The following is a 57,671-nucleotide window of genomic DNA, read 5'->3' on the forward strand; positions in this document are numbered from 1 at the left end:
CATTATCAGCTTGGTATCTCCAGGTTTTCTTTGCTGTTGATTTCGTCTTTTCTTTTGCTCTTGCTTCTTCTTCTGTCACAACGAACATCGGCTTATCAAAAGAAGATTTCGCTTTTTCAAAACGTTCGATCTCTTTTGCTGAAAGTACTTCCTTTGCGTTTAGCAAGGTTCCGGTAGAAGCAACGATGTGATCGGCAGGTACGGTAATGTTTACTTTATAGTTACCGAACTCCAGCGCAAACTCACCTAGACGTTGAAACTGCTTGTTCTGCCAGCCTTCGTAATCATCATAAGCACACATCCGTGGAAACCAATGTGCAATAAGGTAGACGTTGTTTTTGTCTTCTGGGAAGTGCTCATACCCTTCGCGGGAGAGGAGGAAGAGGCTTCTGTCTGTTATAGGGTAAGACCATTGAATGGAAAAGGTGTATGTTTCTCCTGGTTTAATTGCTGTTGGAAGATCAACTCTTCCCATGGTTTTGTTAACAACAATAGGAAGGTTCTTCCCACTTTTATCAGTAATGGAAGTAATCGTATAACCAGCTTCAAATTCCATCGGGCGCATAAGGTATTGAGCCCTTAACGTAGTGAGGGAATCTTTTACACCACCGAAGATATCACCGAAATCTTCACTTCCTTTTTTGTTGATATTCTGATCAAGCTGAAGCCACAGAAAGCGCAGTGACTCCGGGGAGTTATTGTAGTAAGTGATCGTTTCCTTTCCTGACAATATATTTTTAGCCTCGTCAAGTTCAGCATCAATTACATAGTCTGCTCGTTGTTGCCAGTACTTCCCACCAGGGGCACCGGAAGCCGAGCGATATTCATTGGGTGTTGGCAGCATTTGTTCCAGCTGCTCAAACTTGCCCTGCCATTGCTTTTGCTCCTGGGCTACAGCAACAACAGACATCAAGGTGAGGGCAATTAAGATTGCATTTCTTTTCATTTTTTGAGTTGTTTTTAATCTTTTAAGAGAGGTTAGGTTGGTGCAGTGTAAAACCAGATATAGGTTTTATATACAGCCGTAAAAATAAAAAAACCACTTCATTTCTGAAGTGGTTTTTAAATGAGGGGTCATTCTAGTTCTTATCTTTTTTAAACTGATCGAACTTTGACTCGGTATTCTTTGGGAAGCTGTTATTGCTTGTTTCTACATCGGCAAGTTCAGCGTTAGGATCTACTACAATGTTGACTACCTCTTTGCTCTTTACAAAAACTTTAGTCACTTCATTTTCATTAATTCTCCAAATCTCGGCAGGAATACGTTCTATTTCTTTAGAGCCATCTTTGTAAGTCCATTCAATAACAATTGGCGTCACAAGGCCTCCAACGTTTTTAAACTTCAACTCATAGATGTTTTTATCTCTCAGTTTTTCTCTGATGCCGTTGTCATCAACCTTACTCTTGAACTCACCATAGTTAGATTCAGGTGTGTTAAGAAGAGTAAAATCCTGAGGACCATTACTGAAGTCTTTAGAAGGTGAAGTGTTGGCAGTATTAGCTGCTGCTAGATCTCCCTTTTTCGTTTTAACATTTTTCTTCTCAGGATCTACGGTTTCATTCTTTACTTTAAACCATTTTACATCAGCTAGTTCAATATCAACGTTATCTGTCGTATAGAACCAGCCTTTCCAGAACCAGTCAAGATCTACTGCAGAGGCATCTTCCATGGTTCGGAAGAAATCAGCAGGTTTAGGATGTTTAAATGCCCAACGCTCTGCATATTCTTTAAACGCACGATCAAATAACTCAGGGCCCATTACCGTTTCACGAAGCACGGTTAACGCAGCTGAAGGTTTAGTATAAGCGTTAGGTCCGAATTCGTTCGGCCTGATATTATCTGAAGTTGACATAACCGGTCTCATCTGGCTCTTGTCTCCTTTCATAAAGGGTACAATGCCTTTTGGTGTTCCGCGTGTTCCTGCAAGTTCAGGATAACGTACTCTCATCGTTTCTTTTTCAAGGAAGGTATTGAGGCCTTCATCCATCCACGACCATTGACGTTCATCTGAGTTTATGATCATTGGGAAGAAGTTGTGCCCTACCTCGTGTACAATAACCATAACGGTAGAGAAGAGCGTTTGCTGCGAATATGTGCCATCTTTATTTGGCCTGCCACCGTTAAAGCAAATCATAGGGTATTCCATTCCTTGATTGGCGGTATGAACAGAGTATGCTACCGGGTAAGGATATTCGATCGTACGCTCTGAATAAACTTCAAGTGCATTTTTGATGGCTTTAGTAGATTCTTTACCCCAGAGTGGGTTTCCTTCTTTTGGATATAACGACTGTGCTAAAGGAGTTTTATTGCCTACTTTAACAGCCTGCGCGTCCCAGATAAATTTGCGAGAATGAGCAAAGGCAAAGTCTCGAACGTTCTCTGCATGAAACTCCCATGTGCTCTTCTTTGTCGATTTTGTTTTCTCTTTAGCTCTTGCTTCTTCTTCTGACACAATGATTACTGGCTTGTCGAACGTACGTTTTGCTGTTTCGAATTTCTGTATCTGATCTGGCGTTAAAACTTCTTTCGCGTTTTGAAGTACACCACTTGCGCCAACAATGTGATCAGAAGGAACAGTGATTCTTACTTTATAATCGCCAAATGTTAAGGCAAACTCACCTTGTCCCAGAAACTGCTTGTTCTGCCATCCTTCATAATCGTCGAACACACACATGCGTGGGAACCACTGTGCAAAGGTGTAAACATAGTTCCCATCCTCAGGAAAGAATTCATAACCACCACGGCCATTAAAAACCTGGCGGTTGTATTCTTTGTATGACCAGTCAACAGAAAATGTAAACTTCTCACCTGTCTTTAACGGAGCAGGAAGGTTTACACGCATCATCGTATTGTTGATAACATAAGGAAGGGCCTTGCCACCTGCATCTTTTACAGACTTAATGGTGTAGCCTCCTTTATAATCAGAAACTGTTATGCCCGAAACATAACCTAAAAATGCAGCAGGTATAGAATCTCTTACTGCACCTGTTTCGGTTTTATCAGTCATGTTATCAGGACCAAAAACATTCTGATCTAACTGCAGCCACAGGAAGTTAAGGGCTTCGGGTGCATTGTTGTAGTATGTAATGGTTTCAGATCCTGTAAGCAGTTGCGTCTTGTCATCAACTTCTACATTAATAACATAGTCAGCGCGTTGTTGCCAGTAGTTAGGACCAGGTGACCCTGACCCTGTCCGGTAGCTGTTAGGCGTAGGTAATACTTCTCCGAGCTGTTCAAATTTTCCTTTCCAGTTCTGCTGTTGTGCCTGTATGTTTACAGCACACAATACAGCAATCCCTAAAATCACAAATCGCATGTTAATCCTCATAGTTTATTTTGTCAACTATCGATGTTGTCAACCAATTAATTTTTCTTTTTAAACTCGTCAAACTTAGAGTCGCGCTGAACTTTAGGGAAGATGTTATCTTCAATGTTTACGTCAGCAGTTTCAAGATTTGGGTCAACCATTATATTGGTTACCTCCTTGTCTTTTACAAACACTTTAGTCACCTTCTGCTCGTTGATTCTCCAGATTTCTGCAGGTATTTTTTCAAGTTCTTTTGTTCCGTCTTTGTAAGTCCATTCAATAATAACAGGCATAACAAGACCTCCCTTGTTAGAGATTGTTACCTCGTAGATGTTCTTGTTCTCAAGCTTAGCCATGATCCCTTTATCGTCTACCCTGCTACGGAATTCGCCATAGAACTGAGGATCAGTTTCAATTAAAGAAAACTCTTCAGGGCCGTTGCTAAAGTTGTCATACTTTTTATCAGTAGTTCCTTGGGCGGCAAGATCACCCTTCTTTGTTTTTACGTTTTTGCTTTCAGGCTTCGACTTGTCGTTGCGCAGTTTAAACCATTTAACCTGTTCAAGCGTCTGGTCAGTAACATCGGTTGTATAGAACCATCCTTTCCAAAACCAATCAAGATCTACAGCTGAAGCATCTTCCATAGTACGGAAGAAGTCTGCTGGCTTAGGATGTTTAAAAGCCCAACGTTGTGCATATTCTTTAAAAGCTGCATCAAATAATTGGGGGCCCATTACTGTCTCACGAAGGATATAAAGAGCTGTTGCAGCTTTGGCATATTGTTCAGGACCAAACTGAATAACTTGTTCTGAGTTTGTCATCAATGGACGCATCAGATTTTTATCGCCCTTCATGTATTGAACAATACCTGATGGCTTGCCACGACTCCAATCAATATCAGGATAGCGCTCAAGCTCGGTCATTAGCTGAACAAAGCTGTTAACACCTTCATCCATCCAGGTGGTCTGGCGCTCATCGTTGTTGATGATCATGGGGAAGAAGTTATGCCCTACTTCGTGAACAATTACACCGATCATACCTTGTTTTAGTTGAGGGGTATATGTTCCGTCTTTTTTAGGACGACCGAAGTTGAAACAAATCATCGGGTACTCCATACCAATGCTTGCAGCATGTACAGAGATAGCTACCGGATATGGATAATCTATTGTGAACTTAGAATAAACTTCTAATGTATTCTTTACTGCTTTTGTTGACTCCTGCTCCCAAAGTGGATTACCTTCTTTAGGATAGTAAGACATTGCAAGTGGTGTTTTGTTTCCGATTCTCACCGCCTGTGCGTCCCAGATAAACTTACGTGATGATGCAAAAGCAAAATCTCTTACATTATCAGCATGGTATTCCCATGTTTTCTTCTGTTTAGATTTTGTTTTCTCTTTTGCGGTAGCTTCTGATTGTGTTACAATAATTACAGGCTTGTCGAACGACTTCTTCGCTTTCTCAAAACGTTCGATTTCAGCTTTGGTAAGTACATCTTGTGGGTTTTGCAATACACCTGTAGCGGCAATGATATGATCTGCAGGTACGGTAATGCGTACTTTATAGTTTCCGAAAGGCAGCGTAAACTCACCACGACCAAGGAACTGCTTATTCTGCCAACCCTGATAATCGTCATACACGCACATACGTGGGAAGAACTGCGCTATGGTATAAACGTAGTTTCCATCTTCGGGGAAAAACTCTAAGCCACTGCGCTGGCCGTAAATGCTGCGATCTACAATGTTAAAAGACCAGTCTACATTAAAAGAAACTTTCTCACCTGATTTTAAAGGCTGAGGTAAGTCAACGCGCATCATGGTGTTGTTGATGGTAAACGGAAGACCTTTGCCGGAAGCATCTTTTACAGCCTTAATGTTAAACCCTGCTTTAAAATCAGACACCTGCGCTGCAAAAGTTTTAGCTGCTGCAGAATCTTTAACGGCGCTTGTGCTTGTTGACTTTAATGTATTGTCATCAGAAAGTACATTCTGATCGAGTTGCAACCAAAGATATTTTAATACATCAGGTGAATTGTTATGGTACGTAATGGTTTCAGTTCCGTTGATGGTCTGGTTATCATCATTTAACTCAACACTGATAACATAGTCTGCCTGCTGTTGCCAGTATTTTGGACCAGGAGAACCAGAACCGGTTCTGTATTCATTAGGTGTTGGCAGTGCTTGTTCAAGTTGTTCAAACTTTCCCTGCCATTTGGGTGATTCCTGTGCCCAGGCAAAGTTTACAAGAAGCACAAGAACAATTAGAATTAAACGACGCATAGAATAATATAAAGGTTAATGGTTTTGTTTTTCTTCAAGATTACATCCAGAATATTTTATCCTTGATGAGAATAAGGGCGATACCTGCCACAGCGGAAGAGATTACCATCTTCCAATCTCTGCGGCTTACACCTAAAAGATTCACCAAAATAAAGCAGGTAACAAGGAGCAGTACAACAATAATTATTTGTCCAAACTCTAAACCAAGATTAAAGGCAAAAAGCTGGGATACAATACTGCGGTCGCGGCCTAGTATACTTTTAAGGTAGTTAGAAAAGCCAAGACCGTGAATTAAACCGAAAACGCCTGCATAGAAATAGTTCAATTGAAACGCCCGCCCACTAATTGCATCTTCAGATTTAAATAGATTAGAGGCGGCAGTTATAAATATTGTTACTGGAATTAAGAATTCAATAAGCTCGGCTCTTACAGTAATAATATCTAAGGTTGAAAGTGCCAGCGTAATAGAATGTCCTAATGTAAAAGCGGTTACAAGTATTAAAACCTGTTTCCAATCCTTAAGCTGATATAAAGCGCATAGTGCAATAACAAATAAAATGTGATCATAACCGTTCGCGTAATCCAGGATATGATCCCTTCCGAGGTCAAAATATAATCTAAACTGGCTCATGTATAGGCTGAAACTTCAATAATACCGCTTATTTTGGGATTGATAAACAGGATTTACTTTAAATTATTAAACCCTACCGGTGATGCAGAGTAGTGTAAATTGGTTGGTCGAAAATCATTTCAATTCGCATATTTGGCGGATGTTTTGCTAATCTTGAAGTTACAAATTTAGATATGACCGCCCTTACAACGATTTACTACACCATTGCACAATTAACAGCCCTGATATTCTTTTTGCATCCGCTGCATGTATCGGTAACCGAAATTGAATTTGATGAAAAAGACAAGGCATTGGAAATTATGATGCGTGTTTTTATCGATGACCTTGAAACCACTTTAAGAAACAGTCTTCAGGATCCGGACCTCGATATTCTTGAGCCGAAAAACGGCAAAACGGTAGACCAGATGATGCAGGAGTACCTGAAAACCAGATTTAAAATTTCGCTTGATAATAAAGTTCAAACAGCAAAATATCTTGGCCACGAACGTGAAGGAGATGCTTTTATATTTTATATAGAAGTTAGCAATGTTAAGAAATGGAAAACAATAAACATTCACAACAACATCATTACGGAGGTTTACGATGACCAGTCGAATCTGGTGCATGTTACCGTAAACGGAAAAGTTAAAAGTTTAAGGCTTACCCGAAATACTCCAGCCGATAATTTAACGTTTAGTAATTAAGTAAGGTCTATTAAGTATATTAACTCGCCCGTTATTTTGCGAAAGCCAAAGAGGGGTGAGTTAATTTTTTATACAATGCTAAGAGGCAAATTGATCATTAAATGAAATATATACCTGTACTTTTTCTTGTATCTGTCTTACTTTGGAATTGCAGTGGTAATAAAACGGAAGAATGTGCAATTCAACCCGACGTTTCACCCATTAATCTTCAGGTTCGAATCGAGCAATTCCAGGATACGCTTGCAGGCATTACATCAAAAAAAGAACTGGTAGCCCTTTTGTCACGGCAACCCGTTATGCGCGATAACCTCTTTCGCCGCAGTGAATATCCTAACGATTCTGTTTTTATTAATGAACTATACACAAAGTTTAGTCATCCCGGCATTGATACCTTACTAACAGAGACAAAAAGAATCTTTGGCGATTTATCCAATCTTGAGTCTGAATTTACCAATGCTTTTAAGAACCTGAAGCATTACTACCCAGACTTCGTCCTACCAAGGGTTCAATCCGTTATCTCAGGAATAGATGGCGATTTGTTTGTAAGCGATACGCTCATCATCGTAAGCCTTGATCACTTCCTCGGTAAGGAAGGAAAATACCGCCCAAAAATGTACGACTATCTCCTTCGTAAATATGATCCGGAGGATATCGTACCATCGTGCATTCTCATCTATGGCATTTCTGATAATTATAACAAAACCAATCTTGCAGATAAGACCGTTCTTGCCGATATGATTGCCTACGGCAAATCTTTCTATTTTGCTAAACACATGTTGCCTTGCGTGCCCGACAGCACGTTGATCTGGTATACCGCCCCTGAAATGAAAGGCGCCCACGAAAACGAAGATTTGATCTGGGCACGTTTTATTCAGGATAAAGTATTGTATTCTACCAGCATGATTGAGAAGAGAAACTACCTGGGCGAACGGCCCGCTACTATACAGGTAGGAGAAAAATGCCCGGGTAGAATCGGTCAATGGGTAGGATGGCGCATCGTGCAGCAGTACATGCAGAAGCACCCCGAAATAACCCTGCCCCAACTCATGAGCGACAGCGATGCCCAGAAGATCTTCAAAGAATCGAACTACAAACCGAAAAGACGCTGATAGTGCCAAAAACTGATTCTTGAGTCTGATACTGATTCCTCTGCGTGATGGTGGCTTGCAACACAGATAAGGGACCGAAAAGAGTGCCTTTAGAGTAGATCCTAGGGATATTTAGTGCTAAATCAGCGTTTTTAGGCTCTAAATAGGGTTTTCCTATGGAAAAAGGCCATTTATCCCTATCACCACCGTACCACCACCGAATCACCACCCTATCTCTATTATATTCTGATGGTACCGGCATGGGAGCGACATGGCACCAGAACTATTCCGATCCCTAATGCCTAATGCCTAACGCCTAATTCCTAATCCCCAATGCCCAACCCCTAATGCCTAATGCCCATACCCGATGCCCAATCCATTTGATAAAGTACGATTAGCTTATATCTTTGAGGCCCAATTAAAACACCGAATAATATGCGTCAGAAAATTGTTGCCGGAAACTGGAAGATGAACAAGACTTTGGAAGAAGCAAACATATTAGCTTCTGAAATCATGGGCATGGTTGCCGATGAAGTAAAAGGTGATGTTAAGGTAGTTTTTTGTACACCATTTCCTTACCTGCTTCCTATTAAAAACATGTTGGGCAACAATCCACGGATTAGCGTTGGCGCGCAGAATTGCAGCGAGCATGAGTCAGGAGCATATACAGGCGAGGTCTCTGCAGCCATGATCAAGTCGATCAATGTTCCTTATGTGATTTTAGGACACAGCGAACGCAGACAATATTTTGGTGAAGATGGGAAGTTGCTTGCCAAGAAAATTGATGTGAGCCTAAAGCATGGCTTAACGCCGATCTTCTGCTGTGGCGAGCCCTTAGAGGTAAGAGAAAGGAATGAACACGAGAGCTTGGTGAAGCAACAGGTTGAAGAAAGCCTTTTTCATTTAGATGCTGCCTCGCTTCAGAAAATAGTAATTGCCTATGAGCCAGTATGGGCTATTGGCACAGGTAAAACTGCTACAGCACAACAAGCACAGGAAATGCACGGTGTTATCCGCAAGCATATTGCCGGCAAATATGGTCAACAGGTGGCGGATAGTATTTCCATTCTTTACGGAGGAAGTGTGAACGCGGGTAATGCAAGAGAGTTATTTGCTTGTCCTGATGTTGACGGTGGCCTTGTAGGGGGTGCCTCGTTGAAGTCAAGAGAGTTTACAGACATTATAAAGAGCGCTTAATCCCAATTTCATGTTCTATACTAAACTGCAGGTTCAGTGCAACACTGAATTCTCTGAGATACTCATGGCTGAACTTGCAGAAATAGGCTTCGATACGTTTCTGGAAAATGAAGATGGGTTTGAAGCCTATGTTGAGGAAGCACGGTACGATGCTGAAGCGTTGGAAATTATTAAAGGGAAATACGCTGATCTAACACCGATAGGTTTTTCTTTTGAAAACATTGAGAAGAAAAATTGGAATGAAGAATGGGAGAAAAGCTATGAGCCGATAATTGTTGATGATAGATGCCTTATACGGGCTGACTTCCATAAAATAGAAAAGAAATATCCATACGAAATTGTGATAACGCCAAAGATGTCGTTTGGTACCGGACATCATCAGACCACTTACCTGATGATTAAAAACCAGATGGATATCGATCACAAGTATAGAAGTGTGATGGATGCAGGGTGTGGCACTGCTATTCTTTCTATCATGGCCGAAAAGCTAGGTGCTAAACGAGTAACAGCCTTTGATATTGATGAATGGAGTGTGATCAATGGAAATGAGAATTTACAGATCAACAACTGCCGGGTAATCGAAATTCAGCAAGGGAAGATTTCTGAGGTAAGCATCAACGGAAAGTTTGATATCATTCTTGCCAACATCAATAAGAACGTTTTGCTCGATGAAATCAAAACCTACTCAACATACCTTAACCCATTGGGTTTGTTACTCCTCAGTGGTTTTTATACACACGATATTGACAACCTTTTACAAGAAGCGAGCAAGTACAACTTCAAGGAACTAAGAAGAGACGAAAAGGAGAAGTGGGCTTGTTTGTTATTGCAGCTGATAGGCGAATAAGCTTCATGTTGGAAACGAGGATTAACCGTTAGAATGTATTGATCTCAGAAAGTATGAGATCAATACTGATTTTTTAACCTCTTAAATCGTACTTTTCGCAAGCCACAATTATTATAGCTTGAGCCAATTCATTACGAGCTCGACAAACTCTTGTGGCTTTTCTGCTTGTACCCAGTGGCCTGTATCAAGTGTTTCCAGCGTTGCAAGCGGAAATATTGTTGGAATTCGTGCCATGTCCTCGTCTCTCACATATTTTGATTTTCCACCTCTTATAAACAGTGTTGGCTTTTCAAACTTGCCTTCAAACTGAAGATCCCAGCCTATCTTACTAAGATTCTTATCAATAGCGGATAAGTTTATCTTCCAGGTAAATCCACCTTCTGGTTTGCGTTGCAGGTTCTTGAGAAGAAATAGTCTTACGTCCTGTTCAGGAACAAACTTCGATAACGGTTCTTCTGCCTGATTGCGGGAAGTAATCGAATCTATAGGTATAGCCTTTAGTCCATCAATGATCACATAGTGCTCAAGGTTATATGGTCTTGGTGCTATATCAACAATAATTAACTTTTCCAGTTTGTCAGGATGTGCTACTGCAAAATTCATCGCTACCTTTCCTCCCATAGAATGACCTATGACAATTGGGTTTTCGAGCTTGTGATCGGTTATAAATTCTGCAAGGTCACTTACCATGCTTGGATAATCGAAGTCGTCGCTGTGTGGCGATTGACCGTGATTGCGTTGGTCGAGAAGGAAAACGCGGTAATCATTTGAAAACACTTTTGCCTGGGGTGTCCAATTATCAGACGAGCCAAAGATTCCGTGAAGTATAATGAGGGGCTGCCCTTGTCCTGATTCTTTATAGAATAATTTCATTCGTTATATTTTTAATCTCAACAGCTGAAGCAGATAGCTTTACAATGCGCTTGTCACAACAATGGTTCCAGCCAATGCTTCGGCTGCCAAAAGTAAGCATTAAGGCCACATAAGGAATAATTTTTTATACCTGCTACTTGATCAAGCCCTTTATTACTCACTAATCCTGATATATATTTGAAGCTTACTAATTTTTGGATGGAATTATCACAAGGAGCTTATAAAGTTCAAAATATTAAGCTTACAGATTTAGCAAATCAATTTGGTACTCCGCTTTATGTTTACGATGCCAATAAGATTGTTCATCAGCTAAAAACACTTAAGACAGCTTTTTCTGGCTCTGATGTGAGAATCAAGTATGCTGCAAAGGCACTTACCAATATCTCTATCCTTAAATTACTTTATAAAAATGGATCGGATGTAGATGTTGTATCCATTCAGGAGGCTCAGCTTGCGTTAAGAGCAGGTTTTAAACCGCATCAGGTTATGTATACGCCGAGCGGGGTTGATTTTGCAGAGATAACAGAGGCTGTTACATTGGGTCTTACTGTGAACCTGGATAACCTTTCGGTTCTTACAAAGTTTGGTGAGAAGTATCATGACACCTACCCCTGCAGCATCCGGTTAAATCCTCACATCATGGCAGGTGGCAATTATAAAATTTCTACTGGCCATAGCAATTCGAAGTTCGGCATTTCTGTATTTCAGCTTCCTGAGATTCATGAGGTAGTGAAGAAGTATAGGATTAAAATCAACGGACTTCACATCCATACAGGCTCTGACATTACAGAAAGTGAAGTGTTTCTGAAGATGGCGGACATCCTGTTTGGTGTTGCCAGAGATTTCCCACACCTCAAGTTTATTGATTTCGGCAGCGGCTTTAAGGTTGCATATAAAGAAGGCGACATTGTTACCAATGTCTATGACCTGGGCTTGAAGCTTTCGAAATCCTTTAATGAATTCTGCCAGCATTACGGCCGTAAGCTTGAGCTTCATTTTGAACCGGGAAAGTTTATTGTTAGTGAAGCAGGCTATCTTTTAGTGAAAGTAAACGTGGTTAAAGCAACACCGTCAGTTACGTTTGTGGGTGTAGATTCTGGTCTTAACCATTTAATCAGGCCTATGATGTATGATGCTTATCACGATATTGCTAATATATCAAACCCTACGGGCTCGCAGAAGCTTTATACCGTTGTTGGCTATATCTGCGAAACAGACACGTTTGGTGCAGATCGCAAGCTTAATGAGGTGCGCGAGGGAGATATACTGGCATTTAAAAATGCAGGAGCTTATGGATTTTCAATGTCGTCCAATTACAACTCAAGGCTAAAACCTGCAGAAGTGCTGCTTATTAATGGCGAGGCAAAGCTTATCAGAGAAAGAGAGCAGTTTGAAGACCTGCTGGCAAGGCAAGTAGAAATTGATATTTAAAGAACATCTCCTCCAGGAAGATTATACTACTTACTTTAAATACCTTACAAGGAACCAACGTCCGTTAACATATCGTTAAGATATTTTAATGCGACCATATTAGTCTTATTTGATACTTTTGGGGTTCTTAATGCACTTTTATAAAAAAATTATGCGCTTACATTTGGTAAGATTAACACTGCTGGCTCTTATCTTATTGCCTGCCACGCTCTTCGGCCAGGTTCTTCAACCTGCAAAATGGACAACAGAGGTTTCAAAGACGAAAGTAAAGTCGGGGGATATTATAGAACTGATCTTTAAAGCAAAGATTGATGATAAATGGTATATGTATGCCAACGACTTTGATCCTGATTGTGGCCCTCTTTTAACAGAGCTTAGTTTTTCAGACGCTAAAAACTTTGAAGTAGTAGGTAAGACAATAGCGGTCAATCCATCGCCTAAACACGATGAGGTTTTCGACTGCGATGTAAAAGTGTTCAAGAAAACAGCGGAGTTCAGGCAAAAAGTAAGAGTACTTGGCGGTACCTTGAAAATAGCAGGCTCTATTCAAGGGCAGGTTTGTACAGAGGTAGATGGAAAGTGCATTCCCTTTGAGGAAGAGTTTTCTTTTGATAACATAGAAGTGACAGGCGCACCAGCTCAGCAGTCACCGACAAAGCAACAATCAAACAATCTTAAAGATGAAAAGCCTGCCGCACAGGATCAGTCTTCATCAAACAATAAGAATAATAGCACTAATGCTGATACATTAAAAACTGCAGCAGCTGCAACCATGCAGGCTCCTTCAGCAACATCTGTAAAAAGTGAAAATAAAGGTCCCATTTTAGATCCAACAATTCTTCAGGGCGAAGCAGAACAACAAGATAGTTCTATTGCAGGTTATATGGTCCTTGCCTTTTTGCTTGGGCTTACATCATTGATAACACCGTGTGTTTTCCCAATGATCCCTATGACTGTAACCTTCTTTCTGAAAGATAACCAGTCGAAAAAAGAAGGTATACGTAACGCGATTATTTTCGGGGTCTCAATCATTGTAATCTATACAATAGCAGGTACGTTATTCGCTTTATTATTTGGCGCCGAAGGGTTAAATGCATTGGCTACGCATTGGTTGCCTAACCTTTTTGTATTCTTCATGTTCATTGTTTTCGCTTTGTCATTTCTTGGATTATTTGAAATCAATGCTCCGTATAAACTTGTTAACAAAGCCGATCGTGCGGCGGAAAAAGGAGGACTTGTTGGGGTGTTCTTTATGTCGGCAACACTTGTATTGGTTTCCTTTTCCTGTACTATCCCTATTGTAGGTAACGTGTTGGTACTTTCTGCGGGAGGCGAAGTTATAAAACCCGTTTTAGGGATGCTGGCTTACTCTGCTGCATTTGCTATTCCTTTTACATTGTTTGCCATATTTCCTGAATGGATGAAGAGCATGCCTAAATCCGGCGGCTGGCTTAACAGCGTAAAAGTAACCTTGGGTTTACTCGAGCTTGCACTCGCGTTGAAGTTCCTGAGCATCGTAGATCAGACTTACCATTGGGGTATACTCGACCGGGATGTAAACATTGCTATTTGGATAGTGATCTTCAGCTTACTTGGGCTCTATTTCCTCGGCAAAATCAGAACTTCAAGTGATACGGTGACCGATAAAGTGTCTGTGCCGAAGTTGATGCTCGCCATTGTTACATTTTCATTTGTAGTCTACCTCATTCCGGGGTTATGCGGTGCTCCTTTAAAAGCGTTAGCAGGTTATCTCCCGCCTATGTATACCCACGATTTCAATTTGTTGGAAGCTTCTAAAGATGATAAAGCAAACCAGTCGTGTGAGGAGCCAAAATATGGTGAATTCCTTCACCTGCCGCACGGTATCAATGGTTATTTCGATTATGACCAGGCCCTGGCTTGCGCCCGCCAGCAAAATAAGCCCTTGTTTATAGACTTTACTGGCCACGGATGTACAAACTGTCGCGAAATGGAGGCTATTGTATGGTCAGATCCTGAAGTTCTGAAAAGGTTAAAAGAAGATTACGTGGTCGTTGCCCTTTATGTGGATGATAAAACTGAGCTGCCCGAACAGGAGTGGTATACCAGCAGGCACGATAATAGAGTAAAGAAAACTATAGGCAAGCAAAATGCGGATTTGCAGATAACAAACCTTAACAATAATGCTCAGCCATTTTATGTTTTGGTAGGAAAAGATGAGAGAGTACTTGCCTGGCCCAAAGCTTATGACAGAAGCATAGAAAATTTCAAAAATTTTCTAGATAGTGGCAAAAAAACTTACAATCAGTTATACGCTAACTAAAGTTCAAAAAGCTTCCAAAGCGTTGAAATTTAGTGAATTCAAGCGGCTGTAGTTAATGTTTTTGTGTAAATACAATAACTTATATATTTGAAAATAAGCTAATTCCACACTTTTGTGGAATTGGATATTTTTAGGACAGGGTTATCTTTGTCACTCTCATTTTTTAAACTGCGCTAGAACATGGTAAAACGCTGGATCGGATTTCTTTTTCTTATCGCCATCACAGGTGGCGTCGTACTGCTCAAAAACTACTATCTGTCAACAAGTCCTAATCAGGAAACTTCACAGATTGACTCAACAACGTTAACGTTGGAATTACAACCTAAAGAACCTAAAGTGGTGTATGGTATGGTGCTGGATGAACGCCAGGTGGTAATTGAGGACAAAATAAAAAGGAACCAGCGGCTTGGGGAAATTTTGGAACAATATAACGTTCCTGCTAAACTGATCAATCAGATCTCTACCCTTTCACGTAAAGTCTTCGATCCGCGTAAAATTGCAGCAGATAAAAAATACACAGTTATTTATGAGCAAGACTCCTTAAAGAAAGCAAAAGCTTTGGTTTATGAGCCTAATGCTATTGACTATATCATCTTCAAATTCGATGACTCATTATCAGTAGATGTTCGCCAGCGCGAAGTTATAACTGTTGAAAAAACTGTTACTGGTGTTATTAAATCAAACCTTTCTCAAACGATCCAGGAGTTAGGAATTACCAATGAACTTACAAACAAGTTTGTCGATATCTTCGGATGGCAGGTAGACTTCCAGCGCTTACAAAAAGGTGATAAGTTCAAGCTTATTTACCACGAACAACAAGTAGAAGGAACCCCGGTAGGTGTTGGTCAAATTGATGCTATTTACTTCGAACACTTTGGTGAAGATTATTACGCTTTCCCTTTTGACCAGGGTAATGGTATCGAGTACTTTGATGCTGAAGGTAAAAGCATGCGCAAGGCTTTCCTGAAGTACCCTATCGAGTTTACACGTATCAGCTCACGTTTTACCATGAACCGCTTTCACCCAGTTCAAAAGCGTTGGAAGGCACATCTTGGAACTGACTTCGCAGCACCAACGGGTACTCCTATTCGTACGGTAGGTGATGGTATTGTTCTCGAAGCACAGTATAAATCCAACAATGGTAACTATGTGAAGATTCGTCATAATGCAACGTATACAACGCAATATCTTCACATGTCTAAAATTGCTGCAGGCATCAGACCCGGAACTCGTGTTCGTCAAGGTGAAACTATTGGTTATGTAGGTAGCACTGGCCTCGCTTCTGGTCCTCACCTTTGCTATCGTTTCTGGAAAAATGGTGTTCAGGTAGATGGTCTGCGCGCAGATTTACCTGCTTCAGAACCTGTTCGTAAAAATATGAGAGAGGCGTTTGAGGTAGTGAAACAAGAGCTTATGCAAAAGCTTAATACTATTCCAGCACCTCAGGAAGAAATTGAAAATGTTTTAGCTTCTGCTCAATAAGAAGTACTAACAATAACAAGAGACTGCCATAAATGGCAGTCTTTTTTTTATTTATACTCTTCTCTTTCTCCCTTCTATTCCGGGATATAGGCCAGGCACCGGATCGCTTATAAATACTTCTTTTGTGTCAATGTTCATCATTGATAATACCCCTGCCCAGCCTGCGCCGGTGTCCATCATCCATACTTCCGATGATTTAATTGGGTGGTTATAAGTTATAGGTGTGTGACCTATATACACCTCTTCATAGCTTGAAAACTTACCATGAATACCCTTCTCATATAAATCAATTGCTGTTCTCGCCAGGTTTCTATCCCACAGGAGAGTTTGTTGAGGTTGTACGTCAATGGGAATGTTAGGATTAAACCCTGCATGCACAAACAACTTGTTGTCTTTCTCGTAATACAAATGAGAATTGTTGAGCAGTTTAATATGACTCTCCGGAATGCCATCTTTATAACTTTCGATGGTTGCCCGCCCGCCTTGCTCAACCCAGATATCCTCTCCTTCGGCGGTTTGCATCCATTCTAAAGTCCAGAAGTCATGGTTGCCGAATACGTAAACAAGGTTTTTAATCTTGAGGAGTTCATCAATACATTGCTTCGTCTCTGGCCAGCCATCGGCAACATCGCCAAGAAAAATAAGGGTATCGTCTTCATAAGAAAATGAGGCACGCTCTAAACACTGCCGCAAAGCACGGTATGCGCCATGAATATCACCCAAAACAAAAGTAGCCATACACTTGTATAGACAGGGGTATAACCGCTGTCTTTAAACATTAAACATTCAACTTTTAACATTACTATTAAAAAAGTAAAACATACTTTTGCCGCAGAAATATTTTTTGCAGGCATAAATCAATAAATCAGTTATTTTGGCGGTTTAATAATTAATTATGGAAGCGGTAACTGTTGAAAAACATCAAGAGCATAAGGAAAAAATCAGACAGGTTATTTCTGAAGTAGGGAAGGTAGTTGTTGGACAGGAATACATGGTTAACCGGCTTTTGGTAGGGTTATTTACCAATGGGCATATTTTACTGGAAGGCGTACCTGGCCTTGCAAAAACACTTACCATCAGCACCCTTGCTAAAGTACTTCACCTCGATTTTCAACGGATACAATTTACTCCCGATCTTCTTCCGGCCGATCTGGTAGGAACGATGATCTACAATCAAAAAGACGCAAAGTTTGAGGTTAAGAAAGGACCTATCTTCGCCAACATTATCCTTGCAGACGAGATAAACCGCTCTCCTGCCAAAGTACAATCTGCGCTGCTTGAAGCCATGCAGGAAAAAACTGTAACCATTGGCGAGACGACTTTCAAGCTTGATAAGCCATTCCTGGTAATGGCCACGCAAAACCCGGTTGACCAGGAGGGAACGTACCCGCTACCTGAAGCCCAGGTCGATCGCTTTATGATGAAGGTCTACGTAAACTACCCTACCAAAGAACAGGAAATGGAAGTGATGCGCAGAATCTCCAACATGAAGTTTGACTACACAGTAAACCAGGTTTTGACAAAAGAAGATATCTTCGATATCCGTGAGCAGGTTAACAGGGTAAAGATCTCTGAATCACTTGAGAAATATATAATAGAGCTTGTGTATGCTACACGCAAGCCACTTGATTACAAACTCAATGATCTTGCACAATATTTACAATTTGGAGCCTCACCACGTGCGAGCATTAACATGAACCTTTCAAGCAAGGCTATTGCCTATATGGATGGACGGGATTATGTACTTCCGGAAGACATCAAAGAAGTGGCATTGGATGTGATGAGCCACAGAATACTTCTGAACTACGAAGCAGAAGCAGATAATGTGAAACCTGCTGATATCGTAAAAACCATATTAACAAAGGTGCCTATTAATAAGTAATAGGTACCAGTTCTTATCTCTTCATTCTCATTTTGCATTTCTGGCTTGGGCATTCCTTAAGATCATTTAAAGGAATCAAAAGGATATTTTGTTAAGAGGAGATAGGCTAGTAATCCTTTCTGTTATCGCCAGATTAAGCAGGTTAAAAAATCTTATAATTAATGTTAAGTCGAAATAGTGTGAAGTAGTTGATAATCACCACAAAGAACTAAAACCTTCAAAATCAGATAAAAAACAACTGTTAGCCAGCCATTTCTACTTAACAATTTGGTAACACTCGCATACCTATGAGGTAATATTGGAGTAGGACCTTTGCAGCAAATCAAAATGATTATGTTTCAAAAAGTTCTTTCGTTTTTGCTACTGCTTGTATCCGCTTATACTTATGGACAGAATGGAACAATTTCAGGTATTGTTACAGACGCCACAACAGGTGAGACGGTAATTGGTGCTAACGTTGTTATTCAAGGAACGACGGTAGGCGCATCTACAGATGTTGAAGGAAAATTTTCAATACCCAATGTAAAACCTGGTACTTACAATTTACAAGTGACATTTGTTACTTATAAAGCACATTTAATTCCTAATGTTCTGGTTGAATCGGGTAAAATCACAAACATTCAGGTTCAGATGCAAGAAGATGTATCTGAGCTAGAGGAGGTAGTGGTAACGGGCACCAGAGAGATCAATAACGATTTTGCACTTCTTAAAGCAATTAAAGAAAGTAAGCTTGTAGTTAGTGGTATTTCTGCTGAACAAATATCAAGATCACAAGACAGAGATGCAGCTCAAGTTGTAAGAAGAGTACCCGGTATTACTTTGCAGGATAATAGGTTTGTAGTCGTCCGCGGCCTTTCATCTCGATACAGTAATGTTATGTTAAATGGAGTCTTAGCCCCTAGTACAGAAGCTGATTCGAGAGCATTTTCTTTTGATATTGTTCCAAGTGGCCTTTTAGACAGGATGTTGATTTACAAGTCTGGTGCAGCAGAATTGCCCGGTGATTTTGCTGGCTCGGTTATCCAGGTAAACACAAAGAGTGCGGTTGATCATAACTTTTTCAACGTTGCTTTAGGTACCGGATATAGGGTTAATACAACATTAACTTCAAGAAGTACTCAACAACGCTCCTCCACAGAATGGTTAGGTTTTGATAATGGAATGAGAGATATGCCAGATGGTGCTCCAGCTGATTATAGAAAATTGGGATTTAATGTATCAAAGATAGAAGCGGAAAGTAGAAAGTTTAAAAACACGTGGGGTCTTGAAGAGCTCAATGTTAAACCGGATGTTCGCTTTAATATTGATTTAGGAAGAGCATTTAAAATAGGTCGTGTTTCTGTTAATTCTATTAATTCATTGAATTATAGTAATACTAATCAATACAATACGATTGAATTTAATAGGTATCAAAATTATACCGAAAACGGAAGTGGTGATTACACAAGCGCGGACATGTTTAGGTATAACGATGAACAATTTATAAACAACGTGCGTGTAGGACTCTTGAGTAATTGGACATTCAGATATAGCGATAAAAGTAGCATTGAATTCAAAAACCTATATAATAGATTAGGGACAACACAAACTACCATTCGCGAAGGTGACAACTTCTTCAGATCACAGCACTATCGAAACTATTCATTGAGATATATCGAAAGAAGTATTTACTCAGGTCAGCTCGAAGGAAATCATGAGCTTGTTACAGATAAGTCAAAAATTACTTGGTTGTTAGGTTATACTTCTGCAAAGAGAAATGAGCCTGATTGGAAAAGATTAGTAACCGCTCGTCCTCTAGGATCTTCTGATGAGGTTGCATACTCTGTTGCTGTCCCGACATCTACCAGTCCATCAAACGCTGCACGCTTTTATCAAAACCTGAATGAATTTAATGCAACTAATCGTCTGGATTTTGAATATTCATTCAATGAAAGGGAGGGGAAAGATCCGTTTGAATTGAAGACAGGTTATTGGTTAGAATATAAAGAAAGGAATTTTGATGCCCGTCAGATAGGACACGTGGCAAGAGACGGCTTTAATCCTGAGATTGCATCCTTGCCTTATAATCAAATCTTCTCTACCAACAACGTCTCTTATAATGGTGGTCATTTTATATCCGAAAACACCAACGTCACTGATTCATACGAAGCAAGTAATGTTCTTACAGCTGGATATGCAAGTTTAAACATGCCGCTGACTTCAAAAATCAGAGTAATACCTGGAATAAGAGTTGAACATAATATTCAAAAGTTAGAAACTGCAGAAGGTGTAGGATCTGCTAAAGTCAATAATCCTGTTACAAGTATACTACCCTTCCTAAATATTTCTTATAATTTAAATACTACCTCATTATTGCGGTTAGCTTACAGCAAGACAGTAAACCGTCCTGAGTTTCGCGAATTAGCTCCATTTACTTTCTACGATTTTGACAATCAATCTGATGTACTAGGCAATCCCAAGCTAAAAATTGCAAATATCCACAATGTCGATCTTCGTTATGAATACTATCCTACACCTAATGAATTTATTTCAGCCGGTCTTTTCTATAAGTATTTCAAAAATCCGATTGAAACGAACATCGATAACGGAACAGATAATCCAGTATTCTTATTTAATAATGCTGACAATGCACAAAACTATGGTGTTGAGGTAGAGATACGTAAATCTTTAGCTTACACTTCATCAAGCCATCTTCTTAACCATACATCTGTTGTCTTTAATGCAAGTTATATTTTCAGTACAATCAACTTGTTAAATGATGGGCAACTAATGGAAAAAGATTCAAGGCCAATGCAGGGGCAGTCTCCTTATATCATTAATGCAGGATTGTTCTATAACGATGAAGACAATGGCTTACAAGCAAATATTCAATATAATATATTTGGGAAACGCATCGCATTTGTTGGTTTATTAGGACAACCAACATGGTGGGAAATGCCTAGAAATGTTATTGACATTACCATTTCAAAAACAATTAGTAAAAGGACTGACTTACGATTAGGGATAAGTGATCTTTTAAACTCGAAATCTTATATAAGAGAAGATGCAAACCTTGACAACGATGTGAGCAATTCCAATACTAACAAAATTGTTCGAAGCACAAGAAGTGGTCAATACATTACACTAGGAGTTGCAGTGAAGTTATAATTCTTGTTTTTAAAAAACTTAAAAGTCCATAGGGGAAGAGTATCATTTTCCTTATGGATTTTTTTATTATCTAAAAATGAAATTCATAACATTGGGTTAATGAATTGTTAATGTGATAGTAAATGCCTTTAATAATAATCGACCTAATTTTGAGTCTTTAAAACCTTAACAAAAAATCTTTTAAGCATGAAAAAGATGAGCAAATTACTCGCATTTTTTATAGCACTAACTTCAATTTTTGCTATGCAGAGCTGCGACGACGACGACGATGATTCACAACCACAAGGTAATGATGAATTAACTGTTCTCGAAGGAAATATCACCGCAGATATGACTTTAAGTGCAGATGAAAAATATTTAATACGTGGTAAAGTTTATGTTAATGCTCCCGCTAAACTTACAATTCCTGCAGGTACAATTCTGTTTGGCGAAAAAGATAGTGATGGTGCATTAATTATTAACCGAGGTGCAATGATTGAAGCTAAAGGAACAGCCGACAAGCCTGTTATCATGACTTCCCAAGCCCCAGTCGGTTTCCGTAATCGTGGTGATTGGGGTGGTTTAATTATCCTTGGTAAAGCATATAATAGCAATGGTGCATCTGCTACTATTGAAGGTGTGAGTGCCTCTGCTGGATCTGAAAATGGTGTATATGGCCCAGGTTCTGGCAATGCAAATGATGCAGATAATTCTGGTACTTTACAATATGTGAGAATTGAGTATGCAGGTATAGCATTGTCGCAAGACAACGAGTTGAACAGTCTCACCATGGGATCTGTAGGTTCAGCAACAACAATAGACCACATTATGGTGTCATATGCAAATGATGACGCTTATGAATGGTTTGGTGGATCAGTGAACCATAAATATCTTATAGCTTATTCTACTAACGACGACGACTTCGATACAGATAAAGGCTATAATGGTAAAGTGCAATTTGGTTTAGTAGTACGTGACAATGGAGTAGCTGATTTTTCAGGATCAAGAGCATGGGAATCTTCTAGTAACACTACTTCTCCTGTGCCTACTGTGGGAGGAATATCAAGACATTCTGCTCCTGTTTTTTCCAATGTTACTGTATTAGGACCAAGATTATTTGGAACTAGCATTGATACCGATTATAAATCCGCTGTAGAGATAAACCAAAGCTCAGCTATTAAAATACATAATTCAATTATTACTGGTTTTGCTACTACAGCTACTTTTGGTAATGAAGGGGCACTAGTTACAGGTAACGTATTCTCGGCGGCAGGAAACAATAATGTGGCTGATGGAGCTTCTGCGCCTATCTCTTTTGCAACAGATAACGCAATAGAAGGTACTGTAACCAATATTTTTGGACCCTATACTGCTAAGAGCGCTTCTAACCAAGCCAATAACAACGTTTACTCACATTCTGGCTTGCCTGCATCTGCTTATCAGGTAGGTACTAGTCCTTATTTGACTGGCGCAATAAATTTAAGTGCTGATCCATTCTTCCAAAATGTAGCATATAAAGGTGCTTTTGGAACAAGTGCAGATGCTGGATGGAACATAACTTCACCATGGGTTAATTTTGATCCAAACAGCGCAACTTATTAATTGAAATCATTTTATAATTAAAGTCTGGGCTATTCAGTCCAGACTTTTTTTATTTTTGAATAACCATCATGTTAAAATGAGAACATCGTTGATTTTCATAGCGCTTATGTGCTCACTATTACTGTCTTGTAATAATTCTTTTGATGCAAAAGACAACTTAACTAATGAGGAGTATGAAGAAGTACTAATGAAAGTTGCCCCTTATGTCATAAAAAAATCAGATGACTTTTCATATGAAGACCGGTTTAAACCTGAAAATGCTAGTTACTACCAAAGATTCATAGAGAAATCAAAAGGTGAGCTGAAGTATTTTAAAAAAACGGATACTGCTTCAATATTCTTCTTCAGTTACAAAGATTTGTCAAGTTTGTATGAGCATTATCAAGGGCTTGGCGGATACTACCGCACAGATGATAAAGGAAAGATAACTTTCTTAAACATTCTTTACCATACACCGCGTTTTACTAAGGAGGAACAACGCGAAAAGGACCAAATTCTGTTCGAAGAAATGGTCAGCAAAGGCAATGTTAATGCTTATATTGGAAATAGGAAATTTATTCACACACCTAATAAGGATTTCTACTACAACACAAAACTCAACAAATGGGATTACACTCCTAACTCTTCGTGGAAATTTTTGAATGAAGCAAAACAAGAAGCATTGAAGGCTGATAGCGTGAAGTAAAACAAGCGCATCTACATGTCCTTTAAGTAATATTGAATAAGACTAGGGATACAGACGATTGACCAAAGCAGATCTGAACTCCCTGTTTGTGACCGATATTATCATTTGAAGACTTTGGATTTGTAAGAATATCATCAAATCCAAGAGAATCAGGAATTAATGTTGCTCACGAATTGCTTGAGAACATACCTGGTAAAGAAGCGGGGTAAATTTATATTTCTTTCAGCACTACAATGAAACTCCTCATTGAGTGTTCTTGATGACCTCCAGGCGGAATGAAGCGAAAAAAGGAGTGCCTCATGTATGTATTAAATGTAAAAATATGGATAACCCAATTGAGAGAGAGGCAAGGACATATCATAATACGTTTGGAGTAACACACATTCCAACATTGTTACAATGGTTAAGGGAGAGTTTAATTAAAAAGAGGTAAAAAGTGTTCTAAAGGATTGGAGTAGAAATTTAATCAATTAATAACTCGAAATAAATATTTGCTAAGAAACGGTTTTTTAGATTTAACAGGGAAAGGGAGATGTTATTATGACTTATTAAATCTTAAAATAAATAGTATGATTAAAATTTTACTTAGCAGGAAGAGCATGCTAGTCATCTTATTCTTGATTGCTATTAGTCCAGTTTTTTCCCAATCGCAGAATTATGATACGTGGGAAATTGTGTCAGCAAGTTTAAGTGGGGGCAAAGTAGTTATAAACGCAAATGAGACTAGGGTAATTAAATTTCGAGTAACAGCAAAAAGGCAATTAAATCCGAGTGGTAACCCCAACGAATGGTTGCCTGTAAACTTTCAATTTCAATTGGCGCGCATGCCCAGTGGCGCTCAATCATGTGGGTGTACTGCTATCTCCAATATTCAAACAATTACGTCAGCAGATTTTGGTACTAATGAAGCCTTTGTAACAAAGGAATATTCAGTCTCTGTAACAGCTCAATCAGGTTCCTCATCCACCGGATCCGCGCTAAGGAACGGCGACAGGATTGTATTAGTAGTAGGAGGGCCGTGGGCTCCTAGTAAAGCTTATTCAGTAACGGTCAATATACCACCTTCTGTACCTGCCGCACCTACTAATCTTACTATATCAGCTGGAGCATCTTGCAAAGTAGATTTATCATGGACTAAACCATCAGGCACTGTTACAGGCTATAAGATTTATGTTAATGATGTATATAATCAATCTTTAACATCAACATCTACTACTATATCCAACCTTAATGCAAATACCACTTATGCCTTAAAAGTTACTGCTTATAATTCTCTTGGAGAATCGCCCAAAAGTACTGCAGCAAATTATACCACTTCAGCAGATCCTATTGGAACTTCTCTAAATAATCCGATTAACGTTACTTTGCAACCCCAACAGTTTTATTATGATGCACGTAGCAATGTGTCATCCAATTGCTATAGAAATGATTTAGATGCTAATGGAGATAACCAATTTACAGGACAACCGAGTGACGATGTTTACTATAAGTTTTATAGTCAGTATTCGGGTGAGTTACAAATTTCTCTTTGTGGGTCATCATTCACAAATACTAGGATACACCTTCTAAAATATACTGCTGCAACATGGGTGTGGGTTGAACGTGATATAAACGAACGCACGTTATGTGCAAGCCTGCAAACTTCACGCGTTCAAGGAATTGAGCCGGGTACTTACGCGGTAGTTATTGAAGGTGACGGTTCCAGTTCAGGTACATACAATCTTAGTATGATATTAGATACGCGATTTGTTCCAGGTTCAGCTTGGTATATTCCAATAGATGCAGGCGTTTTTGGAAGTTGTACTAACTTTTATGATAATAAACCTTGGATTAATCCTACGTTTATTGACAATTACGGAGGACCTGGCGATGACGTTTACTACAAATTCTCATTAAGTACAGAAGCTAATATTGTCATTGCAGCCTGCAATGATATCCATGATTTTAGGGTTCATTTACTAAACAATGAAAATCAGTTAATCATGGATGGTAATGTTGAACCTTGCTATATTAGTACTTTCCTTCCAGCAGGAAACTATAAGGTAATAGTAGAGGGTGAGCCTGATAGCTACCCTCACGAATATAATTTACCTGTCTCAATTTGGACAAGTGATTGTTTTATCGGAGGAAAGTCTGCTGCAAATGGCTTCACGATATCTAGCAATGAAACATTAAATAGTGACTCAAAAGTAAATGAAGATATTAAAGTATTTCCAATCCCTGCTCGTGAAATAGTAATAGTTGAGCCTGAAATGGATCATACATATGGGGTGAAAATTTTAGATATGTCCGGCACTGTTATTAGAGCGTGGAATAATCTTAAAGGCTCTAATAAATTGGACATCATTAATATAAAAAAGGGGATATATATAATTGAAGTTAAATCACTAAACAGAACATTGAAAAGGCGCATTGAACTTAATTAAACTAATAAAGTTGACTAGTCCCGACAAAGTTGACAAGTTGTAGTTAATTATAATCATGTTAAAAACTTCGGTGGCTTGTTTGGCCCCGAGGTTTTTGATTCCACTTACGTGGGTATTCCGTTTTGAGCATATTCCAACTTAAATGGCGGGCCTTGATTATGAATAGATAATGCTTCAAGCTAAACCAAATAAATCTTTTTCCTGTCAAAAAGTCTCTAAAAAAGGGGGGATGTACGAGGGATATTGCTAGGATTTAGGATGCCTTACCACCGGTTTATCTGCCTCTTAGAAGACGGGGCAAAATTTAGAATAATATTGCCTGTCGGAAATAATGGCAGCCTCCAAATAAACGGTAAAATCCATTAAGCTACATATATTTCAACAGCCACTCTTGATGGTACAGAGGAGCCGAGAAACTATAGTAGCAGAAGTGGTGGTAGCAGAGCCGGAATTTAAACAGAGACATCAATAGCACATCAGCTAATCAATTAATATTACTCTGCTTCAGCTTTTGCATCTCGATTACGCGTTTTATCTGCTCACCTGCGTTGGCAACGGAGTCCTGGTCTTTCTTATTCTTCTCAATTTTTTTAGTGAGCGATTCGAACTCAAGGCTGTTGTTTTCTATTTGTTTGTCAAGCTTTAGCTTTTCCTGCTTGTTCTGCTCCAGCTTATTTCCAAGATCTTTATTCTGGCCCACCAGACGCTGTTGTTGTTTCTGGACTGCCTGCAACGCGCGATTAGACTCATCTATTTGTTGTTGTACTTTATCGCGGTAAAAGCTCGCACCGAAGTCATGTACCAGCTTTTCAACGTCTTTTTTAACGTCCTCTACCGTTGATGGCCACTCGCTTGGAAGTACGCCTATCCAAGCACTTCCACTGCCTTTGTCCCTTACAACTGCATATATTGGTGAAGCATAGTTCTTTTCACCAATAACAGATGGTGTGATAACATATCCCTCGGTTGTTTTCTTTGGTTTACCAACTGGTTTTAAGAATTTAAGAAACTGCGCCTCTACATCGTGCAGTGTGCCATCAAGTTCAATTTCAAATCCTTCTGCTGCTTCGCCTTTTATTTGAATGGATTCCTTATTTACTTTAATATTCTGAGCCGTAGTGATAAAGCTTAAAAAAATAAAACCGACGAAGAAACAGGTTTTCATAAACATTTAGGTTCGCAAAAAGTTAGTACAAAGTAAAGAAATCTAGTTGGTGATTTTATGAATGCATCGAAAAGAATCTTGCTCACAGGAGCTTCAGGTTTAATTGGTAGCCGATTAACAGAAATGCTTTTACAAAAAGGTTATGAAGTAAGTCATTTATCACGACATAAAAGTAATACATCAAAAGTTAAAACCTTTGTCTGGAATATTGAATCGGGTGCGATAGAAAAAGGAGCTTTAGATGGTATTGATACCATCATTCACCTTGCTGGTGCGGGAGTTGCAGACAAGCGATGGACAAATAGTAGAAAGAAAGAAATTCTTGAAAGCAGAACAAAGTCTACTGCGCTGCTATTCAACGAGCTTAAAAAAGAAAACGCTCCCGTGAAAAACTTTATCAGCGCTTCTGCCATAGGATACTATGGCTTTGATAACAATTCCAAATTGTTTGATGAGAACGATAAACCGGGAAGTGGTTTTCTTGCTGAAGTAACATCAGCATGGGAAGCCGAAGCTGATAAAATAGAGCAATTAGGAATAAGGTTAGTTAAACTTCGCATTGGAATCGTGCTCAGCAAAAAAGGAGGCGCGCTTGAACCTATGGCTAAAGCAGTAAAATTTCTTGTTGGCTCTCCCTTAGGAAGCGGTGATCAATACATGAGCTGGATTCATATAGAGGATCTATGCCAGATGTTTATCCACGCTGTAGAAAATACAGAAGTGCGTGGTGCTTTTAATGCTGTCGCCCCTAATCCAGTTACAAATAAAGAGATGACAGAAGCAATTGCAAAACAGCTGCGCAAGCCAATGATCTTTCCTTCTGTCCCGGCATTTGTACTTAAAGCAATTTTTGGTGAGATGGGCGATGTAGTGCTAAAAGGAAATAAAGTATCATCAAAGAAAATTCAGGAAACCAGATTCAACTATAAGTTCACAACGCTTGATAAAGCTTTAAAAGACCTTCTTGCTTAGTAAGACCCGTGGTACCTTCTGAGAAACCACTCTGCTGATACCAAAGTAATCAATAACCAGAATACCCATTTTAAGTTAATGATAGAGTCAAAAGTCTCTTCAGTATGGATAATACTTCTGGCTTCTGTCTTTTGCAGTTCTTGTTGTAGTTCTCCAATTTTTGACGCTTCATAAAATCTTCCTCCTGTTTGGAAGGAAAGTCTTTTAAGCAAATCGAAGTCGGCCGTGAGATTTTGTAATTCCGCTTGCTGTTCCACAACAGCAAACTCGCCACGCACTTCTTCTGTTTTCCCATTAATAACGGTTTGAGAACGATACCTGTAAACACCTTCTTTCAATCCGCCAATCTGGTAGCGGATGTTACCAGGACTTGTAACATAAGAATATTCATTTCGTTTACCGGATTCATCGGTTATGAATATCTTTATGTTGTTGCCATAAACTGGCTCAAATATGTCGTTGTACACCTGGCTTTCAAAAACAACGGCTTCTGTGTCTGAAAACTCTTGTTGAAGCGGGTAGCTCCTGAACTTCCGTTTGTCGTCTGTGGTGCTAAGAAATTGTATGAGCTTGCCAAAGAGTTCATCAAAAGATGTGGTGTTCTCGGTGCGGTCAAATTCATTCAGCCTCCATCGCCATAATCCTTCGCCAAACGTTACGCTTATTTTTCTTGACTCCTTTATATCAACAGTAAGTAAAGGTTTTTGTGTATTAACATTTCCAATCCGCTGATATAACAGTGGTGTTGACGTCAATGGCAAGTTATGCTTGCCAAAGTGAACACTTACAGGAGGAAAGTTTGCAATGATTGTATTCGCCTCTTCAGACAAAGAAAAATTGGAGAAGGCTGGGTTGATAACGGGAGTCACCTCATCATAGTCACGAGGTGTATTATCAAACTTAACAGGCATACCTTGGGCGGCAAGGTAGCGCAAGTCTGATTGTAAACCCAGTACAAGGAGGAGGGACGATTTACCCTTTACAAATGATTGAAACAACGTGTTGGTTCTTCCTCTCAAATCTGGCGACTGGTGGAAAATAGCAAGGTCAATGTCGTCTGCGCGTAACCTATTCGGTTGTTGTTCTGATACGCCTGGAATGTGAAGCAGGAATTCATAATTAGAATTCTTTTCTATCACTTCCCGCAATGCTTTAATATCGGGATGGGGCGAAGGCGCTACCAGTAGAATCTTCTTTTTACCTTCTACTACTTCTACAAAAACCGAAGACCTGTTGTTTCTTACGTTCTGCTCTCCATCCTTAGGTTCAACCTGTACGTCGAGTTTCTGTATTCCCTGTTCCTCTGCCAAAACCTGGAAGTCGAAAGAAATCAACCCCTCTCCCGTTGTTCTTTTAGTTTGACGGTCAACAAGCTTTCCTCTTTTAAAAACTGAAACCACAAGGTCCTGCGCTTTTAAGTTCTTAGCCTGTACTTCTGCTCTGAGGGGAAATTTATTTCCCTGATAGGCGATTTTGTTATATGATACATTCTTTATAGAAACATCTGTTCTCTCCGTTGTGTCACCTAAACCAATAGTATAAACAGGGTAGTTAAATGAAGCGTACAAGGGAGACAGCCCTGAATTATAGATACCATCAGAGGCTAGAATAACGCCTGCTATATTCTGACCTTCGTATCTATTGCTGATCCTTCTTAATGCACCCTGGATGTCTGACTGAGAGGCAGTGTACTGAATGTTGTTTGCATCTTCTTCTAAAAGTGTATGTGTAGCTACATCATATCCTTTTTCTTCAAGGGCTTGGGCGGCGGTGCTTAATTGTTGTTGCGTTTGTTTTAGTAATACTGAATCAGTAGCCTCTTTTACGGAAGCAGAGTTGTCATATAAAACGATGAAGTGCGGTTTTTCAAAAAGGTTATTGATCTGTTTAACAATAGGCCCGAGCAATAAGAAAGCAAGGAAAAAGGTAAGAATTGCCCTTATGCTAAATAACAACCAGTTTATAGCTTTACCCCATGGTTGCTGACGGGTTCTGTAATATTGAATGAAAGCGTAAGCTAATCCAATAAGAACACAAACAACAACAAATTCCGGAGCCGACTCTAATATTACTCTTCTCATCTAACAATTTTTAACCTAACCTGTAACCTTTAACCAATGACTAATGACCAATGCCTAACACCTAATATCCATACTTCTCTTTCCATAATGAACGAAGGTATCTTCTAAGCTCTTCTTCTCTTGCATTGTTTCCGGGCTCATAAAATTTCGTGTCTTTTATTTCATCGGGAAGAAACTCTGCTTTTACAAAATTGCCTTCGTAACTATGAGCATACTGATAGCCCTTCCCGTATCCAAGGTTCTTCATCAACTTAGTCGGGGCATTGCGAATAGCGAGGGGTACTGGTAAATCTCCGGTTTCATTCACCGCACTAATAGCATTTTCAATGGCCATGTAACTTGCATTGCTTTTTGGCGATGATGCTAAATATATGGCACACTGTGATAAAATAATTCTTGCTTCAGGATAACCAATAACGTTGACTGCCTGAAAAGTATTGTTAGCAATTACCAGCGCCGTGGGATTAGCGTTGCCGATGTCTTCAGAAGCGAGTATGAGCATTCGTCTGGCAATAAATTTTACATCCTCACCACCTTCTACCATGCGGGCCAGGTAGTATACCGCCGCATTGGGATCGCTGCCTCTGATGGATTTGATAAAAGCAGAGATAATATCGTAATGTTGTTCACCACTTTTGTCGTAAATGGCGATGTGCTTTTGGGCAGTATCCATTACAAGGGAATCAGTGATTACAATATCCCCTTTATTTGAATCTGCAATAAGTTCTACAAGATTCAAAAGCTTCCTTCCATCTCCTCCTGAAATGTTAAGTAGCGCTTGATGATCTACTACTTTTATACTTCTCTTCTTAAGCTCTTCATCTCTTTCTAATGCATGTTGAACAAGTTCAAGAAGTTTTTCCTCATTCAAAGCCTTTAAGGTATAAACCTGGCAACGCGATAACAATGCAGAATTTACCTCAAAGGATGGATTTTCTGTCGTAGCCCCAATCAGGGTAATCACTCCTTTTTCAACAGCACCTAACAACGCATCCTGCTGCGATTTATTAAAGCGATGAATCTCATCAATAAATAAAATGGATTTGCCTGACTGCTTTGCTTTTTCAATAACATCGCGAACGTCTTTTACTCCGGCGCTTACGGCACTTAAGGTGTGAAATGGTTTCTTCACCTCATTCGCAATTATGTTGGCGATTGTTGTTTTGCCTACACCTGGTGGCCCCCATAAAATCATGGACGGAATATTACCAGATTGTATAGCTCTTCTTATCACACCATTGGGCCCGGTTAAATGCTCCTGCCCTACAAGATCATCCAATCTTGAGGGCCTCATGCGCTCTGCCAATGGTAATCTGGAATTTATAAGCACGATTTAGATTCTACAGTTTAATACGATTCAAAATTTCTGAATTCAGAAACGGTGAAAATTAATGAAAACCGCTCACTTCAACTATAAGGTTCAACGTGGAATTTATCGTGATTTTTAATGATAGTTGCTATATTTGCAGGCCCACAGCAGCAGCTCCTGATCAGGAGTGTGTTTTTTCTTTGTTAAAATAGGCGGATGAAGATTTCATATCTCATATTTATCGGGTTTTTGGTCATTCTTATCATGTTCTCTGCTACCACTTATATAAATTTTAAGCAGGCAGAGCGTGTTAACGAGAACTCAGAGTTCTTTGCGAGATCAACTACAATTGTACGGCATACTAACAGATTTCAGCGTAATATTCTGAATATGGTTAGTGGTTTGCGTGGTTACTTGTTTACAGGAGAGAACTACTTTATCCAGGCTTATGATTCTGCCGCCCAGGAGAACATTGACATCCTTGCAGAGCTGGATACTATAGTGCCAGATACTTCGGTGCAAAAACGGGCTTTACGGCAAATACGTCAACTAAATGATGAATGGGTAAACAATTATGCTATCCCACTCATCGAGGCAAAAAAGATGTCCTTAACCTCAGACAGCAGTAAGCATGCATTTGATGAATTATATAGAGAGAGGCTTTTAAGTGGAGTCGAGATGCGCTTAAACCGAAGGTTGCAGCAGATGTTTAAAGATTTCAGCAATTATGAATATAATTTAAGGGATTTGCGAAAAAGCGAGCTAACAGAATCTATAATTCTAACAAAACGTATTTCTATTTATTTAACCTCCGTCTCAATTATATGTGGGTTGGCAATTGCTATATTCCTTGCCTACAGGATCTCTAACAGAATAATGAAGATGGTTAAAATGGCAGATAATATCGCTGCTGGTGATTATAATGTACATACAACTGCAGAAGGAAACGATGAAATCGGCAGCCTTGCAAGATCTTTAAATCACATGGCCAGTGTACTTTCAGAAAACATCAGTTTGCTCAAGAGGAAAAACGAAGAGTTAGGCCAGTTTGCTCACATTGTGTCACACGATTTAAAAGCACCCTTACGGGGAATTGATAACGTAGTCAATTGGATTGAAGAAGATCACCTCGATGAGCTATCTCCAAAAGTAAAGGAGTACTTCCAGCTCATTAAAGGACGATTGGTAAGAGGAGAAAATCTTATTCAGGGTATACTTACTTATGCCCGTATTGGAAGAGAACAACCTGTTATTGAACTGGTAGATCTTAATGAGCTGATGGGCGAGATACTTGAAAATGTTGCTGCTACATCCACGGTAGCTATTGATGTTCAGAAAGATCTCCCGGTATTTGAGACCGAAAAAATTCCATTACAACAGATTTTTTCAAATCTTATTGGTAACGCGATAAAATATAATGACAAGCGAAATGGAAAAATAAAGATTTATGCGAGGAAATCTCCAAGCTATTATACTTTCTTTGTAGAAGATAATGGGCCAGGTATAGACAAGGCTTACCATGACAAGATCTTTATGATCTTTCAAACCTTGCAGGAGCGCGATAGCTTTGAGAGCACAGGTGTCGGTCTTGCAATAGTGAAAAAGATTCTTGATGATAGAAGACAATCAATTAAATTAACTTCAACGGTAGGTAAAGGTTCCGTATTTTCCTTTACCTGGCCAAAATAAATTCAGAATATGATGACAATGGATAAAGTAATTAACATCTTATTGGTTGAAGACGATACACTTGATGTGATGGATGCGAAGCGTACCCTCGACAAAATGGGTATTCTTCATATCATGCACGTGGCAAAAAATGGTGAGGAGGCTCTTAAACATCTTGAAAGGGTATCTTCTGAAAATGGTGTGAAGCCAGATGTAATTCTTCTCGATCTCAATATGCCAAAAATGAATGGCATGGAATTCCTGTCAATCCTGCGTAAGGATGACCAATGGAAGAACGTGAAAGTATTTATCCTCACTACGTCAGAAGAAAAAGAAGATAAAGAGGCGGCGAAGAAGTTGGGCGTTTCCGGGTTTATAGTTAAGCCGTTAAAGCTGAATAATCCTTCTTCCATAGATTCATTTAACCTGATGATCGATCTCCTTAATTTTAAGTAGTTAGCGGCTGGGGGGCAACTCCAATAACCATTGTTTTGCCTCTTTGGTATTATTAAATAGTCGGAGTTGCAGTTTTGCCTTAGCCAGCGTGTAGGAGATACTCTCTACGGCTACTTTGTTAAAATAATTGCTTGGTTTTACAATGGCTACAGCATCAAATCCGTTCTGCATTGCTCTGGGCAAAAAATTAAACTCAATATATCGCTGGTCCTCCATTCCAATAAGAGTCATGTCCTCTATATCGGCCAGTAGCTTATTGGCCTTATTTTCCATCAGTATTTTAAGCAAGAGTTCTGTTCCTTCACGAAACTGGGCACTGGTAGAATAACCTCTCCATTCCATAATTACCAGTTTACTTGACGAATCATAGTAGATATTATAAGGTACTGTGCCTGCCACGTGTAAATGGATTCTTAATTTTAATTGAAACGTTTCATGATAGATAATGTTCCGGCAAGCTTAATCATTTATATTAACAGGAACAATGGCGTCATACAAAATATTTCCTTGCGGCGATCAGGGTATAACCATTCAATTTGGTAATCAGATCATATCAGGCATCCACCAAAGATTGATAGAGATCAAACATATTTTTGAATTTGAACCTTTTGTTGGCTTACGTGATGTTATAGTCGCCTACTCATCATTAACAATTATCTATGATAGCTTCCGTGTCAGCCAATATTATAAGCAATCATCGTATCAATACGTAAAACAAAAGTTAGAGGAAGTGTGTAATCTTTCATCCGCTAAAGCGGAAAGCAGTTCTCCTCTAAAAAGAATTCCGGTTTGTTATAATGAAAGTTTTGGTCTTGATCTTAAAACCATTGCATCTTCTAAAAAGCTATCAGTTGAAGAAGTAATAGAATTACACACCACAACTACATATCATGTTTTTATGATTGGTTTCCTTCCTGGATTTCCGTACATGGCAAGCATTAACGAAAAGTTAGTAATGCCCCGCAAAACCAAACCAAGGCAACAAATACCTGCAGGTAGTGTTGGCATTGCTGGGTTACAGACCGGTATCTATCCCGTGATATCTCCAGGTGGTTGGCAGATACTTGGAAGAACCCCGCTCTCTTTGTTCAGTAAAGAGAAAGATAACCCTGTGTTGCTAAGACCAGGCGATGACGTACAATTCTATCCCATAACAAAAGACGAGTTTATAGCATATAAAGAATAGCAGATGAGTATTCGCGTAGTAAAAGCAGGGATACTAGATACAATCCAGGATTTGGGAAGGCACGGCTACAGCAGTTTAGGAATTAATCCTAATGGAGTAATGGATACCTATGCTGCACAACTTGCAAATTGTTTAGTGGGCAACAACCTGAATGAAGGCTTAATTGAATTTCACTATCCCGCTTCTCAACTGCATTTTAGTAAAGAAGCTTTGATAAGCATCACGGGGGCCGACTTCACTCCTTTTGTTAATGAAATGCCTGTTCCTGTAAATTGTCCTACCGTAATTACAAAGGATTCAACGTTGGTCTTTAAAAAAAGAAAGTGGGGCGCGAGATGTTATCTTTCTGTAAGTGGTGGATTTGAAATTTCACCATGGTTGAAGAGCAAGGCAACGAATATCAAAATACAAGCCGGAGGTTTTGAGGGAAGAGCATTAAAAAAGGAAGACGTACTTTCTTTCAAGCCAGGCAAGTCATTTACCAATGCACCAACAAACGTAAGAGCACTCCATTGGAGCGTTAATACAAGTGTGATGTATAAAGAACGGTCTCATATTTCTTTTATCCCAGGAAATGAATGGAATCTTTTAACAGAGGAATCGCAGCAATGTGTTATATCTTCTCCTTTTAAAATTGATAAATCTTCTGACCGCATGGCATATACATTATTGGGAGAAAGGCTTTCCTATAAACCCCATGAGGAATTACTTTCTTCTGCTGTAACATTCGGAACAATACAGGGTTTGCCTGATGGAGGACTCCTGGTGTTGATGGCAGATCATCAGACTACAGGGGGTTACCCGAAGATAGGGCATGTAATCAGTGCGCATCTTCCCAAACTTTCTCAATGTTCAGCCCACGAAGAAATTCGACTAAGCCCGGCTTCCATTGAAGACGCAGAAAAAATGTTAATTTCACTTCAGCAGGAAATAAAGATCATCCAATGGTCTTGCGCACAAAAGCTCAATGAAATCTATGCATAGAATCGATCTTAATTGTGATATGGGTGAAAGCTTCGGTGCTTACTCCATGGGTACGGATGAAGCAATAATGGATTATGTGTCATCTATAAACGTCGCCTGCGGCTTTCATGCAGGTGATCCTTCTGTTATGCGTAAAACGATAGCGCTGGCAGCGAAGAGAAATATTGTTATTGGTGCACATCCTGGCTATCCTGACCTTCAGGGATTCGGAAGAAGGAAGATGGATCTCTCACCGGAAGAAATTTATGACAGCGTTATCTACCAGGTGGGTGCGTTGCAAGCTTTTGTCCATGCTGTTGGAAAAAAACTTCACCACGTTAAACCACACGGAGCCCTTTACAACGTTGCAGCAAAAGATAAGTCAGTGGCTAAAGCGTTAGCACAGGCAGTGTATGATGTCGATAAAGATTTAGTTTTCGTTGGCCTTTCAGGAAGTTTGATGATTGAAGAAGCAAATGGAATTGGTCTGCTTACGGCAAGTGAAGTGTTTGCAGACAGAACCTACCAGGACGATGGAACACTTACACCGAGAACATCTCCCCGTGCCCTTATGGCTTCTGATGAAGATGCAACAAGCCAGGTTTTGCAAATGATTAAACAAGGCACGGTAACGAGTGTTAATGGGAAAACAGTGAATGTAAAAGCAGATACTGTTTGTATCCATGGTGATGGCAAGCATGCCTTATCTTTTGTAAAGTCTATCGTAAAAATGCTTGAGCAACACCATGTCACTATCAAACATTTCTAAGCAGCATACCTCCGCTTTGCTGGGCGCGGCCTTCCTAATGGCTACCTCAGCTATTGGGCCTGGCTTTATTACGCAAACCACGGTATTCACCGAGAAGCTAAAAACAAGTTTTGCTTTTGTAATTCTGTGTTCAATTCTGCTCGACATTGTTGTTCAGCTCAACATCTGGCGTGTACTTACTGTTTCCGGTAAGCGCGGCCAAGAATTAGCTGACGATGTATTGAAAGGCTCCGGTGGTGTTCTTACCTTTTTCATTGTTCTTGGTGGCCTTGCTTTTAACATCGGTAATTTAGCAGGTGCGGGTCTCGGCATCCAGGTGATAACCGGTATCGATTTGAAGCTTGCTGTCCTGATCAGCACGGTTATTTCCTTGATTGTTTTTTGGTCTAAGGAAGCAGGCAAAGCAATAGACCTCTTTGCGAAAGTATTGGGTATAGGAATGATTTTACTCACAGCTTATATAGCCGTAAGTTCAAACCCTCCGGTGTCACAAGCAATTGAGCATTCGTTCTTCCCGGAGGTCATCGACACAACGGCTATCATGGTGCTTGTTGGCGGCACGGTCGGCGGCTACATAAGTTTTGCAGGTGCGCATAGGCTTATCGATGCAAAGATTACGGGCGCAGAAAATATTAAGTATGTGTCCAACGCAAGTGTCAAAGCCATTCTATTGGCTTCTGTAATGCGGGTTTTGTTGTTCCTTGCAGCACTGGGTGTGGTCGCAGGGGGAGCAACGTTGGATCCGGCAAATCCTGCTGCGTCTGTTTTTAACATAGCTGCTGGCAATGTTGGCTATCTCATATTTGGTGTAGTCCTTTGGTCAGCGTCCATTACATCTGTAGTTGGATCAGCATATACTTCTGTTTCGTTTCTAAAATCAATTCATCCTTTTTTTGAGAATAGATATCGTGTGGTCATCACTACCTTTATAATTATCTCGGCCACTGTTTTTCTTTTGGTTGGTAAACCGATAAACGTACTTGTCATCGCAGGTGCACTTAACGCCATTGTATTACCGCTTGCGCTGATAATCATTTTGATTGCTTCAAGAAAACCATTCCTTATCGGAGATTACAAACATTCACTGTGGTTAACTGTTTTTGGATGGATTGTAGCTATAATACTCTCTCTGATAAGTATCAAGACAATATTTTACGAGTTTGTAAAATGAGGATACTACGGATTTTGCCATCACTGGCGGTTAAAGCATTGATTATACCCGGGTATTTTGAGATCGGATTAGTGCAAGAGAATCTGCGTCAAATCCAAATTGTTTGAGTATTTCAACAATGAACGACGTCTTCCCTTCTACATAGCCGTTTATATCTTCAGAAAACTTAGAAGCGAGCTTTTCCTTTAGTTCCCCATAAGCATGTGCTTGCGCTGGATGAGACCGAAGGTAATCGCGGAATCTAATGTGATTAAGTAAACTTAGGCTTCCCTGCAGACACACATATAGATTATGTTCCGGCCATTCTCTTCCTGAACCATCCAGTGGCACTGATACTGAAATGCGTTTAAACGCTTCCCTGCCTTCTATACCCAAGTCTCCCAAATGTTGATAACCAAGTTTTTCCAATACTGAAGTTATTTTCTTCAACTTATTTTCGTCTGATGCTATGATATCTATATCAATAATCGGTTTTGCTTTCAGGCCGGGAACAGACGTACTACCAACATGTTCTATCCCTTCCATCAAACCCGATAACCTTGTCTCATAAACGCTGCGAAGTTGAAGGAAGGTTGCAGGCCATTGTTCTGAATACTGTGCTATAGTAATTAGTTTGAAAGCTGTCATGATTAATTATTTCTAAGGTGGCACTCATGAAAATTTAAAATTAATAAAAGCATTAACAAATTGCTGACTGTCATCCATCATGAGCGTTGCCTGGTGTAACTGCAGCGGTGCCCCAGGAAGTGGGCTGGGCAACATAGTTGCGCCATGATTTTTTATGTTACTTTTTTCATCCAAGAAAAAAAGTAACATTAAAGGAAGAAACCATTATGAATAGAATAAGGCGGGGAATGTCGCACCAATGCAAGTGTCTGCGCCTCCTCTATGATAGAAAGCATCTTTCCTAATCCTCCCCATCCCTAATTTATGGTTCATTTTAATATCAAATAGAATGGCTTGGGAATGAATTATGCCAGCACCGTGCGAGCACCATGCCAGCACCATGTCTGCGAGAAAATACCCCCATTTCTCGCAGACACGCTGTACGCACGGTGCTGGCATGGTGCTGGCATCGGACATTCCCGAGCTTATTGTCAGCTTCTCGTTAAATAAATGGGTGCCATTTTAAAGACCTTTGAAAAATATTTTAAACTATTTTTATGTCCGCGTATGGATTGCGGTATGCGAGCCTACTTTTGTTAAAAAACACAATACTTATGGGAAAAATTAAAGGACACTCGCTCATCAAAGAAGTACGGGGACGCATTGGGAAAGACATGTACTTGCGCAAATCGGGACGCAATACCATTGTTTCCAGAAAAGGAATTGTACGGCGCTCCAGTGAGGGCCAGCAGGCTAACAGAGAGCGGTTTGCTCAGGCCGCGCTTCATGCCCGGACGATGTTAATTGGACCTGAATTAAATAGAGCATATACGATTATGGGTATGCTACAAGGAATAACTGCAAAAAATGCAGCAATCAGTGATTTTTTACGTCAGCCGGAGATCGATTCCATAGAAACAGAAAATTATAAAGGAAACATAGGTGATACCCTTTTTATTATGGACAAACATGTTCTGAAACTTAATGAAGTTGAGGTGACCATTATAGCGCCAGACGGAACACTGATTGAGCAGGGAAGCGCCGTACCCTGGAACCTTCATTGGAAATACAACGCCACTGTTCAAAGGTTCTTGCTACCTGGAACTAGAATTACCGTAACAGGCATTGACAGACTGAGAAGAAGGACCGAAAAGGTTGTTTTCGTAGGGTGAGGAGAGCCGTCTCTGGATCCCTACTTCTGAAAAAGGATTAGTTAAAGTCGCTTTTTTCCAGAAGATGCCTTTTGTCGCCTGACGGCGATATGAATTATCTTCGGTTTGACAATAAAGCGGTAGCAATAATTTAAGAAAGGACCTGTAAAGTTACTTTTCAATGGTAGCGGCTTTTAATAACAATCGGAAGAACTTGTATGGCGTAAGTCGGATAAGAGCCTAAGGGAATACTTTATTTAAAAAGGGCATAAAAAAAGCGACCTTTTATAGTCGCTTTTTACTAGTAGCGGGGACAAGACTCGAACTTGTGACCTTTGGGTTATGAGCCCAACGAGCTACCAACTGCTCCACCCCGCGATATATTTTTGTTTTAGGAACTTCTTTCTTAACGTCTGCAGGTATATAACTTATTTCCTATCAAATAAAGTTCCCTGCTTTTTGTATCGGATGGCAAAAGTAGAGCTTTAACTAATAAAAAACAAGTACCTTTGCAGAAGATGGAACAAAAAGGTTTTAAATCTGGCTTTGTTAGTATCGTAGGGCGGCCTAATGTCGGTAAATCGTCTTTGATGAATAAATTAATGGGTGAAAATCTCTCCATTATTACATCAAAAGCGCAGACTACCCGCCATAGAATTATGGGAATTCTCAATGGCGAGAATTATCAGGTGGTTTATTCTGATACTCCGGGCATTCTTGAACCGAAATACTCGCTTCATGAAGCTATGATGAGCTACGTGAAGGTTTCGCTAGAGGATGCAGATGTTATATTGCTGGTGGTAGAGTTGGAAGATAAATTTGATCAGCAGCTATTTGAAAGATTCCTTCGGATTAAAACACCAATTATTCTCCTTCTAAACAAAATAGACCTTGCAAAAGGATCGCAGGTAGAAGATAAGATTGCTTATTGGAAGAGTGCTATACCCAATGTCAGCAGCATCTTGCCGGTTTCTGCTAAATCAGGAACCAATGTCGATAAGATACTGGATGTGATCCTGGAGAAAATACCTGATCATCCTCCGTTCTTTCCGCAGGACGAGTTCACCGATAGAACAGAGCGGTTCTTTGCATCAGAAATAATAAGGGAGAAAATTTTCCTAAATTATTCAGAAGAGATTCCGTATAGCGCTGAAGTTGTAATTAACTCATTTAAAGATCAGCCTGACATTATCCGCATCAGTGCAGAGATTTATGTTGAACGTGATTCGCAGAAAGGAATACTGATCGGTAAGGCAGGAAGTTCTTTGAAGAAGGTAGGTATGGAAGCACGAAAAGACATGGAAGCCTTCTTTGGAAAGAAAATCTTTCTTGAAACGCATGTTAAAGTGGCCACAAACTGGCGTAAAGAACGAAACAAGCTCAGGCAGTTTGGGTACACCGAATAAATAAGTAAGTAATTTGTACGTATAGAAATGGCAAATGTAGTAGCAATAGTAGGCAGACCAAATGTTGGAAAGTCGACATTCTTTAACCGATTAATCGAAAAACGCCAGGCGATTATGGATGATATTTCTGGTGTTACACGCGATCGTCACTATGGTTATGCTGAATGGTGTGGCAAATTCTTTACGGTAATCGATACGGGAGGTTATGTAACAGGATCAGAAGACAAGTTTGAATCTGAAATCAGAAAACAGGTGAAGCTTGCTATAGATGAAGCGTCTGCAATCATCTTTATGGTTGATTGTCGTGATGGATTAACTGGTTTCGATAAGGAGTTTGCGAATATTCTCAGAACCTCCAAGAAGCCAACCTTTATCGCTGCCAATAAAGCTGATACACCTGATAAGTCGATGCTTGCAGCTGAGTTCTATGAGTTAGCCTTAGGTGAAGTTTATCCCGTATCTGCCGAGAACGGTGGCGGTACAGGCGAGCTGTTAGACGAACTTGTAAAAACTTTTCCTTCAGAAGGAGTTGAAGATCCTGATGCCGGGATTCCAAGAATCTCTATCCTGGGAAGACCTAACGTCGGAAAGTCGTCGTTGCTTAACGCGTTGTTAGGAACAGAAAGAAGTATTGTTACGGATGAGGCAGGCACTACCCGTGACGCCATTCACTCTTATTATAAGATGTTTGGTAAGAACTTTATCCTTATTGATACTGCGGGGATTAGGAAGAAAGGTAAAGTAAAGGACGATATAGAATTCTATTCCGTTTTACGATCTCTTCGCGCTCTTGAAGAAAGTGATGTAGTTATTGTAGTGATAGACGCTGAACGCGGAATGGAAGCCCAGGACGTTAATATCATTAGCCTTGCCCAACGTCAGGGTAAGGGAATGGTAATTATGGTAAACAAATGGGATCTTATTCAAAAAGACTCAAAAACAGCAGACAAGTACAAGAAAGAGATTTACGAGAAACTTGCACCTATAGATTATATTCCGATTATCTTTTCATCTGTTCTTGAGAAGCAGAGGGTATTCCAGGTGATTGAGAAGGCGGTTAATGTTTTTGATAGCAAAACAAAGAAAATACCCACTTCTAAGCTTAATGAGGTTATACTTCCTGAGATTGAGCGTTACCCCCCTCCGGCAACCAAAGGAAAGTTTATACAGATTAAATATATAACCCAAGTAGCTGCTCGGTTTCCATCGTTTGCGTTTTTCTGTAACCACCCTCAATACATCCAACCTTCTTACGAAAGGTTTTTGGAGAACAGAATTCGAGAGAATTTTGACTTTGAGGGGGTACCGGTAAGGTTAATCTTCAAGAAAAAATAATTTTTCCTTACCCGACGGTTTACAATTAATCAATACTTGTATATTTGCCATTGAATTTTAAAACCTGTAAACTATGAAAAAACTTATCGCATTGTTAATGGTATGCGGTTTTGCATTTGCATTCGTAGCTTGTGGCGGTGGTTCTAAGAACGAAGCTGAAAGCACAGATTCAACTGCAACCGAAACTCCTGCTGTTGAACCAGCTCCTGCTGACACAACTGCAACTGACACAACTGCAACTGATACAACTGCAGCTCACTAATTAACAATCAAAAAAGATTGTTTTCCCGGGAAGGCTTTAGATTTGCTAAAGCCTTTTTTTATTTGCCTTTGATTTGTCTATGAATGAACAAAAGGTTTATCAGATACTTCATCAATACGTTCCCGAGGCATCTCTTCAATATTGCTTTGCCCTTTGGAAGAATAACCCTTTTACCCTAAAAATCACCAAATCAAGACAATCTAAAGTTGGGGACTTCACTGCGAAGCGAAATATTAAAACACCTCAAATTACCCTCAACAACGACCTTAACCCTTATCTTTTCCTTGTTACCTATATTCATGAGGTAGCACATCTTCATGTTTTTGTAAGACATGGTAACAGGGTTGAGCCTCATGGCGATGAATGGAAAAACGTGTTTCAACGCCTGATGATCCCTTTACTTGATATTTCTGTTTTTCCTGAAGAAATCTTACACGTACTCAGGTTGCACATGGTTAATCCAAAGGCAAGTTCATTTGCTGATAGTGACTTAACCAAAGCTTTCAGGCTGTTTGATAAGAATGCCTCAAATTTTGCCTGTTTATCTGATCTTCCTGAGGGAAGTATCTTCCAGTTTCAACACCGTTATTTCCAGAAAGGCAAGATTAAAAGAACCCGAATTGTGTGTAAGGAGATAAAATCTAAACGTAATTACCTCATCCCTGCCGATGTATTGGTAAGTGACGTACAATTGAGCTTGCTTTAAAAGCGGAGTGTAAAGGAGGAAGCTAAAGGAATCTGCAATTGCCTCCTCGTATAAATATTAACTCACCCCAATCTCCGTTGAATTAATTTACTCACGATATCGTAAAACGTATGAGGTTGAAAGGTGCGCCACTTTTCAATTTCCAGCGTGCCACCCATGTTTATATAATTATCTACGTTAAATTTCCTGAACTCTTCACGAATAAATTCGGGGAAAGAGACTGCGGCAATCCAGCCATCTTCAACGTCTTCAAACCACTCTTCGTAGTAGCAATCATCCGACCCATGAAAGTTCAAAATGTTCTCTCCAATAAGAATGAACTTATTGATCCCTTCATTGATAAGATGCTCAATGATGTTTCTTTTTAGTGTCATGATGTCGTTGTTGATCGCATCATTCCATTCACCAATAAATTCTATGATGGTATAACCTGCATCGTAATCTGTATAAAGGATTTTAATGTACAGCGTTTCAGACCCAATGTTATCCCAGGCTGGATCTATGTAATAGCCGTAGATAGTTTCCGAGTAAACATCGAAGTTGTATTGCTTCCCATAAAATGGTGAGCGTTGATCGACAGAAGAGTCGTAATATTTAAGCCAGTTATAGTATGGTTCAATTTGATGCATGTCCTTTTCGGCTCTCAACAGCCTTGCGGACAGAACCAAATTCAAGCAGTAATCGTTCGGCCTCTTTTTCGTCTACGGCAAGTTCTTCCATAATCATTCTTGCGCCTCTGTCAACCAGCTTTGCATTGGTGAGTTGCATATCTACCATTTTGTTACCTTTTACTCTTCCGAGTTTAATCATAACAGAGGTAGATATCATGTTAAGAACCAGCTTTTGAGCCGTACCGGATTTCATCCGGGTGCTTCCCGTAACAAACTCAGGGCCTACTACTACTTCTATAGGGAAATCTGCATATTTAGAAACTTCTGAATTTGCATTACAGGTTATACTAGCAGTAGTAATGCCGTTGGCTTTTGCCTCTTTTAGTCCACCAATAACATAAGGTGTTCTTCCCGAAGCGGCAATGCCTACAAGCACGTCTTTCTTGTTTATTCCATAAGCCTGCAGGTCAATCCAGGCCTGTTGCTGGTTGTCTTCAGCATTTTCAACAGCCTTCCTTATGGCTGTATCTCCACCGGCTATCAACCCCACTACCTTTCCGTGCGGCATTCCATAGGTAGGCGGTATTTCTGAAGCATCAAGAATGCCAAGTCTGCCACTGGTGCCGGCTCCTATGTAGAATAACCTTCCGTCGTCCTTCATCTTTCCGACTACAGCACTAACTAATGCCTCGATCTGCGGAATAATCTTTTCAACAGCGAGGGGTACTGTTTTATCCTCCCGGTTTATGTTCACCAGAAGGTCGTTAACACTCATTTGTTCCAGGTTATTATAATTTGAGGAGGACTCAGTAACAGATGACATATGTATGGTGCTTGGCGAATTAATTTAGCTGTTGTGTGTGGTAGAGTGTAAGACCTGCAATTGGCCCTTCAAGAATATTCTTTACAGTGATGCCTTTATCGTTGGCTACTTGCCTTAATACATCACTAAAGTAGAAAGCTATTGATCCTGTAAAGTGAACTTTCAGGTTCTTGTAGTTTTCATACTTCATAACATTGTTCTCATAGAACTCGGAAAAGCTATTATAGATAAGTTTATAGCAGTAAGGCTCTTTGAGATGCTGGAAGATAAATTTAGCAAAGCTGGCCAGAAACGCGCTAGGCTTTTCTTGCTGGTAGATCTTTTCAAGAAATTCTTCGCGGCTTAATGGAAAGCGGTTATGGAACTGCGCCGCCAATTGTTCCGGCATCTTCTTTCTGAGGTAATCAACAAGAAACTGCTTCCCGATATTAGCTCCGGATCCTTCATCTGCAAGTATCCACCCGAGGTTGGCAACGTTGTCAATAATCTTTTCACCATCGTAAAGGCACGAGTTGGAACCTGTACCCATAATGCATGCGATACCTGGCTCTCTTCCGCAGAGGGCCCGTGCCGCAGCTAATAGGTCCCACCCAATCTCTATTTGCGCCTGAGGGAAGAATTCAAGAAAGGCACTTTTTACTGTTAGTTGGTTCTTCTCTGAAGAGACACCTGCACCATAGAAAAAGATCTTGTCTATTTCACTTACCTGATTATTGAGTTTAGGAATTAAAACTTCCTGTACAGTTTTTTTTAGGTCTTCAACGGGTTGGTAATATGGGTTGAAGCCTGCGGAATGAGCCTGACCGATAGTACCGTCTTTATGGATTATTCTCCAATCAGTTTTTGAGCCTCCGCTGTCAGCTATAAGAATCATGTTGTTATAAAGGGCTGGTTGTGTTCTGACTTGCGCCTTGGGTTACAAAGCTATAACAGTAAACGAATTGTAAAAACAATCATACCGAGTGTGCCCGTGTGTGTTTAAGTTTTTTGTAATCTTTTAAATTTTTAATCTTCCCACTACCCTGAATTTGTCGAAAACATTGTGTGTATGGGGTGCATCTTTCAGTTCATCTGTCAAGTCCTGGCCTGCCCAATGCTCATAGTGCTTACCATTTCTCCATAATCGTGATGTTGTTACATCATATACGAGCTCTTTATAAGCCACCCATACTTCAGGTTTATCCTGCCCATTTCTTAATGCCAGTTGGTTTCTTGTAATAACGGGTAACTGATCTATGTTCACAGTGCGTTGTAGTGGTTATAATCTTTAGCGATAACACGTAAGAATTGCACCGCCGGAAGATCAGTTTCAATTCCCAACATAGTCTTTATCTTTTCGCTGAGCACAAGTACCGGTTGAATGTTTCCGTAACCATCGTTAGCTTCAAGTGCTCTTTGAATGAGTTCAATATCCTTTGCTTGTAATTGTACTACCTGTGGGAAAGTAGGTGTGTACGTTTGTTCTGGCGTAATAAAAACCTGTTCTGCTGTTATTTCTTTTTGTGCTATAAGTTTTACAACCGAAGTTCCTGCCACCACATCGCCGAGACGCTGACCTTTGCCTCCCATAGCAATGATAACCACAGCAAGAGCCCCCGAAAGAAGATAGAAGTCAACAAGGCTAAAAATCCACCGCAACAGGTAATCTCCTATCGTTGGCTCTGTACCATCTAAGCGCACCACCTGGATACTCATTACTCTTTTACCTGGACTTTGACCATTCATAAAAATTTCGAAAAGTAAATGGTAGAAGAGCCAAGGCACGCCCAGTAGAATAAGATACAGCCACCAGATCTCCGTTTTTGTGTTGATTAATAAGGCTACGATTGCAATTGTATACCCGACGAGTATTAACCGGTCTAAAAGATAGGCAAGAATGCGATCGCCAACACTTGCTATGGGGTATTGTATTGAAACATTCTGGGTAGTACTAACACTAATTGTTTGCATCGCCTTAAAAAATGAAATATCTTTTCTTCGCCTTACAAATTACGGCATATGATACTTAAATACCTTGTACCTGGAGTTTTATTCCTTACACTTGTTTCATGTGGGTCGCATGAGCGAAAAATTGATTACGCATCACTTCCGTCGGAAAAAATTCAGCAGTTGGCGGATTCTCTCGCCCAAAAATACATCATCACTGATGGACACGTTGATTTACCATACCGATTAAAAATAAAACATTTCAGGCTCGACCGTGAGTACTTAGGCATTCCCCTAAAAACAGATGAAGGTGATTTTGACTATGAACGCGCTAAAAAGGGTGGTCTTGATGCACCTTTTATGTCTATATACATTCCTTCAAGTTATCAGCAAAAGCCAGATCATGGCAAAATACTAGCTGATTCATTAATTAACATGATAGAAGGAATTGCTAAAGCTCACCCGGACAAATTTGCGCTGGCAAAAACACCTGCCGAAGTTGAAAAGAACACAAGTGAAGGGAAGATTTCCTTACCTATGGGAATGGAGAATGGTGCACCAATTGGCGATAGCCTGGAAAACGTAGGGTATTTCTTTAAAAGAGGAATTAGATATGTGACACTAACCCACGGTAAGGATAACCAGATTTGTGATTCATCTTATGACACTACACAAACGTGGAATGGTTTAAGTCCTTTTGGTGAGCAGGTAGTTGCCGAAATGAATCGTATTGGTATGATGGTAGACATCTCGCATGTTTCTGACAGTACCTTTTTTGATGTAATCAACATAACAAAGGCTCCTGTTATAGCTTCTCATTCGTCTTGCAGGTTTTTTACGCCAGGGTTCCAACGCAACATGTCTGATGAAATGTTAAAAGCGCTAGGAAAAAACGGAGGTGTAATACAAATTAATTTTGGCGCTGCCTTTCTTGACTCAGTAGCAAGAAAGAATGATGCTTTAAGAGATTCTCTTGAGAAAATACTCTCGAATAAAAAGCTCACTTCTGCTGACCCTGAAGCACAGCCAATTATAGAACAATTTGGCAAAGATCATAAAGAACTATTCTCTGATGTTGAACGGGTTGCGGATCATATAGACCATGTAGTGAAACTGATTGGCATAGACCACGTAGGTATTGGTTCTGATTATGATGGAGTTGGTGATAGCCTGCCTCTAGGACTAAAAGACGTCTCTACTTATCCTAATCTTATTGCAGTTCTTTTGAAACGAGGGTACACGCCTGAAGACATAGAAAAAATTTGTTATAAGAATGTTTTCAGGGTATGGAATAAAGTGATAGATGTAGCATTAGGCGGCTGATGTAAGATTAATGATTATCATGAATTGTCTGCCGGTTGGGTTATTCGGAAATTTGAGTTATGAAAGAAGCAGCGTTTGTTAAGCAAAACAAAGCACGTTGGGAGGAGTTTGAAAGAGTAGTAAAAGGCCAGGAAACAGCGGACCCGGACAGGATCGCTGCACTATTCATTCAAATTACGGATGACCTTTCCTTTTCAAGAACGCAATACAACGATAGCCGTACAACGCAATATCTAAACGCTTTGGCGAGCAAACTTCATCTCAGGATCTATAAGAATAAGAGGGAAGATAAGAATCGCTTTCTTACCTTTTGGAAGGAGGAGGTGCCCGCGGCAGTTTACGAAGCTCGTAAAAGCCTGCTTTATTCTTTCATTATATTTATAGTGGCTGGCGTTATCGGAGCTGTATCAGCATATTATGATGATACTTTTGTAAGATTAATACTTGGCGACGGCTATGTAAACATGACGCTGGAGAATATCAAGGATGGTAAACCCACCGATGTTTATGCCAGTATGGACCAGACCACCATGTTTTTCTATATTACGTGGAACAACGTGATGGTGTCCTTTCGTGTTTTTGTATTGGGTGTTATTGCCTCACTGGGTACCGGTTTCTACTTATTCTATAATGGACTGATGGTAGGAACATTTATGACCTTCTTCTACCAGGAGAGTCAGCTAAGCCATGCGTTGCCTGTTATTATGTTGCACGGGACTATTGAGCTAACGTCTATTGTTATAGCAGGAGCTGCAGGATTTACCATGGGCAACAGCCTCATCTTTCCTGGTACTTATTCTCGCCTTGATTCTTTTAAAAAGGGTGCAGCCAAGGGGATGAAGATTGTTGTAGGACTTGTTCCGTTTTTCTTCATTGCAGGGTTTATCGAATCTTTTGTGACGCGTTATGCTTTTATGCATTGGAGCTTGAAAGCTTTAATTATTCTTGCATCTGCAGCCCTCATGATCTATTATTTTGTAATTTACCCGACCCTACTTAAGCGAAATGGAAAAATTTAATGTCATTAACTTTCACAAGACGCGTGACTTCAGCAACAAGATGAACGCGACTTTTGAATTCATCAAGCAGAATTTCAAGCCTCTTTCAAAAAGTATATTGGTTATTGCCGGACCTCCTATTCTTATTGCAAGCTTGCTGATGGGATCTTTTATTGGAGACATGTTTTCAATGACAGCCTTGGCAACTCAGGGCGGTAACCAATTTGAAACTTATTTTACATCTCCTTCTCTATGGCTTCAGATACTGCTCATCGTGGTCTTTTTTTTGGTGAGTGGTGTGGGCACAATTGCAACCATCAACAACTACATTGTTTTGTATGGTGAGAAGAGAACGAATCAGATCGAAGTCCATGAGATATGGCAACGGGTACGTGAAACGTTTTGGATGTATCTCGGCACTATGCTGCTTTTTGCACTTCTGGCGGTAGCAGTATATATCCTGATGATCATCCCGGTAGTTCTTCTCGCTGCAATCTCACCTTTCCTGATTGGTTTTGGTATAATTGCCCTTATTTGTGGTGTTATTTATTTTTTTGTTGCATGTTCTTTTGTGTTCATTATAAGAACCTACGAGAGGGTTGGTTTCTTTGAGTCAATAAAAAGGTCTTTTATCCTTATTCGGGGAAAATGGTGGAGCACCTTTGGATTAGTTTTTATTCTATATATTATAGTAGGAACTGTATCTTATATTTTTCTCATTCCGTGGTATGCCATGACCATAGCCCAGTCACTTCACAGTGTTAGTACATCTTCGTTTCAGGAGCCGGGCACTACTTACCAGATAGTAACAATGGTTTTCTTTACCTTGTACTACCTTGCACAAATGGTAATGTACGCTATGCCTAACGTTGGTATTGCATTCCAGTACTTTAACCTTGTTGAAAGAAAAGAAGCAAGAGGTCTTATGAGCCAGATCGAATCTTTTGGTGAAGCCCCAACACCTCCTGCTTCTAATAATAATATTGAAGAAACTTATTAATAAGGGAAGGCAAGTGCGGTTATTTATTCTTCTGCTGTTTATTCTGATGGTTTCTCAAACGGGCTTTTCTCAAGTTATTGATACCACCGTGGTTGAAGAGGCAGACAGCATTTACCAGGCGGTGGAAGAATCAGAAAATGAAAGACTGTTTAATGCTCCTTCTGACACTTCAAATGTTGAGGTTAGACAGTTCGATCAGCAAAAGCTTAGTTCATTAAAGGAAGATCCGGACATGGATTACCGGCAACCTCCTACAATTGCAGAAAGTTTGTGGGACAGGTTCTGGACATGGGTTGGTGAACTCATTGAATCCTTGTTTAAAAGAGCAGTTTATACGAATTGGGGAAGAGTGCTTGTTTACGCACTGGGTATTGCATTGCTTGTGGTGCTCATCATGATGATTCTCAAAGTAAATGCATTTAAGGTACTCTATTCTGCACAAGGCAGTAAATTAAATGCCACGGTTCTTGATGAGAACATTCATGAAATGGATTTTGATAAACTAATTCAGGAAGCGGTTTCTAGCCAGGATTATCGGAAAGGCATAAGGCTTTTGTTTCTTCAGGCATTGAAGATTCTCTCCGACAGGCATCTCATCAACTGGGAATCAGGAAAGACTAACCATGAGTATGTTAATGAATTACAATCTAAAGAGTTAAAGACAGGCCTGAATGAATTGAGTTTTTACTTTGATTATGCATGGTACGGTAACTTTAATATATCGGCCGATCTTTTTAATAAAGTTCAAAGTATCTTCTCAAGCTGGAAGACTAAAATAAGTTAAAGCATGAGTAATTGTAAGGTACAGAGATAATGCGTAAAGACTGGAAATACATATTATATGTAGGTGGAGCAATTGCATTATTTGTTTTGGTAAAGCTTATCACGCCAAAGCAATATAACTGGAATGTTACCCTTGCGCATGACGATAAGGACCCCTACGGTACCTATGCACTTTTCAATCTACTTCCTGACGTTTTGGAAAAGAAGCGTATTAAACACAATTATAAGACGATCTATGAGTTAAAAGATTCCCTTACTTCCAACGAAAATATCCTGATCGTTGCGACAAGTTTTAATCCTGATAAGGAAGATTGTAATGCACTGCTTGCCCATGTTAATAATGGAGGAAATGCTTTCATTTCAAGTCAGTATATATGGGGAAGTTTTGCCGATACGCTTGATGTAGGAACACGTGACTACCTTTTCTCGGGAGAAACATTGTTAAAGGAAGACTCTACTTCAATTACGTTTGTAAACCCCCAGTTAGATACCATGGAACAATACTGGTATCGCAAGGATAACATCCAAAACCACTTCGATGAGTTTGATACTGTAAAGACAACCATCATTGCAAGGAATAGTAATGGCAAACCAGTAACGATTCGTATTCCATTTGGAAAAGGAAACTTTATCTTAAATGCAACACCACTGGCGTTCACCAATATCTATTTGCTCGCGGGTAGTAACAGTAATTTTGTATCTCAGACATTATCCTATCTTCCTATAAGAGACGTAAACTGGACGGAGTACTACCATTTAGGAAGAATGGAAGCAACAACGCCGTTGCGTTTTATTCTTACAAACGAGCCCTTACGATGGGCTTATTATATCACACTATTTGCTATTCTGGCATTTATGATATTCGAAGCAAAACGCAAGCAAAGAATAATCCCGATTATTAAGCCGCTCGCCAACACTACACTTGAGTTTGTATCGACAATTGGTAATCTCTACTTTCAGAATGGGAACCATAAGAATATTGCTGAAAAGAAAATCCTATTTCTTTTAGATCACATCAGAACACAATATATGCTAAGTGCCAGGGAAATTGACGACGAGTTTATCAAAACCTTAGCACTGAAATCAGGCAAGAGCGAACAGGAGTTAAGAGTATTGTTCAGGACCATTCATTTCATCCAATCTGCCACCGAGATATCCGGGGAGCAACTGGTGGACCTGAATGCTAAAATTGAAACGTTTAATAGAAGATAATAACATCACTAGCACCAATGGAAGAAAATGTTTTTCATAATCGCGTTGATCTTTCCGCTTTAAATGAAAGTATTGTTAAAATAAGATCAGAGATAGCAAAGATCATCGTAGGTCAGGAGGAAATGGTAAACCTTCTTGTTACTGCCATTCTTGCTGATGGACATGTGCTGATTGAAGGCGTGCCTGGTGTTGCGAAAACGCTTACCGCCAAACTTCTTTCGAAAGTAATCTCTGTTAAATTTACCAGGATACAGTTTACACCTGATCTCATGCCTTCTGATGTGTTGGGAACATCGGTTTACAACATGAAAAGCGGTGACTTTGAATTTAAATCAGGTCCTATCTTTTCAAACATTGTCCTTATTGATGAGATCAATCGCGCCCCAGCGAAAACACAATCTGCATTGTTTGAGGTAATGGAAGAAAGGCAAGTTACTGTAGATGGACGCACCTATCAGATGGAAGCTCCTTATATTGTAGTCGCTACTCAAAATCCCATAGAGCAGGAAGGAACTTACAGGTTACCCGAAGCACAATTGGATCGTTTCCTGTTTAAGATTAATGTTCATTACCCCGCGCTTGAAGATGAGGTGTCTATTATCAAAGGGCATCATGCGCGTAAAGGCCACCAACCCGTGGCTGAAGTAACTGCGGTGCTAAGTGCTGAAGATATAAGAAAGTATAGGTCTGTAGTTCAGCACATTCATGTCGAAGAAAACCTGCTCGAGTACATAGCACGGATAATTGTAGAGACGCGTAATAATCCGTCGCTATTCTTAGGGGCATCACCGCGCGCATCAGTAGCTATTCTTAATAGTTCAAAGGCATTCGCTGCGCTTAATGGACGTGACTTTGTTACCCCGGAGGATGTTAAATACGTAACAAGGCCTGTATTAAGGCATCGTGTGGTGTTAACGCCTGATAAAGAAATGGAAGGTGTAACAGCAGACGAGGTTATTAAATTGATTATTGACAAAATTGAGGTGCCGCGGTAGTGAAGCTTCTGAAGTCATTATATCTCAACAACAGAATTTTTATTGCTATAGGTGCAATAGTGATTTGCTTTATCGCCAGCTTCATTATTGATGATCTCATTATCATACCTCAGGCTTTATTCTTTCTTTTTCTTGGGCTAGTTATAACAGATATGCTTCTGCTTTATAGAACAAGAAGAGGATTAGCAGGAAGCAGAATAATGGCAGATAAGCTCTCCAACGGGGATGATAATGAGATAAACATTACGTTGCAAAACTCTTATCCGTTCCAGGTAAAGCTGAGAATTATAGACGAAATACCGCACCAGTTTCAGCGTCGGGATGTAAACTTTTACATTGATCTTGGTGCAGGCGCGCAAAAGCAATTCCATTACTACCTAAGGCCAGTAAAGCGCGGTGAATATAGTTTTGGTGCCCTTAATGTTTTTGTAAGCTCACCCTTAGGGTTGCTGGCCAGAAGGTTTCGTTTCTCGCAAGATAAACTTGTTCCTGTTTATCCTTCATACTTGCAAATGCGAAAGTATGAGCTGCTGGCAATCTCAAACAAGCTAACAGAAACAGGCATTAAGAAGATAAGACGCATAGGCCATAATATGGAGTTTGAGCTTATCAAGGAATACGTGGCCGGTGATGATTACAGAACGATTAACTGGAAGGCTACCGCACGCAGGCGTCATTTGATGGTAAATCATTACCAGGATGAGCGCTCCCAACAGGTGTATAGTCTGATTGATAAAGGCAGAGTGATGAAGATGCCCTTTGAAGGATTAAGCCTTCTTGATTATGCCATCAATGCTTCTTTAGTAATATCAAATATTGCTATTAAAAAATCTGACAAAGCCGGCATCTTAACCTTTCAGGATAAGATTGCTACGCATGTGCCGGCCAGTAGAAGTAATAATCAGATGGGTAATATTCTTGAAGTACTTTACAACCAGAAAACTGCCTACAGAGAAGCAGACTTTTCAGTTGTATATAATTTTGTAAGGAGAAAGATTACGCAACGCAGCTTGCTTCTGCTATATACAAATTTTGAGTCTGTCTACAGCATGCAGCGGCAGCTCCCATATCTGCTTAATCTCTCGCGCCATCATCTTCTGGTGGTAATATTCTTCGAGAATACAGAGATGAAGTCATTTGTTGAACAACCAGCAGCGGATTTGAGAAGGGTTTATCATAAGGCAATAGCGGAAAAGTTTATCTATGAGCGTAAGTTAATTGTTAAGGAACTTACACGTCATGGCATTCAGGCTTTGCTTACTACACCACAGAATCTGACTGTAAATACCATCAATAAATACCTTGAGTTAAAGTCGCGGGGACTTATATAGATTGAATAAGTAGTGTCTTTGCTTCCAACTCTCAAATGTTCTGTTTCTTCATCTCATTTATAGCGTGGGCGCATGCCCTAGCCGTTATAGCCATGTAGGTAAGAGAAGGGTTAACACAACTTGAAGATGTCATAAAAGAGCCGTCGGTAATAAAGACGTTCTTTACTTCATGCATCTGGTTATACGAATTTACAACAGAGTTCTCCGGATCTTTTCCCATTCTTGCTGTTCCCATTTCGTGGTTTGCATTTCCAGGATATGCAGTGTTAACGTATGGCTTTACATTTTTATATCCGAGCTCTTCAAGAAACTCAGCGGTGCCATTGGCCATGTCTTGCTGCATTGCTTTTTCATTGTCCTTAAACTCACAGTTTATGGACAATGTATTTCGTCCCCACTTATCTTTTACATTTGTGTTCAGAGTTACACGGTTGTCATGGTAAGGAAGACATTCACCAAAGCCACCAAAGTTAATAGACCACGGCCCTGGTGTTTGTACAGCAGACTTCAGGTCTGCACCTATTTTATCGCTTACTATCTGCGAACGCCATCCAGCTCTGCTGGCGCCACCCATTAATCCATAGCCTCTCAGGTAATCTTTATTCTTTTTATTTACATTAATAAATCGTGGAATGTAAAGCGTATTTGGTCTTCTGCCTGAATAATATTTATCCTCGAAACCTTCTACTGATGCAGAGGCTCCGGAATTTTTATGGTGGTCCATTAAGTTTCTTCCTACCTGATCGCTACCGTTGCCCAGGCCATTTGGAAATCTGTTTGAAACAGAATTTAAAAGAATGAATGTTGTGCCTAATGTTGAAGCATTCAGGAAAATGATCTTCGCGTAATATTCAGTTATTTCATTTGTCTCTGTATTTAAAACCTCTACGCCTGTTGCCCGTTCTTTCTGCTCGTCATACAATACCCTGTTTACTAACATCCCTGATAATAATTCGAGGTTTTTAGTAGCATGCGCTGCGGGTAGTGTACTTGCGTTTGTGCTGAAGTAAGCGCCATACGGGCATCCGCGATGACAGAGATTTCGCGCCTGGCATTGGCCGCGGCCCTTTACAGGTTGTGTAAGATTTGCGACCCTGCCGATTGTGACCCTTCTATCAGGATATTTCTTTTCGAATTTTACTTTGAAGTCCTGCTCAACACAATTCATCTCCATCGGTGGGAGAAAATGTCCGTCTGGTAGGTGGGCGAGTCCTTCCGTCTGACCACTTACACCAATAAACTTCTCGACATAATCGTACCAAGGGGCAAGATCTTTATAGCGGATAGGCCAATCTATTCCGTGTCCATCTTTAATGTTTGCTTCGAAGTCAAGGTCGCTAAACCGGTAGCAATGTCGGCTCCATAACAACGATCTTCCGCCTACAACATCGGCCCTTATCCAATCGAATCGCTTGATTTCAGTGTAGGGATTTTCAAGATCATTAATAAAAAAGTGCTTGTTCTCGCTCTGAAAAGTCCAATGCCTGTTTTGTACAAACGAAATGCGCTTTTCTTCTTCTGTTAGTCTGTTTCGATGCGGGAAGTCCCACGGATCATTCGTTGCTGTTGGGTATTGAGGATGGTTTACCGGTTTCCCTCTTTCCAGCATAAGTACTTTTAATCCGCTTTCGCACAGTTCCTTTGCCGCCCAGCCACCGCTTATTCCGGACCCGACAACAATGGCATCATAAGTCCTGGCTTCCTTAGATTTGGAAATTAGATTCATCGAAAACACTTCTATTAACTTCTAAGTATCAAAAAATTGTTAATAACACAAAGAGGTTTTTTTCAATCGGTTTCGAACTTTTTTAGTGGTAAAAATTGTATGAATTCAAGCTCATACAAGGAACATTAAAATTTCCCATAAAAAATATGAGTAATTGTGCTGATAGAAAGACTCGCTGATTTATTTTTGCGCAATTTTGTTCATCCCTTTTTAACAACACACCATGCCAAGAGACAGAAGTATTCGCTCGGTACTGATCATCGGTAGCGGACCTATTATTATTGGTCAAGCTTGTGAATTTGATTATTCAGGTTCCCAGGCCTCACGTTCGCTGCGTGAAGAAGGTATTGAAGTGGTTTTGATAAACTCAAATCCTGCAACCATTATGACCGATAAGGTCACTGCAGATCACGTTTATCTTAAACCATTAACAAAAAAATCTATTCGGGAAATTCTCGAAAAGCATCACATAGACGCCGTATTACCTACCATGGGAGGCCAAACGGCTCTTAATTTATGTATTGAATGTGATAAGGCTGGTATCTGGCAGCATTATGGCGTTAGAATAATTGGCGTAGACATTAAAGCGATCGAGACCACAGAAGATCGCGAGAAGTTCAGGTTAAAGATGCACGAGCTTAATGTTGGTGTATGTAAAGGTGCTACGGCTACTTCTTTCCTGGAAGGAAAAGAGATCGCTCAGGAAATAGGGTTCCCGCTGGTTATCAGACCGTCATACACATTAGGTGGAACAGGCGGTGGCTTTGTTGAAAATCCTGAAGATTTTGATGAAGCTTTAAACAGAGGTTTGCATGCTTCGCCAATACACGAAGTGCTTGTAGAGCAAAGTATCTTCGGCTGGAAAGAATACGAGCTAGAGCTTTTGAGAGATGGAATGGGTAACGTAATTATTATCTGCTCCATCGAGAACTTCGACCCAATGGGAATCCATACAGGAGACTCGATTACTGTTGCTCCGGCAATGACGCTGCCTGATACTACTTATCAGAAGATGCGCGACATGGCTATTAAAATGATGAATGGTATTGGTCGGTTCGCAGGTGGCTGCAACGTACAGTTTGCATTGAATCCTGATAACTACGATGAGATTATAGGTATTGAAATCAATCCACGCGTTTCAAGATCTTCCGCGCTTGCATCAAAAGCAACGGGTTACCCTATTGCTAAGATAGCTGCTAAACTTGCTATTGGTTATAATTTAGATGAATTAAAGAACGCGATAACAGGAACAACTACTGCTTACTTTGAGCCGGCTGTTGACTATGTGATCGTTAAAATACCACGTTGGAATTTCGACAAGTTCCATGGTGCGGATCGCAAGTTAGGTTTGCAGATGAAATCAGTAGGTGAAGTAATGGGTATTGGAAGAAACTTCCAGGAAGCACTTCAAAAAGCTTGTCAGTCATTAGAAATCCGCAGGAACGGAATAGGAGCTGATGGCAAGTCACTCACCAAGCAAGAGGAAATTCTTCATAGCCTTGAGCATCCTACATGGAACAGGATATTCCATATCTACGATGCCATTAAGCTGGGCATTCCGCTTAAAACTGTTCTAAAGCTTACCAAGATTGATCGCTGGTTCTTAAAACAAATAGAAGAACTGGTAGAACTTGAAAAGGAAATTGAAAAGCATACGCTTAATGATATTCCTGTCGAGTTGATGAAGCGTGCGAAAGAAAAAGGTTATGCAGACAGGCAAATTGCGCACATGCTTAAGTGTCTTGAAAGTGAGGTGCATGAGAAGCGTAAGCAAATGGGTATTAAGCGTGTTTACAAACTCGTTGACACATGTGCTGCAGAGTTTGAAGCAAAGACGCCGTACTACTACTCTACTTTTGGCACAGAAAATGAATCAACGGTATCCAACAGAAAGAAGG

49 protein-coding genes and 1 tRNA gene (1 of these 50 running past the window's edge) are annotated in these 57,671 nt (G+C 40.0%); 32 read left to right on the forward strand and 18 right to left on the reverse strand.

Annotated elements, in window-relative coordinates; genetic code table 11:
• The 4 genes from KK060_RS13715 to KK060_RS13730 all read right to left on the reverse strand — a co-directional run.
• The coding region (locus KK060_RS13715) for a gluzincin family metallopeptidase (protein WP_496196141.1) at nt 1-946 on the reverse strand (946 nt) is incomplete at its 3' end.
• Nucleotides 947-1,079: 133 nt separating this feature from the next.
• Nucleotides 1,080-3,317 carry a M1 family metallopeptidase gene (locus KK060_RS13720; protein ID WP_254154315.1) on the reverse strand — a complete coding sequence of 746 codons (2,238 nt, stop codon included), beginning with the start codon at nt 3,315-3,317 and terminating at the stop codon, nt 1,080-1,082.
• 47 nt (nt 3,318-3,364) lie between these two features.
• Nucleotides 3,365-5,584: a M1 family metallopeptidase gene (locus tag KK060_RS13725; RefSeq protein ID WP_254154316.1), complete on the reverse strand. Its 2,220-nt coding sequence runs from the start codon at nt 5,582-5,584 to the stop codon at nt 3,365-3,367.
• A 40-nt stretch (nt 5,585-5,624) separates the two neighbouring features.
• On the reverse strand, nt 5,625-6,215 hold the full coding sequence (locus KK060_RS13730; protein WP_254154317.1) for a HupE/UreJ family protein: 591 nt from the start codon (nt 6,213-6,215) through the stop codon (nt 5,625-5,627).
• 173 nt (nt 6,216-6,388) lie between these two features.
• Here KK060_RS13730 and KK060_RS13735 point away from each other — a divergent pair, with 173 nt between their 5' ends.
• The 4 genes from KK060_RS13735 (at nt 6,389) to prmA (ending at nt 10,030) form a co-directional block, all read left to right on the forward strand.
• Nucleotides 6,389-6,898 (forward strand): DUF6702 family protein, encoded by a 510-nt coding sequence (locus KK060_RS13735; protein ID WP_254154318.1) that lies wholly within the window; start codon nt 6,389-6,391, stop codon nt 6,896-6,898.
• A 101-nt stretch (nt 6,899-6,999) separates the two neighbouring features.
• Nucleotides 7,000-8,007, forward strand: coding sequence for a gliding motility lipoprotein GldB (gene gldB, locus KK060_RS13740; RefSeq protein WP_254154319.1), 1,008 nt, complete (start codon nt 7,000-7,002; stop codon nt 8,005-8,007).
• A gap of 414 nt (nt 8,008-8,421) precedes the next feature.
• The gene (gene tpiA, locus KK060_RS13745) at nt 8,422-9,183 is read left to right on the forward strand and encodes a triose-phosphate isomerase (RefSeq protein ID WP_254154320.1); all 762 of its coding nucleotides are present in this window, start codon (nt 8,422-8,424) and stop codon (nt 9,181-9,183) included.
• Between the two features lie 10 nt (nt 9,184-9,193).
• A complete protein-coding gene (prmA, locus tag KK060_RS13750) occupies nt 9,194-10,030 on the forward strand; it encodes a 50S ribosomal protein L11 methyltransferase (protein ID WP_254154321.1) in 837 nt (278 codons plus the stop codon).
• A gap of 111 nt (nt 10,031-10,141) precedes the next feature.
• Here the strand turns inward: prmA and KK060_RS13755 are convergent, their stop codons facing one another.
• Nucleotides 10,142-10,903, reverse strand: coding sequence for an alpha/beta fold hydrolase (locus tag KK060_RS13755; protein WP_254154322.1), 762 nt, complete (start codon nt 10,901-10,903; stop codon nt 10,142-10,144).
• A gap of 198 nt (nt 10,904-11,101) precedes the next feature.
• Here KK060_RS13755 and lysA point away from each other — a divergent pair, with 198 nt between their 5' ends.
• From lysA to KK060_RS13770, 3 genes are all read left to right on the forward strand, one after another.
• Nucleotides 11,102-12,334 (forward strand): diaminopimelate decarboxylase, encoded by a 1,233-nt coding sequence (lysA, locus tag KK060_RS13760; protein ID WP_254154323.1) that lies wholly within the window; start codon nt 11,102-11,104, stop codon nt 12,332-12,334.
• A gap of 151 nt (nt 12,335-12,485) precedes the next feature.
• Entirely contained in the window at nt 12,486-14,636 is a 2,151-nt protein-coding gene (locus KK060_RS13765) for a protein-disulfide reductase DsbD family protein (RefSeq protein WP_254154324.1), read from the forward strand.
• A 180-nt stretch (nt 14,637-14,816) separates the two neighbouring features.
• Nucleotides 14,817-16,118: a peptidoglycan DD-metalloendopeptidase family protein gene (locus KK060_RS13770; protein ID WP_254154325.1), complete on the forward strand. Its 1,302-nt coding sequence runs from the start codon at nt 14,817-14,819 to the stop codon at nt 16,116-16,118.
• Nucleotides 16,119-16,169: 51 nt separating this feature from the next.
• Here KK060_RS13770 and KK060_RS13775 read toward each other — a convergent pair whose 3' ends face one another.
• Nucleotides 16,170-16,856, reverse strand: coding sequence for a metallophosphoesterase (locus KK060_RS13775; protein ID WP_254154326.1), 687 nt, complete (start codon nt 16,854-16,856; stop codon nt 16,170-16,172).
• Between the two features lie 157 nt (nt 16,857-17,013).
• Between KK060_RS13775 and KK060_RS13780 the strand changes: the two genes are divergently transcribed.
• From KK060_RS13780 to KK060_RS13800, 5 genes are all read left to right on the forward strand, one after another.
• Nucleotides 17,014-18,000, forward strand: coding sequence for an AAA family ATPase (locus tag KK060_RS13780; RefSeq protein WP_254154327.1), 987 nt, complete (start codon nt 17,014-17,016; stop codon nt 17,998-18,000).
• A gap of 333 nt (nt 18,001-18,333) precedes the next feature.
• Entirely contained in the window at nt 18,334-21,147 is a 2,814-nt protein-coding gene (locus KK060_RS13785; protein WP_254154328.1) for a TonB-dependent receptor, read from the forward strand.
• Nucleotides 21,148-21,342: 195 nt separating this feature from the next.
• Nucleotides 21,343-22,728 (forward strand): beta-helix domain-containing protein, encoded by a 1,386-nt coding sequence (locus KK060_RS13790; RefSeq protein ID WP_254154329.1) that lies wholly within the window; start codon nt 21,343-21,345, stop codon nt 22,726-22,728.
• A 76-nt stretch (nt 22,729-22,804) separates the two neighbouring features.
• On the forward strand, nt 22,805-23,413 hold the full coding sequence (locus KK060_RS13795) for a hypothetical protein (RefSeq protein ID WP_254154330.1): 609 nt from the start codon (nt 22,805-22,807) through the stop codon (nt 23,411-23,413).
• 569 nt (nt 23,414-23,982) lie between these two features.
• Nucleotides 23,983-25,839, forward strand: coding sequence for a fibronectin type III domain-containing protein (locus KK060_RS13800; protein WP_254154331.1), 1,857 nt, complete (start codon nt 23,983-23,985; stop codon nt 25,837-25,839).
• A 484-nt stretch (nt 25,840-26,323) separates the two neighbouring features.
• Here KK060_RS13800 and KK060_RS13805 read toward each other — a convergent pair whose 3' ends face one another.
• A complete protein-coding gene (locus tag KK060_RS13805) occupies nt 26,324-27,004 on the reverse strand; it encodes a hypothetical protein (RefSeq protein ID WP_254154332.1) in 681 nt (226 codons plus the stop codon).
• 57 nt (nt 27,005-27,061) lie between these two features.
• Between KK060_RS13805 and KK060_RS13810 the strand changes: the two genes are divergently transcribed.
• The gene (locus tag KK060_RS13810; protein WP_254154333.1) at nt 27,062-27,976 is read left to right on the forward strand and encodes a TIGR01777 family oxidoreductase; all 915 of its coding nucleotides are present in this window, start codon (nt 27,062-27,064) and stop codon (nt 27,974-27,976) included.
• Here the strand turns inward: KK060_RS13810 and KK060_RS13815 are convergent.
• Both KK060_RS13815 and KK060_RS13820 read right to left on the reverse strand, forming a co-directional pair.
• A complete protein-coding gene (locus KK060_RS13815; protein WP_254154334.1) occupies nt 27,973-30,057 on the reverse strand; it encodes a VWA domain-containing protein in 2,085 nt (694 codons plus the stop codon). The genes KK060_RS13810 and KK060_RS13815 overlap by 4 nt on opposite strands.
• Before the next feature lie 61 nt (nt 30,058-30,118).
• On the reverse strand, nt 30,119-31,351 hold the full coding sequence (locus KK060_RS13820; protein WP_254154335.1) for a replication-associated recombination protein A: 1,233 nt from the start codon (nt 31,349-31,351) through the stop codon (nt 30,119-30,121).
• A gap of 231 nt (nt 31,352-31,582) precedes the next feature.
• Between KK060_RS13820 and KK060_RS13825 the strand changes: the two genes are divergently transcribed.
• On the forward strand, nt 31,583-33,055 hold the full coding sequence (locus tag KK060_RS13825) for a sensor histidine kinase (protein WP_254154336.1): 1,473 nt from the start codon (nt 31,583-31,585) through the stop codon (nt 33,053-33,055).
• Between the two features lie 9 nt (nt 33,056-33,064).
• Nucleotides 33,065-33,490 carry a response regulator gene (locus tag KK060_RS13830; RefSeq protein WP_254154337.1) on the forward strand — a complete coding sequence of 142 codons (426 nt, stop codon included), beginning with the start codon at nt 33,065-33,067 and terminating at the stop codon, nt 33,488-33,490.
• On the opposite strand, the gene KK060_RS13835 is transcribed toward KK060_RS13830, so the two are convergent.
• The gene (locus KK060_RS13835; protein ID WP_254154338.1) at nt 33,491-33,889 is read right to left on the reverse strand and encodes a SpoIIAA family protein; all 399 of its coding nucleotides are present in this window, start codon (nt 33,887-33,889) and stop codon (nt 33,491-33,493) included. It abuts the gene before it with no gap.
• A gap of 85 nt (nt 33,890-33,974) precedes the next feature.
• On the opposite strand from KK060_RS13835, the gene pxpB reads away from it, so the two are divergent.
• The 4 genes from pxpB to KK060_RS13855 are packed head-to-tail and all read left to right on the forward strand — an operon-like array spanning nt 33,975 to nt 37,579.
• Complete coding sequence (pxpB, locus tag KK060_RS13840; RefSeq protein WP_254154339.1) at nt 33,975-34,676, forward strand: 5-oxoprolinase subunit PxpB; 702 nt, start codon at nt 33,975-33,977, stop codon at nt 34,674-34,676.
• Nucleotides 34,677-34,679: 3 nt separating this feature from the next.
• Nucleotides 34,680-35,660: a 5-oxoprolinase subunit C family protein gene (locus KK060_RS13845; protein ID WP_254154341.1), complete on the forward strand. Its 981-nt coding sequence runs from the start codon at nt 34,680-34,682 to the stop codon at nt 35,658-35,660.
• On the forward strand, nt 35,653-36,408 hold the full coding sequence (locus tag KK060_RS13850; RefSeq protein WP_254154342.1) for a LamB/YcsF family protein: 756 nt from the start codon (nt 35,653-35,655) through the stop codon (nt 36,406-36,408). The genes KK060_RS13845 and KK060_RS13850 overlap by 8 nt, the downstream gene beginning before the upstream one ends.
• Nucleotides 36,386-37,579: an NRAMP family divalent metal transporter gene (locus KK060_RS13855; protein ID WP_254154343.1), complete on the forward strand. Its 1,194-nt coding sequence runs from the start codon at nt 36,386-36,388 to the stop codon at nt 37,577-37,579. Before KK060_RS13850 ends, KK060_RS13855 begins: the two co-directional genes overlap by 23 nt.
• A gap of 42 nt (nt 37,580-37,621) precedes the next feature.
• Here KK060_RS13855 and KK060_RS13860 read toward each other — a convergent pair whose 3' ends face one another.
• Complete coding sequence (locus KK060_RS13860; protein ID WP_254154344.1) at nt 37,622-38,206, reverse strand: GrpB family protein; 585 nt, start codon at nt 38,204-38,206, stop codon at nt 37,622-37,624.
• A 593-nt stretch (nt 38,207-38,799) separates the two neighbouring features.
• On the opposite strand from KK060_RS13860, the gene KK060_RS13865 reads away from it, so the two are divergent.
• Nucleotides 38,800-39,357 carry a hypothetical protein gene (locus KK060_RS13865; RefSeq protein WP_254154346.1) on the forward strand — a complete coding sequence of 186 codons (558 nt, stop codon included), beginning with the start codon at nt 38,800-38,802 and terminating at the stop codon, nt 39,355-39,357.
• Between the two features lie 284 nt (nt 39,358-39,641).
• Here KK060_RS13865 and KK060_RS13870 read toward each other — a convergent pair.
• Nucleotides 39,642-39,714 (reverse strand) — tRNA-Met (locus tag KK060_RS13870).
• A 140-nt stretch (nt 39,715-39,854) separates the two neighbouring features.
• On the opposite strand from KK060_RS13870, the gene era reads away from it, so the two are divergent.
• From era to KK060_RS13890, 4 genes are all read left to right on the forward strand, one after another.
• Entirely contained in the window at nt 39,855-40,742 is an 888-nt protein-coding gene (gene era, locus KK060_RS13875) for a GTPase Era (protein WP_254154348.1), read from the forward strand.
• A 27-nt stretch (nt 40,743-40,769) separates the two neighbouring features.
• Complete coding sequence (gene der / locus KK060_RS13880; protein WP_254154349.1) at nt 40,770-42,077, forward strand: ribosome biogenesis GTPase Der; 1,308 nt, start codon at nt 40,770-40,772, stop codon at nt 42,075-42,077.
• A 73-nt stretch (nt 42,078-42,150) separates the two neighbouring features.
• Entirely contained in the window at nt 42,151-42,339 is a 189-nt protein-coding gene (locus tag KK060_RS13885; RefSeq protein WP_254154350.1) for a hypothetical protein, read from the forward strand.
• A gap of 79 nt (nt 42,340-42,418) precedes the next feature.
• On the forward strand, nt 42,419-43,045 hold the full coding sequence (locus KK060_RS13890; protein WP_254154352.1) for a SprT-like domain-containing protein: 627 nt from the start codon (nt 42,419-42,421) through the stop codon (nt 43,043-43,045).
• Nucleotides 43,046-43,107: 62 nt separating this feature from the next.
• Here KK060_RS13890 and KK060_RS13895 read toward each other — a convergent pair whose 3' ends face one another.
• The 5 genes from KK060_RS13895 to KK060_RS13915 all read right to left on the reverse strand — a co-directional run bounded on the left by KK060_RS13895 (nt 43,108) and on the right by KK060_RS13915 (nt 46,429).
• The gene (locus tag KK060_RS13895; RefSeq protein ID WP_254154353.1) at nt 43,108-43,674 is read right to left on the reverse strand and encodes a hypothetical protein; all 567 of its coding nucleotides are present in this window, start codon (nt 43,672-43,674) and stop codon (nt 43,108-43,110) included.
• The gene (gene murQ, locus KK060_RS13900) at nt 43,661-44,479 is read right to left on the reverse strand and encodes an N-acetylmuramic acid 6-phosphate etherase (RefSeq protein ID WP_254154354.1); all 819 of its coding nucleotides are present in this window, start codon (nt 44,477-44,479) and stop codon (nt 43,661-43,663) included. The genes KK060_RS13895 and murQ overlap by 14 nt, the downstream gene beginning before the upstream one ends.
• A gap of 19 nt (nt 44,480-44,498) precedes the next feature.
• Entirely contained in the window at nt 44,499-45,353 is an 855-nt protein-coding gene (locus KK060_RS13905) for an N-acetylglucosamine kinase (protein WP_254154355.1), read from the reverse strand.
• A 123-nt stretch (nt 45,354-45,476) separates the two neighbouring features.
• The gene (locus KK060_RS13910) at nt 45,477-45,722 is read right to left on the reverse strand and encodes a cytochrome b5 domain-containing protein (RefSeq protein ID WP_254154356.1); all 246 of its coding nucleotides are present in this window, start codon (nt 45,720-45,722) and stop codon (nt 45,477-45,479) included.
• Nucleotides 45,719-46,429, reverse strand: a complete 711-nt coding sequence (locus KK060_RS13915) for an RDD family protein (RefSeq protein ID WP_254154358.1) — start codon at nt 46,427-46,429, stop codon at nt 45,719-45,721. Before KK060_RS13915 ends, KK060_RS13910 begins: the two co-directional genes overlap by 4 nt.
• Nucleotides 46,430-46,477: 48 nt before the next feature.
• Here KK060_RS13915 and KK060_RS13920 point away from each other — a divergent pair, with 48 nt between their 5' ends.
• From KK060_RS13920 to KK060_RS13950, 7 genes are read left to right on the forward strand one after another with little or no spacing between them, the layout of a single operon-like run.
• Entirely contained in the window at nt 46,478-47,728 is a 1,251-nt protein-coding gene (locus KK060_RS13920) for a dipeptidase (RefSeq protein WP_302180079.1), read from the forward strand.
• A 59-nt stretch (nt 47,729-47,787) separates the two neighbouring features.
• Nucleotides 47,788-48,747: a stage II sporulation protein M gene (locus tag KK060_RS13925; RefSeq protein WP_254154359.1), complete on the forward strand. Its 960-nt coding sequence runs from the start codon at nt 47,788-47,790 to the stop codon at nt 48,745-48,747.
• A complete protein-coding gene (locus tag KK060_RS13930) occupies nt 48,734-49,726 on the forward strand; it encodes a DUF7847 domain-containing protein (RefSeq protein WP_254154360.1) in 993 nt (330 codons plus the stop codon). The genes KK060_RS13925 and KK060_RS13930 overlap by 14 nt, the downstream gene beginning before the upstream one ends.
• Entirely contained in the window at nt 49,710-50,510 is an 801-nt protein-coding gene (locus tag KK060_RS13935; protein WP_254154361.1) for a DUF4129 domain-containing protein, read from the forward strand. Before KK060_RS13930 ends, KK060_RS13935 begins: the two co-directional genes overlap by 17 nt.
• A gap of 29 nt (nt 50,511-50,539) precedes the next feature.
• Nucleotides 50,540-51,721 carry a DUF4350 domain-containing protein gene (locus tag KK060_RS13940; RefSeq protein WP_254154362.1) on the forward strand — a complete coding sequence of 394 codons (1,182 nt, stop codon included), beginning with the start codon at nt 50,540-50,542 and terminating at the stop codon, nt 51,719-51,721.
• Nucleotides 51,722-51,738: 17 nt separating this feature from the next.
• On the forward strand, nt 51,739-52,716 hold the full coding sequence (locus KK060_RS13945; RefSeq protein ID WP_254154364.1) for an AAA family ATPase: 978 nt from the start codon (nt 51,739-51,741) through the stop codon (nt 52,714-52,716).
• Complete coding sequence (locus tag KK060_RS13950; RefSeq protein WP_254154365.1) at nt 52,716-54,047, forward strand: DUF58 domain-containing protein; 1,332 nt, start codon at nt 52,716-52,718, stop codon at nt 54,045-54,047. The genes KK060_RS13945 and KK060_RS13950 overlap by 1 nt, the downstream gene beginning before the upstream one ends.
• Before the next feature lie 31 nt (nt 54,048-54,078).
• Here KK060_RS13950 and KK060_RS13955 read toward each other — a convergent pair whose 3' ends face one another.
• Entirely contained in the window at nt 54,079-55,773 is a 1,695-nt protein-coding gene (locus KK060_RS13955) for a GMC oxidoreductase (RefSeq protein ID WP_254154366.1), read from the reverse strand.
• 223 nt (nt 55,774-55,996) lie between these two features.
• Between KK060_RS13955 and carB the strand changes: the two genes are divergently transcribed.
• Nucleotides 55,997-57,671 carry the 5' portion of a carbamoyl-phosphate synthase large subunit gene (carB, locus tag KK060_RS13960; RefSeq protein WP_254154367.1) on the forward strand. It continues 1,142 nt past the right edge of the window, so the window shows 1,675 of its 2,817 coding nt (coding positions 1-1,675); it begins with the start codon at nt 55,997-55,999; its stop codon lies beyond the right edge, outside the window.

The organism is Chryseosolibacter indicum (genome assembly GCF_018598585.1).
GTDB lineage: Bacteria > Bacteroidota > Bacteroidia > Cytophagales > Cyclobacteriaceae > Chryseosolibacter > Chryseosolibacter indicus.

Excerpts from the sequence above, each read along its gene's own strand:
- KK060_RS13720 (WP_254154315.1), bottom strand. The coding sequence starts at position 3,317 with ATGCGATTTGTGATTTTAGGGATTGCTGTATTGTGTGCTGTAAACATA.
- KK060_RS13725 (WP_254154316.1), bottom strand. The coding sequence starts at position 5,584 with ATGCGTCGTTTAATTCTAATTGTTCTTGTGCTTCTTGTAAACTTTGCC.
- KK060_RS13730 (WP_254154317.1), bottom strand. The coding sequence starts at position 6,215 with ATGAGCCAGTTTAGATTATATTTTGACCTCGGAAGGGATCATATCCTG.
- KK060_RS13735 (WP_254154318.1), top strand. The coding sequence starts at position 6,389 with ATGACCGCCCTTACAACGATTTACTACACCATTGCACAATTAACAGCC.
- gldB (WP_254154319.1), top strand. The coding sequence starts at position 7,000 with ATGAAATATATACCTGTACTTTTTCTTGTATCTGTCTTACTTTGGAAT.
- tpiA (WP_254154320.1), top strand. The coding sequence starts at position 8,422 with ATGCGTCAGAAAATTGTTGCCGGAAACTGGAAGATGAACAAGACTTTG.
- prmA (WP_254154321.1), top strand. The coding sequence starts at position 9,194 with ATGTTCTATACTAAACTGCAGGTTCAGTGCAACACTGAATTCTCTGAG.
- KK060_RS13755 (WP_254154322.1), bottom strand. The coding sequence starts at position 10,903 with ATGAAATTATTCTATAAAGAATCAGGACAAGGGCAGCCCCTCATTATA.
- lysA (WP_254154323.1), top strand. The coding sequence starts at position 11,102 with ATGGAATTATCACAAGGAGCTTATAAAGTTCAAAATATTAAGCTTACA.
- KK060_RS13765 (WP_254154324.1), top strand. The coding sequence starts at position 12,486 with ATGCGCTTACATTTGGTAAGATTAACACTGCTGGCTCTTATCTTATTG.
- KK060_RS13770 (WP_254154325.1), top strand. The coding sequence starts at position 14,817 with ATGGTAAAACGCTGGATCGGATTTCTTTTTCTTATCGCCATCACAGGT.
- KK060_RS13775 (WP_254154326.1), bottom strand. The coding sequence starts at position 16,856 with ATGGCTACTTTTGTTTTGGGTGATATTCATGGCGCATACCGTGCTTTG.
- KK060_RS13780 (WP_254154327.1), top strand. The coding sequence starts at position 17,014 with ATGGAAGCGGTAACTGTTGAAAAACATCAAGAGCATAAGGAAAAAATC.
- KK060_RS13785 (WP_254154328.1), top strand. The coding sequence starts at position 18,334 with ATGTTTCAAAAAGTTCTTTCGTTTTTGCTACTGCTTGTATCCGCTTAT.
- KK060_RS13790 (WP_254154329.1), top strand. The coding sequence starts at position 21,343 with ATGAGCAAATTACTCGCATTTTTTATAGCACTAACTTCAATTTTTGCT.
- KK060_RS13795 (WP_254154330.1), top strand. The coding sequence starts at position 22,805 with ATGAGAACATCGTTGATTTTCATAGCGCTTATGTGCTCACTATTACTG.
- KK060_RS13800 (WP_254154331.1), top strand. The coding sequence starts at position 23,983 with ATGATTAAAATTTTACTTAGCAGGAAGAGCATGCTAGTCATCTTATTC.
- KK060_RS13805 (WP_254154332.1), bottom strand. The coding sequence starts at position 27,004 with ATGAAAACCTGTTTCTTCGTCGGTTTTATTTTTTTAAGCTTTATCACT.
- KK060_RS13810 (WP_254154333.1), top strand. The coding sequence starts at position 27,062 with ATGAATGCATCGAAAAGAATCTTGCTCACAGGAGCTTCAGGTTTAATT.
- KK060_RS13815 (WP_254154334.1), bottom strand. The coding sequence starts at position 30,057 with ATGAGAAGAGTAATATTAGAGTCGGCTCCGGAATTTGTTGTTGTTTGT.
- KK060_RS13820 (WP_254154335.1), bottom strand. The coding sequence starts at position 31,351 with ATGAGGCCCTCAAGATTGGATGATCTTGTAGGGCAGGAGCATTTAACC.
- KK060_RS13825 (WP_254154336.1), top strand. The coding sequence starts at position 31,583 with ATGAAGATTTCATATCTCATATTTATCGGGTTTTTGGTCATTCTTATC.
- KK060_RS13830 (WP_254154337.1), top strand. The coding sequence starts at position 33,065 with ATGATGACAATGGATAAAGTAATTAACATCTTATTGGTTGAAGACGAT.
- pxpB (WP_254154339.1), top strand. The coding sequence starts at position 33,975 with ATGGCGTCATACAAAATATTTCCTTGCGGCGATCAGGGTATAACCATT.
- KK060_RS13845 (WP_254154341.1), top strand. The coding sequence starts at position 34,680 with ATGAGTATTCGCGTAGTAAAAGCAGGGATACTAGATACAATCCAGGAT.
- KK060_RS13850 (WP_254154342.1), top strand. The coding sequence starts at position 35,653 with ATGCATAGAATCGATCTTAATTGTGATATGGGTGAAAGCTTCGGTGCT.
- KK060_RS13855 (WP_254154343.1), top strand. The coding sequence starts at position 36,386 with ATGTCACTATCAAACATTTCTAAGCAGCATACCTCCGCTTTGCTGGGC.
- KK060_RS13860 (WP_254154344.1), bottom strand. The coding sequence starts at position 38,206 with ATGACAGCTTTCAAACTAATTACTATAGCACAGTATTCAGAACAATGG.
- KK060_RS13865 (WP_254154346.1), top strand. The coding sequence starts at position 38,800 with ATGGGAAAAATTAAAGGACACTCGCTCATCAAAGAAGTACGGGGACGC.
- era (WP_254154348.1), top strand. The coding sequence starts at position 39,855 with ATGGAACAAAAAGGTTTTAAATCTGGCTTTGTTAGTATCGTAGGGCGG.
- der (WP_254154349.1), top strand. The coding sequence starts at position 40,770 with ATGGCAAATGTAGTAGCAATAGTAGGCAGACCAAATGTTGGAAAGTCG.
- KK060_RS13885 (WP_254154350.1), top strand. The coding sequence starts at position 42,151 with ATGAAAAAACTTATCGCATTGTTAATGGTATGCGGTTTTGCATTTGCA.
- KK060_RS13890 (WP_254154352.1), top strand. The coding sequence starts at position 42,419 with ATGAATGAACAAAAGGTTTATCAGATACTTCATCAATACGTTCCCGAG.
- KK060_RS13895 (WP_254154353.1), bottom strand. The coding sequence starts at position 43,674 with ATGCATCAAATTGAACCATACTATAACTGGCTTAAATATTACGACTCT.
- murQ (WP_254154354.1), bottom strand. The coding sequence starts at position 44,479 with ATGTCATCTGTTACTGAGTCCTCCTCAAATTATAATAACCTGGAACAA.
- KK060_RS13905 (WP_254154355.1), bottom strand. The coding sequence starts at position 45,353 with ATGATTCTTATAGCTGACAGCGGAGGCTCAAAAACTGATTGGAGAATA.
- KK060_RS13915 (WP_254154358.1), bottom strand. The coding sequence starts at position 46,429 with ATGCAAACAATTAGTGTTAGTACTACCCAGAATGTTTCAATACAATAC.
- KK060_RS13920 (WP_302180079.1), top strand. The coding sequence starts at position 46,478 with ATGATACTTAAATACCTTGTACCTGGAGTTTTATTCCTTACACTTGTT.
- KK060_RS13925 (WP_254154359.1), top strand. The coding sequence starts at position 47,788 with ATGAAAGAAGCAGCGTTTGTTAAGCAAAACAAAGCACGTTGGGAGGAG.
- KK060_RS13930 (WP_254154360.1), top strand. The coding sequence starts at position 48,734 with ATGGAAAAATTTAATGTCATTAACTTTCACAAGACGCGTGACTTCAGC.
- KK060_RS13940 (WP_254154362.1), top strand. The coding sequence starts at position 50,540 with ATGCGTAAAGACTGGAAATACATATTATATGTAGGTGGAGCAATTGCA.
- KK060_RS13945 (WP_254154364.1), top strand. The coding sequence starts at position 51,739 with ATGGAAGAAAATGTTTTTCATAATCGCGTTGATCTTTCCGCTTTAAAT.
- KK060_RS13955 (WP_254154366.1), bottom strand. The coding sequence starts at position 55,773 with ATGAATCTAATTTCCAAATCTAAGGAAGCCAGGACTTATGATGCCATT.